Origin of the sequence: Verrucosispora sp. WMMD1129 (assembly GCF_029581255.1) — a bacterium.
In the GTDB taxonomy this organism is placed as follows: domain Bacteria; phylum Actinomycetota; class Actinomycetes; order Mycobacteriales; family Micromonosporaceae; genus Micromonospora; species Micromonospora sediminimaris.
On sequence record NZ_CP120741.1, the window covers coordinates 4,176,476 to 4,233,513 of the forward strand.

The 57,038-nt window shown below is 69.0% G+C and carries 59 protein-coding genes, 1 tRNA gene, 1 pseudogene and 1 riboswitch (2 of these 62 running past the window's edge); of the genes and pseudogenes, 58 read left to right on the forward strand and 3 right to left on the reverse strand.

The annotated features are described in order from the left end of the window. The 54 genes and pseudogenes from rpmG to truA form a co-directional block, all read left to right on the forward strand. Positions 1–26 carry the final stretch of a 50S ribosomal protein L33 gene (gene rpmG / locus O7624_RS19480; protein ID WP_093403583.1) on the forward strand. 142 nt of this gene lie to the left of the window's left edge, so only the last 26 of its 168 coding nucleotides appear in the window; its start codon lies beyond the left edge, outside the window; its stop codon occupies positions 24–26. Between the two features lie 123 nt (positions 27–149). After that, entirely contained in the window at positions 150–596 is a 447-nt protein-coding gene (locus tag O7624_RS19485) for a MaoC family dehydratase N-terminal domain-containing protein (RefSeq protein WP_282236832.1), read from the forward strand. A gap of 1 nt (position 597) precedes the next feature. Next, positions 598–990 carry a MaoC family dehydratase gene (locus O7624_RS19490; RefSeq protein WP_093403586.1) on the forward strand — a complete coding sequence of 131 codons (393 nt, stop codon included), beginning with the start codon at positions 598–600 and terminating at the stop codon, positions 988–990. A gap of 126 nt (positions 991–1,116) precedes the next feature. Further along, positions 1,117–1,189, forward strand: a tRNA-Trp gene (locus O7624_RS19495). Between the two features lie 210 nt (positions 1,190–1,399). Beyond that, entirely contained in the window at positions 1,400–1,789 is a 390-nt protein-coding gene (gene secE / locus O7624_RS19500) for a preprotein translocase subunit SecE (protein WP_093403588.1), read from the forward strand. Positions 1,790–1,826: 37 nt separating this feature from the next. Continuing rightward, positions 1,827–2,549, forward strand: a complete 723-nt coding sequence (gene nusG, locus O7624_RS19505; RefSeq protein ID WP_093403589.1) for a transcription termination/antitermination protein NusG — start codon at positions 1,827–1,829, stop codon at positions 2,547–2,549. Positions 2,550–2,749: 200 nt separating this feature from the next. Next, positions 2,750–3,181 (forward strand): 50S ribosomal protein L11, encoded by a 432-nt coding sequence (rplK, locus tag O7624_RS19510; protein WP_093403591.1) that lies wholly within the window; start codon positions 2,750–2,752, stop codon positions 3,179–3,181. 83 nt (positions 3,182–3,264) lie between these two features. Continuing rightward, positions 3,265–3,981, forward strand: coding sequence for a 50S ribosomal protein L1 (gene rplA / locus O7624_RS19515; protein WP_281564774.1), 717 nt, complete (start codon positions 3,265–3,267; stop codon positions 3,979–3,981). Between the two features lie 74 nt (positions 3,982–4,055). Beyond that, a complete protein-coding gene (locus O7624_RS19520) occupies positions 4,056–4,844 on the forward strand; it encodes an ATP-binding cassette domain-containing protein (RefSeq protein WP_282236833.1) in 789 nt (262 codons plus the stop codon). Beyond that, positions 4,841–5,530, forward strand: coding sequence for a hypothetical protein (locus tag O7624_RS19525; protein WP_282236834.1), 690 nt, complete (start codon positions 4,841–4,843; stop codon positions 5,528–5,530). Before O7624_RS19520 ends, O7624_RS19525 begins: the two co-directional genes overlap by 4 nt. A 411-nt stretch (positions 5,531–5,941) precedes the next feature. Further along, entirely contained in the window at positions 5,942–6,487 is a 546-nt protein-coding gene (gene rplJ, locus O7624_RS19530) for a 50S ribosomal protein L10 (protein ID WP_013735964.1), read from the forward strand. Between the two features lie 56 nt (positions 6,488–6,543). After that, the gene (gene rplL / locus O7624_RS19535) at positions 6,544–6,933 is read left to right on the forward strand and encodes a 50S ribosomal protein L7/L12 (RefSeq protein ID WP_210829560.1); all 390 of its coding nucleotides are present in this window, start codon (positions 6,544–6,546) and stop codon (positions 6,931–6,933) included. A 569-nt stretch (positions 6,934–7,502) separates the two neighbouring features. Continuing rightward, complete coding sequence (locus O7624_RS19540; protein WP_204000258.1) at positions 7,503–10,934, forward strand: DNA-directed RNA polymerase subunit beta; 3,432 nt, start codon at positions 7,503–7,505, stop codon at positions 10,932–10,934. 128 nt (positions 10,935–11,062) lie between these two features. Continuing rightward, on the forward strand, positions 11,063–14,950 hold the full coding sequence (locus O7624_RS19545; RefSeq protein ID WP_093403734.1) for a DNA-directed RNA polymerase subunit beta': 3,888 nt from the start codon (positions 11,063–11,065) through the stop codon (positions 14,948–14,950). Between the two features lie 77 nt (positions 14,951–15,027). Next, a complete protein-coding gene (locus O7624_RS19550) occupies positions 15,028–15,375 on the forward strand; it encodes a VOC family protein (protein WP_282236835.1) in 348 nt (115 codons plus the stop codon). 27 nt (positions 15,376–15,402) lie between these two features. Continuing rightward, entirely contained in the window at positions 15,403–15,777 is a 375-nt protein-coding gene (locus tag O7624_RS19555) for a hypothetical protein (RefSeq protein WP_093403601.1), read from the forward strand. Between the two features lie 600 nt (positions 15,778–16,377). Beyond that, entirely contained in the window at positions 16,378–16,749 is a 372-nt protein-coding gene (locus O7624_RS19560; protein ID WP_210936517.1) for a hypothetical protein, read from the forward strand. 576 nt (positions 16,750–17,325) lie between these two features. Next, positions 17,326–17,700: a 30S ribosomal protein S12 gene (gene rpsL, locus O7624_RS19565; RefSeq protein ID WP_013735958.1), complete on the forward strand. Its 375-nt coding sequence runs from the start codon at positions 17,326–17,328 to the stop codon at positions 17,698–17,700. A 1-nt stretch (position 17,701) separates the two neighbouring features. Continuing rightward, on the forward strand, positions 17,702–18,172 hold the full coding sequence (gene rpsG / locus O7624_RS19570; RefSeq protein ID WP_093403604.1) for a 30S ribosomal protein S7: 471 nt from the start codon (positions 17,702–17,704) through the stop codon (positions 18,170–18,172). Positions 18,173–18,246: 74 nt separating this feature from the next. After that, positions 18,247–20,343 carry an elongation factor G gene (gene fusA / locus O7624_RS19575; RefSeq protein ID WP_093403605.1) on the forward strand — a complete coding sequence of 699 codons (2,097 nt, stop codon included), beginning with the start codon at positions 18,247–18,249 and terminating at the stop codon, positions 20,341–20,343. A gap of 223 nt (positions 20,344–20,566) precedes the next feature. Beyond that, positions 20,567–21,760 (forward strand): elongation factor Tu, encoded by a 1,194-nt coding sequence (gene tuf / locus O7624_RS19580; protein ID WP_093403606.1) that lies wholly within the window; start codon positions 20,567–20,569, stop codon positions 21,758–21,760. 349 nt (positions 21,761–22,109) lie between these two features. Beyond that, a complete protein-coding gene (gene rpsJ, locus O7624_RS19585; protein ID WP_007073037.1) occupies positions 22,110–22,418 on the forward strand; it encodes a 30S ribosomal protein S10 in 309 nt (102 codons plus the stop codon). A gap of 11 nt (positions 22,419–22,429) precedes the next feature. Continuing rightward, on the forward strand, positions 22,430–23,095 hold the full coding sequence (gene rplC, locus O7624_RS19590; RefSeq protein WP_093403607.1) for a 50S ribosomal protein L3: 666 nt from the start codon (positions 22,430–22,432) through the stop codon (positions 23,093–23,095). After that, positions 23,092–23,742, forward strand: a complete 651-nt coding sequence (gene rplD, locus O7624_RS19595; RefSeq protein WP_093403609.1) for a 50S ribosomal protein L4 — start codon at positions 23,092–23,094, stop codon at positions 23,740–23,742. The genes rplC and rplD overlap by 4 nt, the downstream gene beginning before the upstream one ends. After that, a complete protein-coding gene (gene rplW / locus O7624_RS19600; RefSeq protein ID WP_093403611.1) occupies positions 23,739–24,041 on the forward strand; it encodes a 50S ribosomal protein L23 in 303 nt (100 codons plus the stop codon). Before rplD ends, rplW begins: the two co-directional genes overlap by 4 nt. 12 nt (positions 24,042–24,053) lie before the next feature. Continuing rightward, positions 24,054–24,893: a 50S ribosomal protein L2 gene (gene rplB / locus O7624_RS19605; RefSeq protein WP_093403613.1), complete on the forward strand. Its 840-nt coding sequence runs from the start codon at positions 24,054–24,056 to the stop codon at positions 24,891–24,893. 12 nt (positions 24,894–24,905) lie between these two features. Next, positions 24,906–25,187 carry a 30S ribosomal protein S19 gene (gene rpsS, locus O7624_RS19610; protein WP_013735950.1) on the forward strand — a complete coding sequence of 94 codons (282 nt, stop codon included), beginning with the start codon at positions 24,906–24,908 and terminating at the stop codon, positions 25,185–25,187. A 40-nt stretch (positions 25,188–25,227) separates the two neighbouring features. Continuing rightward, positions 25,228–25,683: a 50S ribosomal protein L22 gene (gene rplV / locus O7624_RS19615; RefSeq protein ID WP_093403614.1), complete on the forward strand. Its 456-nt coding sequence runs from the start codon at positions 25,228–25,230 to the stop codon at positions 25,681–25,683. Then, complete coding sequence (gene rpsC / locus O7624_RS19620) at positions 25,683–26,549, forward strand: 30S ribosomal protein S3 (protein WP_093403615.1); 867 nt, start codon at positions 25,683–25,685, stop codon at positions 26,547–26,549. Before rplV ends, rpsC begins: the two co-directional genes overlap by 1 nt. 3 nt (positions 26,550–26,552) lie before the next feature. Continuing rightward, positions 26,553–26,978 (forward strand): 50S ribosomal protein L16, encoded by a 426-nt coding sequence (gene rplP / locus O7624_RS19625; RefSeq protein ID WP_007465292.1) that lies wholly within the window; start codon positions 26,553–26,555, stop codon positions 26,976–26,978. Then, complete coding sequence (gene rpmC / locus O7624_RS19630; protein WP_076466662.1) at positions 26,978–27,214, forward strand: 50S ribosomal protein L29; 237 nt, start codon at positions 26,978–26,980, stop codon at positions 27,212–27,214. Before rplP ends, rpmC begins: the two co-directional genes overlap by 1 nt. Further along, on the forward strand, positions 27,211–27,489 hold the full coding sequence (gene rpsQ / locus O7624_RS19635; protein ID WP_093403616.1) for a 30S ribosomal protein S17: 279 nt from the start codon (positions 27,211–27,213) through the stop codon (positions 27,487–27,489). Before rpmC ends, rpsQ begins: the two co-directional genes overlap by 4 nt. Before the next feature lie 95 nt (positions 27,490–27,584). Beyond that, positions 27,585–27,953 (forward strand): 50S ribosomal protein L14, encoded by a 369-nt coding sequence (gene rplN / locus O7624_RS19640; protein WP_007073026.1) that lies wholly within the window; start codon positions 27,585–27,587, stop codon positions 27,951–27,953. Then, entirely contained in the window at positions 27,950–28,270 is a 321-nt protein-coding gene (gene rplX / locus O7624_RS19645; RefSeq protein WP_170863408.1) for a 50S ribosomal protein L24, read from the forward strand. Before rplN ends, rplX begins: the two co-directional genes overlap by 4 nt. Continuing rightward, positions 28,270–28,839, forward strand: a complete 570-nt coding sequence (rplE, locus tag O7624_RS19650; protein ID WP_093403618.1) for a 50S ribosomal protein L5 — start codon at positions 28,270–28,272, stop codon at positions 28,837–28,839. The genes rplX and rplE overlap by 1 nt, the downstream gene beginning before the upstream one ends. Before the next feature lies 1 nt (position 28,840). Beyond that, on the forward strand, positions 28,841–29,026 hold the full coding sequence (locus O7624_RS19655; RefSeq protein ID WP_007073023.1) for a type Z 30S ribosomal protein S14: 186 nt from the start codon (positions 28,841–28,843) through the stop codon (positions 29,024–29,026). Between the two features lie 97 nt (positions 29,027–29,123). Then, positions 29,124–29,531, forward strand: coding sequence for a 30S ribosomal protein S8 (rpsH, locus tag O7624_RS19660; RefSeq protein ID WP_093403619.1), 408 nt, complete (start codon positions 29,124–29,126; stop codon positions 29,529–29,531). A 16-nt stretch (positions 29,532–29,547) separates the two neighbouring features. Beyond that, complete coding sequence (gene rplF / locus O7624_RS19665) at positions 29,548–30,090, forward strand: 50S ribosomal protein L6 (protein ID WP_093403620.1); 543 nt, start codon at positions 29,548–29,550, stop codon at positions 30,088–30,090. Further along, a complete protein-coding gene (gene rplR / locus O7624_RS19670; protein WP_093403621.1) occupies positions 30,087–30,476 on the forward strand; it encodes a 50S ribosomal protein L18 in 390 nt (129 codons plus the stop codon). The genes rplF and rplR overlap by 4 nt, the downstream gene beginning before the upstream one ends. 34 nt (positions 30,477–30,510) lie before the next feature. Further along, positions 30,511–31,125, forward strand: a complete 615-nt coding sequence (rpsE, locus tag O7624_RS19675; protein ID WP_093403623.1) for a 30S ribosomal protein S5 — start codon at positions 30,511–30,513, stop codon at positions 31,123–31,125. Then, positions 31,125–31,307 (forward strand): 50S ribosomal protein L30, encoded by a 183-nt coding sequence (gene rpmD, locus O7624_RS19680; RefSeq protein WP_018784560.1) that lies wholly within the window; start codon positions 31,125–31,127, stop codon positions 31,305–31,307. Before rpsE ends, rpmD begins: the two co-directional genes overlap by 1 nt. Next, the gene (gene rplO / locus O7624_RS19685) at positions 31,307–31,750 is read left to right on the forward strand and encodes a 50S ribosomal protein L15 (protein WP_093403624.1); all 444 of its coding nucleotides are present in this window, start codon (positions 31,307–31,309) and stop codon (positions 31,748–31,750) included. The genes rpmD and rplO overlap by 1 nt, the downstream gene beginning before the upstream one ends. A gap of 233 nt (positions 31,751–31,983) precedes the next feature. Beyond that, complete coding sequence (gene secY / locus O7624_RS19690) at positions 31,984–33,306, forward strand: preprotein translocase subunit SecY (RefSeq protein ID WP_093403626.1); 1,323 nt, start codon at positions 31,984–31,986, stop codon at positions 33,304–33,306. Further along, positions 33,307–33,960, forward strand: a complete 654-nt coding sequence (locus O7624_RS19695; RefSeq protein ID WP_093403627.1) for an adenylate kinase — start codon at positions 33,307–33,309, stop codon at positions 33,958–33,960. 88 nt (positions 33,961–34,048) lie between these two features. After that, positions 34,049–34,900, forward strand: a complete 852-nt coding sequence (map, locus tag O7624_RS19700) for a type I methionyl aminopeptidase (protein WP_093403628.1) — start codon at positions 34,049–34,051, stop codon at positions 34,898–34,900. Positions 34,901–34,992: 92 nt separating this feature from the next. Next, positions 34,993–35,481: pseudogene (locus O7624_RS19705) on the forward strand (DUF1707 domain-containing protein); the annotation flags it as partial. Between the two features lie 475 nt (positions 35,482–35,956). Continuing rightward, on the forward strand, positions 35,957–36,178 hold the full coding sequence (infA, locus tag O7624_RS19710; RefSeq protein WP_007073013.1) for a translation initiation factor IF-1: 222 nt from the start codon (positions 35,957–35,959) through the stop codon (positions 36,176–36,178). Between the two features lie 91 nt (positions 36,179–36,269). Next, on the forward strand, positions 36,270–36,383 hold the full coding sequence (gene rpmJ / locus O7624_RS19715; protein ID WP_012184307.1) for a 50S ribosomal protein L36: 114 nt from the start codon (positions 36,270–36,272) through the stop codon (positions 36,381–36,383). 214 nt (positions 36,384–36,597) lie between these two features. Beyond that, complete coding sequence (gene rpsM / locus O7624_RS19720) at positions 36,598–36,978, forward strand: 30S ribosomal protein S13 (RefSeq protein WP_093403631.1); 381 nt, start codon at positions 36,598–36,600, stop codon at positions 36,976–36,978. Between the two features lie 132 nt (positions 36,979–37,110). Further along, complete coding sequence (gene rpsK, locus O7624_RS19725; protein WP_013288613.1) at positions 37,111–37,518, forward strand: 30S ribosomal protein S11; 408 nt, start codon at positions 37,111–37,113, stop codon at positions 37,516–37,518. A gap of 13 nt (positions 37,519–37,531) precedes the next feature. Beyond that, a complete protein-coding gene (gene rpsD, locus O7624_RS19730) occupies positions 37,532–38,158 on the forward strand; it encodes a 30S ribosomal protein S4 (protein WP_093403633.1) in 627 nt (208 codons plus the stop codon). Positions 38,159–38,253: 95 nt separating this feature from the next. Then, positions 38,254–39,276: a DNA-directed RNA polymerase subunit alpha gene (locus O7624_RS19735; protein ID WP_013735931.1), complete on the forward strand. Its 1,023-nt coding sequence runs from the start codon at positions 38,254–38,256 to the stop codon at positions 39,274–39,276. 34 nt (positions 39,277–39,310) lie between these two features. Further along, complete coding sequence (rplQ, locus tag O7624_RS19740) at positions 39,311–39,871, forward strand: 50S ribosomal protein L17 (protein ID WP_282236837.1); 561 nt, start codon at positions 39,311–39,313, stop codon at positions 39,869–39,871. A 91-nt stretch (positions 39,872–39,962) separates the two neighbouring features. Further along, positions 39,963–40,793, forward strand: a complete 831-nt coding sequence (truA, locus tag O7624_RS19745) for a tRNA pseudouridine(38-40) synthase TruA (protein WP_282236838.1) — start codon at positions 39,963–39,965, stop codon at positions 40,791–40,793. A gap of 34 nt (positions 40,794–40,827) precedes the next feature. Here the strand turns inward: truA and O7624_RS19750 are convergent, their stop codons facing one another. Then, positions 40,828–41,931, reverse strand: coding sequence for a hypothetical protein (locus O7624_RS19750; RefSeq protein WP_282236839.1), 1,104 nt, complete (start codon positions 41,929–41,931; stop codon positions 40,828–40,830). Positions 41,932–42,059: 128 nt separating this feature from the next. Between O7624_RS19750 and O7624_RS19755 the strand changes: the two genes are divergently transcribed. The 3 genes from O7624_RS19755 to O7624_RS19765 all read left to right on the forward strand — a co-directional run bounded on the left by O7624_RS19755 (position 42,060) and on the right by O7624_RS19765 (position 45,411). After that, positions 42,060–42,665 (forward strand): methyltransferase, encoded by a 606-nt coding sequence (locus tag O7624_RS19755; protein WP_282236840.1) that lies wholly within the window; start codon positions 42,060–42,062, stop codon positions 42,663–42,665. Between the two features lie 47 nt (positions 42,666–42,712). Next, the gene (locus O7624_RS19760) at positions 42,713–44,392 is read left to right on the forward strand and encodes an ATP-binding cassette domain-containing protein (RefSeq protein WP_282236841.1); all 1,680 of its coding nucleotides are present in this window, start codon (positions 42,713–42,715) and stop codon (positions 44,390–44,392) included. Positions 44,393–44,460: 68 nt separating this feature from the next. Further along, the gene (locus O7624_RS19765; RefSeq protein ID WP_282240684.1) at positions 44,461–45,411 is read left to right on the forward strand and encodes an aldo/keto reductase; all 951 of its coding nucleotides are present in this window, start codon (positions 44,461–44,463) and stop codon (positions 45,409–45,411) included. Positions 45,412–45,541: 130 nt separating this feature from the next. On the opposite strand, the gene O7624_RS19770 is transcribed toward O7624_RS19765, so the two are convergent. After that, entirely contained in the window at positions 45,542–51,346 is a 5,805-nt protein-coding gene (locus O7624_RS19770; protein WP_282236842.1) for a ThuA domain-containing protein, read from the reverse strand. A gap of 289 nt (positions 51,347–51,635) precedes the next feature. Then, entirely contained in the window at positions 51,636–56,312 is a 4,677-nt protein-coding gene (locus O7624_RS19775) for a ThuA domain-containing protein (RefSeq protein ID WP_282236843.1), read from the reverse strand. A gap of 351 nt (positions 56,313–56,663) precedes the next feature. After that, positions 56,664–56,773, forward strand: a riboswitch (TPP riboswitch). On the opposite strand from O7624_RS19775, the gene thiE reads away from it, so the two are divergent. Next, positions 56,768–57,038, forward strand: the start of a protein-coding gene (gene thiE / locus O7624_RS19780) for a thiamine phosphate synthase (RefSeq protein WP_282236844.1). The gene runs 353 nt beyond the window's last position; 271 of the gene's 624 nt are visible here — the first part of the coding sequence; the start codon lies at positions 56,768–56,770; its stop codon lies off the right edge, out of view. It overlaps the preceding riboswitch by 6 nt.

Genomic DNA, 57,038 nt, shown 5'->3' on the forward strand with positions numbered 1-57,038 from the left:
ACACCCTGCACCGCGAAACGCGCTGAACCTGCCCGGGCCGATCGGCCCGGCTGCGCACGTATCCTGATCGCCGGTCCCTACGGACGGCGCGGCTGAGCCGACGCCGACCGCTCGGATCGGCGATCGTGCTTTGCGTGTAGGTTCGCGGCATGCCCCTGGACCAGTCCTTCGTCGGCCGGACCTATCCGCCGACCGCCCCCTATCAGGTGGGCCGTGAGAAGATCCGCGAGTTCGCGACGGCGATCGGCGCCACCGATCCCGCCCACCACGATCCGGCGGCCGCCCGCGCGCTGGGCCACCCGGACGTGGTCGCGCCGCCGACGTTTCCGGTGGTGATCACCATGGCCGCCAGCCGCCAGCTGATCGAGGACCCGGCGCTCGGCATCGACTACAGCCGGGTGGTCCACGGCGACCAGCGGTTCGCGTACACCCGGCCGGTGGTGGCCGGCGACGAGCTGGTCTGCGTCAACTCCGTCGAGGAGATCACCAGCCGGGGCGGCCACGAGTTCCTGACCACGCGGACCGATGTCAGCACGACCGCCGGCGAGTCGGTGGTCGCGGTCTGGTCCAAGCTCGTCGTACGCGGGGAGGCCTGACGTGGAACTGCCCACCCAGACGTTCCGGGTGACCCGGGCGGACCTGGTTCGTTACGCAGGTGCCTCGGGCGACTTCAACCCGATCCACTGGAGCGACCGGTTCGCCACCAAGGTGGGTCTGCCCGGTGTGATCGCCCACGGCATGTTCACCATGGCGCTCGTCGGTCGGGCGGTCACCACCTGGGCCGGCTCGCCCGACGCGGTGGTCGACTTCGGCGTGCGGTTCACCCGTCCGGTGGCCGTCCCGGACGACGACACCGGCACCGAGATCGTGGTGACTGCCGTGGTCCGTGAGGTGACCGACGCCGGTTTGACCAGGCTGGACGTAACCGCCACCTGCCTCGGTGAGAAGGTGCTCTCGCAGGCGCGGGCCACCGTGCGCACGGCCGGTTGACCGGTACCGCGCGGCACGTCGGGTAGACCGGTTGGGAAAGTCGGGTCGGTACCCGTACACTGGTCCGCCGTGGGGCAAGTGACCCCTGCCTGGTCGTGTGACCGGGCGGGGTGAGCGTTGCCGCACAGGGGTGTAGCTCAATTGGCAGAGCAGCGGTCTCCAAAACCGCAGGCTGCAGGTTCAAGTCCTGTCACCCCTGCGCCTCAGGCCTGACCGTTCCGTGGGTCCCGCCGCCTTCCGGTGGCGTCCGGCCCGTGGTGGTGGCATCGGCGGGGAGGTTCCGAGGCATCGGGCCTTCCGGTTGATCCGCCGGCCGCGGCCCGTCCCGGGACGGTTGGTCCGGCCGGCGTGACCAAGCGCCGCGCACGCGCACTGCGTGCGACACCGACATCCCGCGACGGAGGGCGAAGTGGCCGACAACAAGCGGCGCGGCGAGGACGCCGACGACGAGCGCCTGAACGACGAGGTCGTCAACGACAGCGCCGAGGACGACGCCACCGACGCGGACGAGCCGGTTTCGCGGGGTGGCACCGCCACCCGTTCGCGGGCCAAGGCCGATTCCGCCGACGGTCGCAAGACGCGTACCGACGCCGACAGGGTGGGCCTCTTCGGCCGCATCGCGCGTTTCATCCGCGAGGTCGTGGCCGAACTGCGTAAGGTCATCTGGCCGACCCGCAAGGAACTGCTGACCTACACGGCGGTGGTGATCGCGTTCGTCACGGTGATGCTGACGATCGTGGCTGTCCTGGACTACGGCTTCGCCAAGGGCGTGTTGTGGGTCTTCGGCAACCCCAGCTGACCGGCTGAACGTGCGATAGTGACGGAAGTGAGCAAGCGTGCCTGAGTACGACGAGACCGCCGCGACCCCGGACGAGCAGTCCACGGTGGCGACGGCGGCTGGTGACGAGTCGGTCGAGGCCGCCAACGAGTCGGAGTTCGCCATGACCGAGCCCGCTCCCGAGGAGGACTTCGACCCGGTTGCGGAGCTGCGGCAGAAGCTGCGCTACGCACCGGGCGACTGGTACGTGGTGCACTCGTACGCCGGTTACGAGAACAAGGTCAAGACCAACCTCGAGACCCGGATCACGTCCCTCGACATGGAGGACTACATCTACCAGGTCGAGGTGCCGACCCGGGAAGAGGTCGAGGTCAAGAACGGCAAGCGTTCCCAGGTGCAGGCGAAGGTCTTTCCCGGCTACATCCTCGTCCGGATGGAGCTGACCGCCGAGTCCTACTCCTGCGTACGCAACACCCCCGGGGTCACCGGTTTCGTCGGTGCCACGGACCGGGCCGACCGCCCGGCGCCGCTGAGCCTCGACGAGGTGCTCAAGTGGCTGGCACCTGCCGTCGAGACCGAGCAGAAGAAGGCCAAGCCGGAGGTCAAGGTCCTCGACTTCGAGGTCGGCGACTCGGTGACGGTCACCGACGGCGCCTTCGCCTCCCTGCCGGCGACGATCAGCGAGATCAACGCCGACCAGCAGAAGCTCAAGGTGCTGGTGTCGATCTTCGGCCGGGAGACGCCGGTGGAGCTGAACTTCAACCAGGTCGCCAAGATCTGAGCTGTCGACCATCGGTGGCGGGCGACCGCCGCCGGTGGTCGTCGTTCGTCCGGTTCACCCGCCCGGCCCACCTCCGTGGCCGTCGGGAACCAGGTCTGCGCTACCCTAGAACGTCGCCGCCGTCGCATGCGCGCTGACCGTGCGCGCCCCGACGGCGGTGTCGTGTGAACCTTTCCCAGTTCCAAGCCCCAGGAAGAGACATGCCTCCGAAGAAGAAGCTCGTCAAGACGTTCACGCTTCAGCTGCCGGCGGGCCAGGCGACTCCGGCGCCGCCGGTCGGTCCCGCGCTCGGTCAGCACGGCGTGAACATCATGGAGTTCTGCAAGTCGTACAACGCGCAGACCGAGTCGCAGCGGGGCGACATCGTCCCCGCCGAGATCAGCGTGTACGAGGACCGGTCCTTCACCTTCGTGTTGAAGACCCCGCCCGCCGCCCGGCTGCTGATCAAGGCTGCCGGTGTGCAGAAGGGCTCGGGCGTCCCGCACACGCAGAAGGTCGGCTCGGTGACCCGCGCTCAGCTGCGGGAGATCGCCGAGAAGAAGATGGCTGACCTCAACGCCAACGACCTCGACCAGGCTGAGAAGATCATCGCCGGCACCGCCCGGTCGATGGGTCTGAACGTCACCGACTGACGTCGGCCACCACCGACCCGTACGGATCGTGGGAGGGCGCGCGAGCACCGCGGCCCGCCAGAGACCACAGGAGTAGACAGAACATGCAGCGCAGCAAGAGCTACCGCAAGGCCGCCGAGGCCATCGACAAGTCGAAGCTCTACACCCCCGTCGAGGCCGTCAAGCTGGCCAAGGAGAGCACCGCCACCAAGTTCGACGCCACGGTCGAGGTCGCGATGCGCCTCGGCGTCGACCCCCGCAAGGCGGACCAGATGGTCCGCGGCACGGTCAACCTGCCGCACGGCACCGGTAAGACCGCCCGCGTGATCGTCTTCGCGGCCGGCGCGAAGGCCGAGGAGGCCGTCGCCGCCGGTGCCGACGAGGTGGGCACCGACGAGCTGGTCGCCCGGATCCAGGGCGGCTGGCTGGACTTCGACGCGGCGATCGCCACGCCCGACCAGATGGCCAAGATCGGCCGGATCGCGCGGATCCTGGGCCCGCGCGGTCTCATGCCGAACCCGAAGACCGGTACGGTGACCATGGACGTCACCAAGGCCGTGTCGGACATCAAGGGTGGGAAGATCACCTTCCGGGTGGACAAGCACTCGAACCTGCACCTGATCATCGGTAAGGCCTCGTTCTCCGAGGCCCAGTTGGTCGACAACTACGCGGCCGTCCTCGACGAGGTGCTGCGGGCCAAGCCGTCGGCCGCGAAGGGCAAGTACCTCAAGAAGGTCACCCTCACCACCACGATGGGACCGGGCGTGCCGGTCGATCCGAACGCGGTGAAGAACCTGCAGGAGGGCTCGGCCGACAGCTGAGCACGACGCACCGACGCGGCCCCGCCACTCATGGCGGGGCCGCGTTCGTCTGTCCGCTGTGGCAGGCTCACGGCATGTGGCTGGAGGACGTCGGGCTGCGGTACAACCGGCGCGGTCCGTGGGTGCTGCGCCAGGTGAAGGTAGGCGTCGCGCCGGGCGAGGCGGTGGTGGTGCTCGGCCGCAACGGTGCCGGCAAGTCGACACTGCTCCAACTCGTCGCCGGAGTCCTGCGGCCGTCCCGCGGGCGGGTGCTCGACCGGCCGTCGGTGGTGGGCTGGGTGCCGGAACGCTTCCCGGCCGACCAGCCGTTCACCGTCGACGGCTACCTCGCCGCGATGGCCCGGATCGCCGGGCTGTCCCCGATCACGGCGGATCGTGCGGTGCGGCGCTGGGTCGACCGGCTGGGCATCGGCCCGTTCCGCACGGTCCGGCTGTCCCAGCTGTCGAAGGGCACGGCACAGAAGGTCGGCCTGGCCCAGGCACTGCTGCGTCCGCCCGGCCTGCTCGTCCTCGACGAGCCCTGGGAGGGCCTGGACGCGGCGGCTCGCGAGCTGGTCCCGCAGGTGGTCGACGAGGTGCTGGCCGACGGCGGGTCGGTGCTGGTCAGCGATCATCGCGGGGAGACGGTCCGGCTGCCCGGCGGGCGGGAGTGGTTGGTGGCCGACGGGGCGGTGGTCGAGCGGGCCCCGTCGGATGCGGCGGCGGTCGCGGTGGTCGAGCTTGAGGTCCCGGTCGGGCAGTTGCCGGCCACCGTCGCCCGCCTGCGCGCCGAGGGCCACCACGTCCTGCGGGTACGCGGCCAGAGCGCACCGCCCGCGGCCATGCGGCCGGGGGCGGGACCGTCCTCCGAGGTGGCCCGATGACCGCCCTGGTCCGGTTCCGGCTCGCCGGCTTCCTGCGTACCGGACGGGCGCTGGCACCGGTGCTGGCCGGCCTGCTCACCCTCGGCATCCTGTACGGCGGCGGTCGGGCCCAGCCGGCGGAGGCCTACGGCGTATCGGCCGTGGTGCTTTTTCCCGTGCTGGCCTGGCAGACCAAGATCCTGCTGGACGTGGAGCCGGACGTGCAGCGCCGCCTGGCTCTGGTCGCGGTCGGCCCGGCACGGGAGCAGGCGGCGGGGCTGGTCGCCGCGCTGGTGGCCGGCCTTGGTCTGGTGGCGACCGCCCTGGTCTTTCCCTGGTTGGTCGGCGGGGTCGCCGGTCCCAGCCTGCCCGGTGACCGGTCAGTTCCCGCAGGCGTGGCGCTCGGTCTCTGGGCGCACCTGCTCGCCCTGCCGGCGGCCGTGGCGTTGGGCGCGCTGGCCAGCCGGGTGATCACCCGAAGTGCCGGCTACGGTGTGGCGGTGCTCACTCTCGGTACGGTCGGCGTACTGGTGCTCGGTTTCTCGGGGTCGGTCGCGCCGTGGCTGGCGCCACCGCTGCTACCCACCGCCAGGGCGCTGGTCGGCCCGTTGTCCGGCTCGACCGCGCTGCTGCTGACCGTGTGGGCGCTGGCCTGGACGGCGGTGGCGCTGACCGGCTACGCCCGAGCCCGCACCCGGCGTGCTTAGCGCGTGGTCGCGTCCTCGGTCGAGGCGGGCAGGGCGGACCGCAGCGAGCCAGCGACCTGGACCATACGTGGCGATCGAGCTGTCGGCCGGGTGGCGGCCGTTGCCGCCGGGCCGGTCCGGGGGGGCGATTTGCCGGTCACCGCGGGTGTCGCGTAGCCTGATGCGCGAAGTTCCACCCAGAGACCGCTGGTCACCGTGCCCCGGCACGGTCGAAGGTCCCGCGAAGACGGGCGACCCGCGTAGGGCGGCAAGCGACATCGGCAGCATCCTGTGGTCCGCCGACCATGTGATTCCGCCGTCCTCGCCCCGTGCGCCCTGCGCCGGGGCTTTTCTGTTGCCGCGACACCTCCGCCCCGTCACAGGCGCTCGCCTGCGACGGTGACCAGCCTCGAGCAACGAGAGAGGAGGGACATGGCGGACAAGCCGATCCGGGCCGACAAGGCCACGGCCGTCGCGGAGCTGACCGAGAGCTTCCGGAGCGCGGGTGCCACCGTGCTGACCGAGTACCGCGGTCTGACGGTCTCCCAGCTCACCCAGCTGCGGCGCTCGCTCGGCAAGGAGACCAGCTACACGGTTGCCAAGAACACGCTGGCCAAGCGTGCCGCGGCGGACGCGGGCATCTCCGGCCTCGACGAGCTGTTCACCGGTCCTACCGCGCTGACTTTCGTTTCGGGCGACGTCGTCGAGGCGGCGAAGGGCCTTCGCGACTTCGCGAAGGCCAACCCGAAGCTCGTCATCAAGGGCGGCGTCTTCGAGGGCAAGGCCATTTCTGCGGCCGAGGTCACGAAGCTCGCCGACCTGGAGTCCCGCGAGGTGCTGCTGGCCAAGCTGGCTGGCGCGATGAAGGGCAACCTGAGCAAGGCCGCGGCCCTGTTCCAGGCCCCGCTGTCGAAGACCGCCCGCCTGGCGGCCGCCCTGCAGGACAAGCGCGAGAAGGAAGGTGCCGAGGCGGCCTGAGGCCGCGCCGGCACACCACGTTCTTTAGTTTGAACCATTAGGAAAGGACGCCAGACATGGCGAAGCTCAGCACCGACGAGCTGCTCGACGCGTTCAAGGAGATGACGCTGATCGAGCTCTCCGAGTTCGTGAAGCAGTTCGAGGAGACCTTCGAGGTCACCGCCGCCGCCCCGGCCGCGATGATGATGGCGGGTCCGGCCACCGGTGGCGCTGCCGCCGAGGCCGAGCCGGAGAAGGACGAGTTCGACGTCATCCTCGACGCCGACGGTGGCAAGAAGATCCAGGTCATCAAGGTCGTGCGTGAGCTGACCGGCTTGGGCCTCAAGGAGGCCAAGGACCTGGTCGAGGCCGCCCCGAAGCCGGTCCTGGAGAAGGTCAACAAGGAGACCGCGGACAAGGCCAAGGCCAAGCTCGAGGGCGAGGGCGCCAAGGTCACCCTCAAGTGACCTGAGTCCCACCTGGCCGTCCCGGCTCGCGTGAACCGGGCAGAGCACGTCGCGGCGGGCGGCGATCCGACAGTGGATCGTCGTCCGCCGTGTTCGTGTACCGGCCCGCAACCGGCGTGAGCAGGGCGTGGAACCCGGTCTGCGGCGCGTGGACCGGGCCGGTGGACTCGCTCGTGGGTGGGAAAGAGCGTCCGATGCCGACAACGGCCCTTGACGCGGCCCTGGGCTGCCAGGCACGCTGACATGAGCAAGACCTTCCGCGCTTGCGACGGCCACCGCGCGGGTAATGCAGCGGCAGCACCACTCGCCACGCAGACCCGGGCGGCCCGGCAGGGACGTTGCGTTCCGAGCGGCCCGGTGCGACCCGTTCGAGGGGTCCTGAGGCACGTTCCGCAACAACCTGCGGGGTGGGCTGGACAGCGGTTAGCCTCTCGGCTACACTGCTAGTTTGCGCTGCCTTCCGACTTGACCCCTGCTCGGAAATGTCCGTTTGTGGATATTTCTGGTGGGGTCATTGGAGTGCACGCGTACCAGCCGTTCTGCAGCACCGGTCCTCGGAAGGACGCATCTTGGCAGCTTCCCGCCCTGCGAAGACCAGTCGTACGTCGAGCGCATTCGCTCCCCGCCGAGTTTCCTTCGGTCGGATCACCGAACACCTCGAGGTCCCCAACCTCCTCGCCATTCAGAACGAGTCCTTCGACTGGCTCGTCGGCAACGAGGCTTGGCAGGGCCGGTCGGCGGACGACCCGCACGCACGCTCGGGTCTCGCGGAGATCCTCGACGAGATCAGTCCCATTGAGGACTTTTCCGGCACTATGTCGCTTTCCTTCTCGGCGCCGCGCTTCGACGAGGTCAAGGCCTCGATCGAGGAGTGCAAGGAGAAGGACCTCACCTACTGCGCGCCACTGTTCGTGACCGCGGAGTTCACCAACAACACCACCGGCGAGATCAAGAGCCAGACGGTGTTCATGGGTGACTTCCCGATGATGACGCCGAAGGGCACCTTCATCATCAACGGCACCGAGCGGGTGGTGGTCAGCCAGCTCGTCCGCTCGCCGGGCGTCTACTTCGACAAGCAGCCGGACAAGACCTCCGACCGCGACCTCTCCAGCGTCAAGGTCATCCCGAGTCGGGGTGCCTGGCTGGAGTTCGACATCGACAAGCGCGACACGGTCGGCGTTCGCATCGACCGTAAGCGTCGGCAGGCCGTCACGGTGCTGCTCAAGGCCATCGGATGGTCGGCCGAGCAGATCCGTGAGAAGTTCGGCTGGTCCGAGCTGATGATGACCACGCTCGAAAAGGACCACATCGCCGGCCAGGACGAGGCGCTCCTCGACATCTACCGAAAGCTGCGCCCTGGCGAGCCGCCGACCCGCGAGAACGCCCAGACCCTGCTCGACAACCTCTTCTTCAACCCGAAGCGGTACGACGTAGCCAAGGTCGGGCGGTACAAGTTCAACAAGAAGCTCGAGCTGGACGTGCCGATCACCACCGGCACGCTGACCGAGGACGACATCGTCGCCACCGTGGAGTACCTCTGCCGGCTGCACGCCGGTGAGGAGGGCTACGAGGCCGACGACATCGACCACTTCGGCAACCGGCGGCTGCGTACCGTGGGCGAGCTGATCCAGAACCAGGTTCGGGTCGGCCTGTCCCGGATGGAGCGGGTCGTCCGCGAGCGGATGACCACCCAGGACGTCGAGGCGATCACGCCGCAGACCCTGATCAACATCCGTCCGGTCGTCGCCGCGATCCGGGAGTTCTTCGGCACCTCGCAGCTGTCCCAGTTCATGGACCAGACCAACCCGCTGGCGGGCCTGACCCACCGGCGGCGGCTGAGCGCGCTCGGCCCCGGCGGTCTGTCCCGGGAGCGGGCCGGCTTCGAGGTCCGCGACGTGCACCCGTCCCACTACGGCCGGATGTGCCCGATCGAGACGCCGGAAGGCCCGAACATCGGTCTGATCGGCGCGCTGTCCACCTTCGCCCGGGTCAACCCGTTCGGCTTCATCGAGACGCCGTACCGGAAGGTCATCGACGGTCGGGTCACCGACCAGATCGACTACCTGACCGCGGACGAGGAGGACCGGTTCGTCAAGGCGCAGGCCAATGCCCCGCTGCGGGCCGACGGCTCGTTCGCCGAGGACCGCGTCCTGGTCCGCCGTAAGGGTGGCGAGACCGAGGACGTCCCGCCGGCCGCCGTGGACTACATGGACGTGTCGCCGCGGCAGATGACCTCGGTCGCGACCGCGATGATCCCGTTCCTGGAGCACGACGACGCGAACCGGGCCCTGATGGGCGCGAACATGCAGCGTCAGGCGGTGCCGCTGGTCAAGGCCGAGTCCCCGCTGGTCGGCACCGGCATGGAGTACCGTGCCGCGGTCGACGCCGGTGACGTGGTCGTGGCCGAGGTCGGTGGCGTGGTCGAGGACCTCTGCGCCGACTACATCACGGTCCACCAGGACGACGGCCACCGCCGGACGTACCTGCTGCACAAGTTCCGCCGCTCCAACGCCGGTTCCTGCGTCAACCAGAAGCCGGTGGTCTTCGAGGGCGACCGGGTCGAGGCCGGCCAGGTCATCGCCGACGGTCCGTGCACCGACGAGGGCGAGATGGCGCTCGGGCGCAACCTGCTCGTGGCGTTCATGACCTGGGAGGGGCACAACTACGAGGACGCGATCATCCTGTCGCAGCGCCTCGTGCAGCAGGACGTGCTCACCTCGATCCACATCGAGGAGCACGAGGTCGACGCGCGGGACACCAAGCTCGGCCCGGAGGAGATCACCCGCGACATCCCGAACGTCAGCGAGGAGATGCTCGCCGACCTCGACGAGCGCGGGATCATCCGGATCGGTGCCGAGGTCGTCCCCGGCGACATCCTGGTCGGCAAGGTCACGCCCAAGGGCGAGACCGAGCTGACCCCGGAGGAGCGGCTGCTGCGGGCCATCTTCGGCGAGAAGGCGCGCGAGGTCCGGGACACCTCCCTGAAGGTGCCGCACGGCGAGACCGGCACGGTCATCGGCGTGCGTACCTTCTCCCGGGAGGACGGCGACGAGTTGCCGCCGGGCGTCAACGAGCTGGTCCGGGTCTACGTCGCCCAGAAGCGGAAGATCCAGGACGGTGACAAGCTCGCCGGCCGACACGGCAACAAGGGCGTCATTTCCAAGATCCTGCCGGTCGAGGACATGCCGTTCCTGGAGGACGGCACGCCCGTCGACATCGTGCTCAACCCGCTGGGTGTGCCGAGCCGGATGAACATCGGCCAGGTGCTGGAGACTCACCTGGGCTGGGTGGCCAAGACGGGCTGGCAGGTCGAGGGCGACGACGCCGAGTGGAAGCGGCAGCTCCAGGGCATCGGTGCCGACTCCTCCGAGCCGGACACCAACGTGGCCACCCCGGTCTTCGACGGTGCCCGCGAGGAGGAGATCTCCGGTCTGCTCGCGTCGACCCTGCCCAACCGGGACGGTCGGCAGCTGATCGGTTCCTCCGGAAAGGCGCAGCTGTTCGACGGCCGTTCCGGTGAGCCGCTGCCCGACCCGATCGCGGTCGGCTACATCTACATCCTGAAGCTGAACCACCTGGTCGACGACAAGATCCACGCTCGTTCGACCGGTCCGTACTCGATGATCACGCAGCAGCCGCTGGGTGGTAAGGCGCAGTTCGGTGGCCAGCGTTTCGGCGAGATGGAGTGCTGGGCGATGCAGGCATACGGTGCCGCGTACGCCCTGCAGGAGCTGCTGACGATCAAGTCCGACGATGTTCTCGGTCGGGTGAAGGTCTACGAGGCCATCGTCAAGGGCGAGAACATCCCGGAGCCGGGCATCCCGGAGTCGTTCAAGGTGCTGCTCAAGGAGCTGCAGTCGCTGTGCCTCAACGTTGAGGTGCTTTCCAGCGACGGTGTGGCCCTGGAGATGCGCGAGACCGACGACGAGGTGTTCCGGGCCGCGGAGGAACTGGGTATCGACCTGTCCCGGCGCGAGCCGAGCTCGGTCGAGGAAGTGTGACGTTGGGGTTTCGGGGCGGGGCGACCCACTCCGGGCGGTCAGGCTTGATCCCTTCGTGGGTCACCCCGCCCCGAAACCAAAACCCGGTGAGCTGCTGACGCACCAAGCGACGTGTGAGGGATTTGAACGTGCTCGACGTCAACTTTTTCGACGAGTTGCGAATTGGGCTGGCGACCGCGGACGACATTCGTCAGTGGTCGCACGGCGAGGTCAAGAAGCCCGAGACGATCAACTACCGCACCCTCAAGCCGGAGAAGGACGGGCTCTTCTGCGAGAAGATCTTCGGTCCGCAGCGGGACTGGGAGTGCTACTGCGGTAAGTACAAGCGGGTCCGGTTCAAGGGCATCATCTGTGAGCGCTGCGGCGTCGAGGTGACCCGCTCGAAGGTCCGCCGTGAGCGGATGGGCCACATCGAGCTCGCTGCCCCGGTGACCCACATCTGGTACTTCAAGGGCGTGCCGAGCCGGCTGGGCTACCTGCTGGACCTCGCCCCGAAGGACCTCGAAAAGATCATTTACTTCGCCTCGTACGTCGTGACGAGCGTTGACGCCGAAGCGCGTCACCGTGACCTCTCGACCATCGAGAACGAGATCCTGGCCGAGAAGCGGCAGTCGGAGAACAGCCGCGACTCGGAGATCGAGAAGCGGGCGGCCAAGCTGGAGGCCGACCTGGCCGAGCTGGAGGCCGAGGGCGCGAAGGCGGACGTCCGGCGCAAGGTCAAGGAGGGCGGAGAGCGCGAGATGCGCCAGATCCGCGACCGGGCCCAGCGCGAGATCGACCGTCTGGACGAGGTGCTGGACACCTTCCGCAAGCTGGAGCCGAAGCAGCTGGTCACCGACGAGCTGCTCTACCGTGAGCTGCGCGACCGGTTCGGTGAGTACTTCACCGGCGGCATGGGTGCCGAGGCGATCAAGGCCCTGGTGCAGAACATGGACCTTGAGGCCGAGGCCGAGAACCTGCGGGAGACCATCCGCACCGGTAAGGGTCAGCGGAAGATCCGGGCGCTCAAGCGGCTCAAGGTCGTCGCGGCGTTCCAGAACACCCGCAACTCGCCGCTCGGCATGGTGCTGGACTGCGTACCGGTCATCCCGCCGGACCTGCGCCCGATGGTGCAGCTCGACGGCGGCCGTTTCGCCACCAGCGACCTGAACGACCTCTACCGTCGGGTGATCAACCGGAACAACCGGCTCAAGCGGCTGATCGACCTCGGCGCGCCCGAGATCATCGTCAACAACGAGAAGCGGATGCTGCAGGAGGCCGTCGACGCGCTGTTCGACAACGGCCGCCGCGGCCGGCCGGTCACCGGCCCGGGTAACCGTCCGCTCAAGTCGCTGTCCGACATGCTCAAGGGCAAGCAGGGCCGGTTCCGCCAGAACCTGCTGGGCAAGCGCGTCGACTACTCCGGCCGCTCGGTCATCGTGGTCGGCCCGAAGCTCAAGCTGCACCAGTGCGGCCTGCCCAAGCAGATGGCGCTGGAGCTGTTCAAGCCGTTCGTGATGAAGCGGCTGGTCGACCTCAACCACGCACAGAACATCAAGTCCGCCAAGCGGATGGTCGAGCGGCAGCGGCCGGTCGTGTGGGACGTGCTGGAAGAGGTCATCGGCGAGCACCCGGTGCTGCTCAACCGGGCGCCGACCCTGCACCGACTCGGCATCCAGGCCTTCGAGCCGCAGCTGGTCGAGGGCAAGGCCATCCAGATCCACCCGCTGGTCTGCACCGCGTTCAACGCCGACTTCGACGGTGACCAGATGGCGGTGCACGTGCCGCTGTCCGCCGAGGCCCAGGCCGAGGCGCGGATCCTGATGCTGTCGTCGAACAACATCCTCAAGCCGGCCGACGGCAAGCCGGTCACCATGCCCACGCAGGACATGGTCATCGGGCTCTACCACCTGACCCACCTCACCGCCGGTGAGCGCGGGGAGGGTCGGGCGTTCAGCTCGGACGCCGAGGCGCGGATGGCGTACGACAACGGCGAGCTGCACCTGCAGGCACCGGTGAAGATCCGGCTGCGGGACGTGGTCGAGGTGGACAACGGCGCCGGTGGGCAGCCGTGGACCGCGCCCGAGGGCTGGGTCCCGGGCGAGCCGCTCACGATCGAGACCACCCTTGGTCGGGTGCTGTTCAACGAGACCCTGCCGCAGGGCTACCGGTTCGTGAACTACGAGATCCGCAAGGGTCAGCTCTCCGCGATCGTCAACGACCTAGCCGAGCGGTTCCCGAAGGTGGCCCTGGCGGCCACCCTCGACGGGCTCAAGGAGGCCGGCTTCCACTGGGCCACCTGGTCCGGCGTGACCATCGGCATGGAGGACGTCATCGCTCCGCCGCGCAAGCGGGAGATCCTGGAGCGGTACGAGAAGGAAGCCGACCGGATCGACAAGCAGTACCAGCGTGGTCTGATGACCGCCGAGGAGCGTCGCGGCGAGCTCATCGAGATCTGGACCAAGGCGACCAACGAGGTCGCCAAGGAGATGGACACCGCGCTGCCGCAGGAGAACCCGCTGTGGAAGATGATCAACTCGGGTGCTCGCGGTAACCTGCTCCAGCTCCGGCAGATCGCGGCGATCCGTGGTCTGGTGGCCAACCCGAAGGGCGAGATCATCCCGCGGCCGATCAAGGCCAGCTACCGGGAGGGTCTGTCCGTGCTGGAGTACTTCATCTCCACGCACGGTGCCCGTAAGGGTCTCGCGGACACCGCCCTGCGTACCGCCGACTCGGGTTACCTGACCCGGCGTCTGGTGGACGTCTCGCAGGACGTCATCATCCGCGAGGAGGACTGCGGCACCGATCGGGCCATCCCGATGCAGGTCGGTCAGCAGCTCGACGGCCGGCTCGTGGTGCACGAGCACGCGGAGACCAGCGTGCACGCCCGTACCCTGGCCGACGACATCAAGGGGCCGGACGGCACCGTCGTCGCCGAGCGGGGCGCGGACATCAACTCGATCCTGGTCGACCGGATCGTCGCCGCCGGAGTCGAGACCGTCCGGGTACGCAGCGTGCTGACCTGCGAGTCGAAGCTGGGCGTCTGCGGTGCGTGCTACGGCCGCTCGCTGCCGACCGGCAAGATCGTGGACGTCGGTGAGGCGGTCGGCATCATCGCCGCCCAGTCCATCGGTGAGCCGGGTACGCAGCTGACGATGCGTACCTTCCACACCGGTGGTGTCGCGGGTGAGGACATCACCCAGGGTCTGCCGCGTGTCCAGGAGATCTTCGAGGCCCGGATCCCGAAGGGCAAGGCACCCATCGCCGACACCCCCGGCCGGATCCGGATCGAGGACGGCGAGCGGTCGCGCAAGATCGTGGTGATCCCGGACGACGGCAGCGACGAGATCGTCTACGACAAGATCTCGAAGCGGGTCCGGCTGCGGGCCCACGACGGCGACCACGTCGAGGTCGGCGAGAAGCTCACCGAGGGCACCATCGACCCGCACGAGTTGCTGCGCATCCTCGGCCCCCGGGCGGTCCAGGTCCACCTGACCCAGGAGGTCCAGGAGGTCTACCGCTCTCAGGGTGTGCTCATCCACGACAAGCACATCGAGATCATCATCCGCCAGATGCTCAAGCGGGTGACGGTCATCGACTCCGGCTCGACCGAGTTCCTGCCGGGTGTGCTTGTCGACCGGGCGCTGTTCGAGTCGGAGAACCGCCGGCTCGTCGGCGAGGGTGGCGAGCCCGCCGCCGGTCGTCCGGTGCTGATGGGTATCACCAAGGCCTCGCTGGCCACCGACTCCTGGCTCTCGGCGGCCTCCTTCCAGGAGACCACCCGGGTGCTGACCGACGCGGCGATCCACGCCCGCAGTGACTCGCTGATCGGTCTCAAGGAGAACGTGATCATCGGTAAGCTCATCCCGGCCGGTACCGGCATCAGCAAGTACCGCAACGTACGGGTCGAGCCGACCGAGGAGGCGAAGGCCAAGGTGTACTCGATGACCGGCTACCCGGAGACCGACTACGGTTTCGGGCCGGCCAGTGGCCAGGCGGTCCCGCTGGACGACTTCGACTTCGGGTCGTACCGCTGATCCGTCAGCTCTGACAACGAGGCCCCCGGCATCTGCCGGGGGCCTCGTTGTCGGTACCGGTCGCTATGGTCGCCGGTATGTCTGCGAGCCCACTACGCAAGGTCGACACGGTCTTCGTCAAGGTCGACGATCCGCACGCCGTGGCCGAGTGGTACGAGCAGGTACTGGGCTGGCCGAAGCTATTCCGCACCTCGCACATCGTGGTGCTGAAGGCACCGGAGGGTCCGCCGGTCACCTTGCTCAACCCGGGCGGCGGTGAGTGGTCCGGCTTCAACTTCCACGCTCCCGACGCGGCCACCGCGCGGGCCTGGCTGATCGAGCGGGGCGCCGAGGTCGGCGAGCTGAACGAGGCGCCCGACCAGCCGGTCACCTGGTTCTGGTTCCGTGACCCGCTCGGCAACCGGCTAGAGGTCTGCTCCTACTGATCCGGATCGCCCGGGCATGATGGAGACATGACGACCGCCGCCGGACCCATGCCGGTTGCACCTCCACCGGAGCCGCCCCGGCATCCGCTCGACCCGGATCCGGTCCGGGCGACCAAGGCTCGGGCGGTCTTCGCCCTCGGCCTGATGGCCGCATTGACGGGACTGCTGATCGGTGGCGTGGTACCGGCCACGGTGGCCCTGCACCTGGCCCGGCAGGCGCGTCGGGAGGCGTACGCCTCGGCGGGTTTCCTGACCGGTGCGGCCTGGCTGCGTCGTGGCGAGCGGCTGGCCTGGACGGGCCTGGTGCTGGTCGCGGTCAGCCTGGTGGTGGCGCTGGTGATCGGGGTGGTCCGGCTCGCCGAGTCGCCCTACGGGCAGGACTTCGCGCCTGAGGTCGACTGATCGGCACGCCTGGTGCGTCCTCGCGCCCGGCACCGAGGGGCTGACCGCCGACGGTAGCCTGACCGGTGTCCGTCGCGTGGTGCGTGGACGCTGCCCGACAAGGAGGATCCCGTGACGGAACCGGCGCGCCCCGAGGGCGGCGAAGCCGCTCAGCCCACCGTCGGGCGCCCCGATGCCGACCAGACGGGATGGGCCCGGCCTGGAAGCGATCGGGTCGAACCGGAACAGGCTGTCCCGCCGACCTCCCCGCCGGCACCTACCGCGACGTCCGCCGGTCCGCCGTCCGGCCCGCCAGTCCCGGGCCCACCGCCCGCCGCTGCCCCTTTCGGCCCGCCGCCCGCGAACTCGCCCTTTGGCCCGCCGCCCGGGTCGCCGGCCGCAGGCTCTCCTTTCGGGCCGCCCGGCTCGCCGACCTGGGGGCCGCCGCCCGGCTCGGCACCGCCCGCTCCGGCGGCCTTCGGGCCCTCGGCGGGCGGTCCATCCGCCTTCGGGGCGGTGCCGGGGTCGCCGCCGGCACCGGGTGGGCCCACCGGCGGCCCAGGCTGGAGACAGCCACCGCCGCCGCAGGATCCTCCCCGACCGCCGAAGCGGGTCGAGCCGGTGCCCGGTACGCCGTTCGCGGTGGTGCACCTCGACGTGCCCCCGGTCGCCTCCGGCCTGGCGGTCGGCTCGCTGGTGGCCGGTATCACCTCGATTCTGGTCTCGATTCTGGTCATTTGCGTGGGCGCCATCGGGGGAGGGGCGAACGGAGCCTGGGCGGCGGGTGCTTTCGCCGCCCTCGGTGGCCTCACCGGGGTGGGCGCCGTCGTGGCCGGTCTGCTCGGCCTGCGGCAGATCCGCCGCCCGGCACCTCCGCCGGCGGTCCGCTTCACCGGGCGGGGCCTGGCCATCGCGGGAATCAGCTGCGGTGGGACCGGCCTGCTGCTCTGCCTGGTAGGCGTGGGGCTGGCGGTGCTGCTGGCACTGGCTTAGAACCACCTGGCCACCGCCTCCCGAGAGACTCCGCCCCGGTCGGGGCACCGCCGTGTCCCTGGCTGGTTCGGGCGAGCCTCTGCCGACACCTCTGCCGATCGCTGGCCGGGCTGCGGTCGGATGGGGGCTCGCGGGCCGGTTTCCGGCAGAGCCGGTACACTTGTGTCCGTAGGTGCCCATCACGGGCGGGCGGTGCGACAGAGACCAGCCGGCAAGCGGTGCGACGTCCGGCAGGTTTTCCGTTTTGACCTGCACGGCTGTGGTAGGTACTCTTTCCCCTTGTGCCCGGGCCTGCCCGGGCAACTCGTGCGTGCGCTGGAGCCGGTTATCCGATATCCGGACGGCACCACGATTGGAGCCAGAAGATCCGGCCTGCGGCAATCCGTGTGCCGGTGACAAACCCCGGGTCTGCGCGCAAGCGCCGGACGGGAACCGTGAGTTTGGCGACACGCCCGACCGCGGGTGCCGGGACCTCCGCGAGGTGGCCCTGGCCGGAATGTAGGAGAGCCGATCACGAGATCGGCTACGGCAGACGGCGCGGTCGCGAGCAGCGGCCGAAGGGAGCGGAGAAACCCGGTGCCCACCATTCAGCAGTTGGTCCGAAAGGGCCGTCAGGCGAAGACGACCAAGACCAAGACCCCGGCGCTCAAGGGATCTCCGCAGCGGCGGGGAGTGTGCACCCGGGTGTACACCACCACCCCGAAGAAGCCGAACTCGGCGCTGCGCAAGGTCGCTCGTGTCAAGCTCAGCAGCCAGGTCGAGGTGACCGCCTACATCCCCGGTGTCGGGCACAACCTGCAGGAGCACTCGATCGTGCTCGTGCGTGGTGGCCGGGTGAAGGACCTCCCCGGTGTGCGTTACAAGATCGTTCGCGGTTCGCTGGACACCCAGGGTGTCCGTAACCGCAAGCAGGCGCGCAGCCGTTACGGCGCGAAGAAGGAGAAGAGCTGACATGCCGCGTAAGGGACCTGCTCCGCGGCGACCGCTGGTCGCTGACCCGGTGTACAACTCGCCGCTGGTCACGCAGCTGGTGAACAAGATCCTGCTGCGCGGCAAGCGTCAGCTCGCCGAGCGCGTGGTCTACGCCGCCCTGGAGGGCTGCCGGGAGAAGTCCGGGACCGACCCGGTCGTCACCCTCAAGCGCGCCATGGACAACGTCAAGCCGACCCTTGAGGTGCGCAGCCGCCGTGTCGGTGGCGCGACCTACCAGGTACCGGTCGAGGTCCGGCCGGCCCGGGCCACCACGCTGGGCCTGCGCTGGCTGGTGACCTACGCCCGCGCTCGGCGTGAGAAGACGATGATCGAGCGGCTGATGAACGAGCTGCTGGACGCGAGCAACGGCCTCGGTGCCGCCGTCAAGCGGCGCGAGGACACGCACAAGATGGCCGAGTCCAACAAGGCCTTCGCGCACTACCGCTGGTAACACCCTGGTCCCGGCGCCCTCCGGTGCCGGGACCGCCACCAGTTGTGTCGAGACGACGATAAGTAGGGATTGAAGTGGCCGCCGCAGACGCGCTCGCCAACGTACGCAACATCGGCATCATGGCGCACATCGATGCCGGTAAGACCACTACCACCGAGCGAATCCTGTTCTACACCGGTATCACGTACAAGATCGGTGAGGTCCACGAGGGCGCTGCCGTCATGGACTGGATGGAGCAGGAGCAGGAGCGCGGTATCACCATCACTTCCGCCGCCACGAAGTGCGAGTGGAAGGGCCACACGATCCAGATCATCGACACGCCCGGCCACGTCGACTTCACGGTCGAGGTGGAGCGGTCGTTGCGGGTCCTGGACGGTGCTGTCGCGGTCTACGACGGCGTGGCCGGCGTGGAGCCGCAGACGGAGAACGTCTGGCGTCAGGCGGACAAGTACAACGTCCCGCGGATGTGCTTCGTCAACAAGCTCGACCGGACCGGTGCCGACTTCTTCCGCTGCGTGCAGATGATGATCGACCGGCTGAACGCCACTCCGCTGGTGCTCCAGATCCCGATCGGGCTTGAGGGCAACCACATCGGCGTCGTCGACCTGGTCGAGATGCGCGCCCTCACCTGGCGCGGGGAGACCCAGAAGGGTGAGGACTACGCGATCGAGGAGATCCCGGCCGACCTGGCCGACTCCGCGGCCGAGTGGCGCGAGAAGCTGATGGAGACCCTGGCCGACGTCGACGACTCGGTGATGGAGAAGTACCTGGAGGGCGAGGAGATCTCCGTCGAGGAGATCAAGGCCGCCATCCGGCGGGCCACCATCGCCAGCAAGGCCAACCCGGTGCTCTGCGGCTCCGCGTTCAAGAACAAGGGCGTGCAGCCCATGCTCGACGCCGTCATCGACTACCTGCCGTCGCCGCTGGACATCCCGGCGATCGAGGGCACGGCCACCGACGGCGAGACGCCGATGCAGCGTAAGCCCTCCACCTCGGAGCCCTTCTCCGGCCTCGCATTCAAGATCCAGACCGACAAGCACCTCGGCAAGCTGACCTACGTCCGGGTCTACTCCGGCGTGGTCGAGTCCGGGTCCCAGGTGGTCAACTCCACCAAGGACCGCAAGGAGCGGGTCGGCAAGATCTACCAGATGCACGCCAACAAGCGGGAGGAGCGCAGCTCCGCCAAGGCTGGCGACATCATCGCGGTGCAGGGTCTGAAGCAGACCACCACCGGTGACACCCTGTGTGACCCGGCGAACCCGGTCATCCTGGAGTCGATGACGTTCCCGGAGCCGGTCATCGAGGTGGCCATCGAGCCGAAGACCAAGGCGGACCAGGAGAAGCTCAGCACCGCCATCCAGCGGCTGGCCGAGGAGGACCCGACCTTCCGCGTCAAGCTGGACGACCAGACCGGCCAGACGGTCATCTCCGGCATGGGCGAGCTGCACCTGGACATCCTGGTCGACCGGATGCGCCGCGAGTTCAACGTCGAGGCGAACATCGGTAAGCCTCAGGTGGCGTACCGCGAGACCATCCGCCGCACGGTGGAGAAGATCGAGTACACCCACAAGAAGCAGACCGGTGGTTCCGGCCAGTACGCCCGGGTGATCGTCAGCCTGGAGCCGCTGCCGCTGGGCAACGACGCGCCGACCTACGAGTTCGCCAACGCCGTCACCGGTGGCCGCATCCCCCGGGAGTTCATCCCCTCGGTGGACGCGGGCGCGCAGGATGCCATGCAGTACGGCGTCCTCGCCGGATTCCCGCTGGTCGGGGTCAAGCTGACGCTGCTGGACGGCCAGTACCACGAGGTCGACTCGTCGGAAATGGCATTCAAGATCGCCGGTTCGATGGTGATGAAGGACGCGGCCCGCAAGGCCGATCCCGCGTTGCTCGAGCCGATGATGGCTGTTGAGGTCACCACTCCCGAAGAGAACATGGGTGACGTCATCGGCGACCTCAACTCCCGACGCGGCATCATCCAGGCGATGGAGGAGCGCAGCGGCGCCCGTGTCGTCCGCGCCCTGGTGCCGTTGTCGGAGATGTTCGGCTACGTCGGCGACCTGCGGTCGAAGACCCAGGGCCGGGCTAGCTACAGCATGCAGTTCGACTCCTACGCCGAGGTTCCGGCCTCGGTGGCGAAGGAGATCATCGCCAAGGCGACGGGTGAGTGACGCTCACCTGACGTGATCGGATGATCCGACGGTGGTCGCGGAAGGAATTCCCCGACCGCGACCACCTCGGTCGGATTGTGTGAATTCCGGGCCTGTAGGCTTCATCGCCGCAGAACCCACAAAGCTCTCCGGCCGTCAGGCCGGAAAGGCTGTCGACAGAGTCCTAAGCGCCGCTCCTGGCGCGCCGGGGCGAACGAACCAAGAAGTCCACAGGAGGACACCAGTGGCGAAGGCGAAGTTCGAGCGGACTAAGCCGCACGTCAACATCGGCACCATTGGTCACATCGACCACGGTAAGACGACGCTGACGGCGGCCATCACCAAGGTCCTGCACGACCAGTTCCCGGACCTGAACCCGTACACGCCGTTCGACGAGATCGACAAGGCGCCGGAGGAGAAGGCCCGCGGCATCACGATCTCGATCGCACACGTCGAGTACCAGACCGAGGCGCGGCACTACGCGCACGTCGACTGCCCCGGTCACGCCGACTACATCAAGAACATGATCACCGGTGCCGCCCAGATGGACGGCGCGATCCTGGTGGTCGCGGCGACCGACGGCCCGATGCCGCAGACCCGCGAGCACGTGCTGCTGGCCCGCCAGGTTGGCGTGCCGTACATCGTCGTGGCGCTGAACAAGAGCGACATGGTCGACGACGAGGAGCTGCTGGAGCTCGTCGAGCTTGAGGTCCGCGAGCTGCTCTCGTCGCAGGAGTACCCGGGCGACGACCTGCCGGTCGTGCGCGTCTCGGCGCTGAAGGCCCTGGAGGGCGACCCGGAGTGGACCGGGAAGCTGATGGACCTGATGAACGCCGTCGACACCGCGATCCCGCAGCCGGAGCGCGAGACCGAGAAGCCGTTCCTGATGCCGATCGAGGACGTCTTCACGATCACCGGTCGTGGCACCGTCGTCACCGGTCGCGCCGAGCGCGGCATCCTCAAGCCGAACGAGGAGGTGGAGATCGTCGGTATCCGCGAGAAGTCGCAGAAGACGGTCTGCACCGGCATCGAGATGTTCCGCAAGCTGCTCGACGAGGCCCGTGCGGGTGAGAACGTCGGTCTGCTGCTGCGCGGCATCAAGCGCGAGGACGTCGAGCGCGGCATGGTGGTCGTCAAGCCGGGCACCACGACCCCGCACACGGAGTTCGAGGCGACGGTCTACATCCTCTCCAAGGAGGAGGGCGGCCGGCACACCCCGTTCTTCCAGAACTACCGTCCGCAGTTCTACTTCCGGACCACGGACGTCACCGGTGTCGTCACCCTCCCCGAGGGCACCGAGATGGTCATGCCGGGCGACAACACCACGATGACCGTGAAGCTGATCCAGCCCATCGCGATGGAGGAAAACCTCAAGTTCGCGATCCGGGAGGGTGGCCGTACGGTCGGCGCTGGTCGCGTCACCAAGATCATCAAGTGAGCTGGGTAACCCCGATTAGACCCGCCGCCGGTCGTGCGGCATACTAGTCAGGTTGCGTAACGACAGTTCGCCGCCCGTGTTCGGCTTCCGCTGAACCTCCGGGTAGGCAGAGCAGTCGGGCGTGGGGTGGTTGGCGGCCCGTCCGTCAACCACCCTCGCGCGGCGTTCAGGTCGCCTCAGTGCGATCGGCGCTTGGACCCACCGCGGTCAGGATCGCTCCGGTATCCCGGGGCGGAGCCTGGCCCCAGGGCGCGACACGCCCGACCGCGGGGGTGGGCGAAGAGGGTCTGTGCCAGCCGGTACAGGCACCCGCAACACAGCGGCATCGAGAGAAGGAACAGAAGCCACCATGGCGGGACAGAAGATCCGCATCCGGCTCAAGGCCTATGACCACGAGGTCGTCGACTCCTCGGCTCGGAAGATCGTCGAGACGGTGACGCGTACCGGGGCGCAGGTCGCGGGCCCGGTGCCGCTGCCCACGGAGATCAACCGTTTCTGCGTCATCCGCTCGCCGCACAAGTACAAGGACTCGCGCGAGCACTTCGAGATGCGTACGCACAAGCGACTGATCGACATCATCGACCCGACCCCGAAGACGGTCGACTCGCTCATGCGCCTCGACCTGCCGGCTGGCGTCGACATCGAGATCAAGCTGTAGGGACCGGACACATGGACAGGCAAGTTAAGGGGATCCTGGGCGCGAAGCTCGGCATGACCCAGGTCTGGGACAACAACCGCGTTGTCCCGGTGACCGTGGTTCAGGCCGGCCCCTGCGTCATCACCCAGGTTCGTGACGCCGACAAGGACGGTTACTCCGCGGTCCAGCTGGCGTACGGGACGATCGACCCGCGGAAGGCGAAGAAGCCGCTGCGTGGGCACTACGCCAAGGCTGACGTGGCGCCGCGCCGGCACATCGTCGAGCTGCGCACCAGCGACGCCGCGGACTACTCGCTCGGCCAGGAAGTCACGGTCGAGGAGTTCCCGGCCGGTGTCTCGATCGACGTGACCGGCAAGACCAAGGGCAAGGGCTACGCCGGCCCGATGAAGCGGCACGGCTTCCACGGTCTGCGCGCCAGCCACGGTGTCGAGCGCAAGCACCGCTCGCCGGGCTCGATCGGCGCCTGCGCCACCCCGGGTCGCGTCTTCAAGGGCACCCGGATGGCCGGCCGCATGGGCGGCGTGCGCTACACCGTGCAGAACCTGACCGTCCAGGCGGTCGACACCGAGAACAATCTCCTGCTCGTCCGTGGCGCCATCCCCGGCCCCAAGGGCGCGCTGGTCCTGGTCCGTACCGCGGCCAAGGCCAAGGCGAAGAAGGGCGGTGTGGGCAAGTGACCACCGTTGACGTCCTCAACTCCGAGGGCACCAAGACCGGCTCGGTCGAGCTGCCCGCCGACATCTTCGACGCGCAGGCCAACATCGCGCTGATGCACCAGGTCGTCGTGGCGCAGCTGGCTGCCGCTCGGCAGGGCACCCACAAGACCAAGACCCGGGGCGAGGTTGCCGGCGGCGGCAAGAAGCCGTACAAGCAGAAGGGCACCGGTCGTGCCCGGCAGGGCTCGATCCGCGCACCGCAGTTCGCCGGCGGTGGCGTGGTCCACGGCCCGGTGCCGCGCGACTACAGCCAGCGCACCCCGAAGAAGATGAAGGCCGCCGCGCTGCGTGGTGCCCTGTCGGACCGGGCGCGTGCCGGGCAGGTGCACGTCGTCGAGGCGTTCGTCTCGGGCGAGAAGCCGTCGACCAAGGCGGCCCTGACCGCGCTCGCCAAGCTGACCACCGCCCGGCGGGTGCTGGTCGTGTTGAGCAGCACCGACGAACTGAACTGGGTGTCGCTGCGCAACGAGCCGCGGGTGCACCTGATCGAGGCCGGCCAGCTCAACACGTACGACGTGCTGGTGGCCGACGATGTGGTCTTCACCAAGGAGGCCCTGGACGAGTTCCTGGGCGTGCCGGCCGAGACCACCGAGGAGGGTGGCAAGTGAGCACGATCGCCGATCCGCGCGACATCATCGTCGCGCCGGTCGTCTCGGAGAAGAGCTACAGCGAGCTGAACCGCAACTGGTACACCTTCCTGGTGCACCCGGACGCGAACAAGACGGCGATCAAGATCGCTATCGAGCAGATCTTCAACGTCCGTGTCCTGACGGTCAACACGCTCAACCGCGAGGGCAAGCGCAAGCGGACCCGTACCGGGTTCGGTAAGCGCAAGGACACCAAGCGGGCGATGGTGAAGCTGGCTGAGGGCGACCGCATCGAGGCCTTCGGCGGCCCGGTCAGCTGAGGGGTGTAGACAATGGCTATCCGTAAGTACAAGCCGACGACGCCGGGCCGGCGTGGCTCCAGCGTCGCCGACTTCGCCGAGATCACCCGGTCGACTCCCGAGAAGTCGCTGCTGGTCCCGCTGCCCAAGAAGGGCGGCCGGAACGTGCACGGCCGGATCACCGCTCGTCACCAGGGTGGCGGCCACAAGCGGCAGTACCGGCTGATCGACTTCAAGCGGGTCGACAAGGACGGCGTGCCGGCCAAGGTCGCGCACATCGAGTACGACCCGAACCGCACGGCGCGGATCGCGCTGCTGCACTACGCCGACGGCGAGAAGCGGTACATCATCGCGCCGAAGGACCTGAAGCAGGGCGACACGGTGGAGTCGGGCCCGAGCGCCGACATCAAGCCGGGCAACAACCTGCCGCTGCGCAACATCCCGGTCGGTACCACGATCCACAACGTGGAGCTGCGTCCGGGCGGTGGCGCCAAGCTGGCTCGCTCGGCCGGCGTCGGCATCCAGCTGCTCGGCCGCGAGGGCGCGTACGCGACCCTGCGTATGCCGTCCGGCGAGATCCGGCGGGTGGACGTGCGCTGCCGCGCCAGCGTCGGTGAGATCGGCAACGCCGACCAGTCGAACATCAACTGGGGCAAGGCCGGCCGGATGCGGTGGAAGGGCAAGCGCCCGACCGTCCGTGGTGTCGCCATGAACCCGGTCGACCACCCGCACGGTGGTGGTGAGGGCAAGACCTCCGGTGGTCGCCACCCGGTCAACCCGCAGGGTAAGCCCGAGGGCCGCACCCGTCGTAAGGGCCAGCCGAGTGACCGGCTGATCGTCCGCCGTCGCTACGCCACGCGTAAGCGCGGCTGAGGGAGATAAGACATGCCTCGCAGCCTGAAGAAGGGCCCGTTCATCGACGACCACCTGCTCAAGAAGGTGGAGACGCAGAACGAGAAGGGCTCGAAGAACGTCATCAAGACCTGGTCGCGCCGCTCGACGATCATCCCGGAGATGCTCGGGCACACGATCGCCGTGCACGACGGACGTAAGCACGTCCCGGTGTTCGTGACCGAGGCGATGGTCGGGCACAAGCTCGGCGAGTTCGCGCTGACCCGCACGTTCAAGGGTCACGAAAAGGACGACCGGAAGAGCCGCCGGCGCTGACGCCGCGGGCATACGGATAGAGGATCAAGGGGTTACAGCGATGCCAGGAAAGGGCGACGCTCCGGTGCTTCCGGGCGCGCGGGCGGTTGCGCGGCACGTGCGCATCTCGCCGATGAAGGCGCGCCGGGTGGTCAACCTCGTCCGCGGCCTGCCCGCGAAGGAGGCGCTCACGGTGCTGCAGTTCGCGCCGCAGGCTGCGAGCGAGCAGGTGTACAAGGTGCTCGCGAGCGCGATCGCCAACGCGGAGAACAACGAGCGGCTGGACCCCGACGCGCTGCTCGTCAGCGAGGCGTTCGTGGACGAGGGCCCGACGATGAAGCGGTTCCAGCCACGGGCGCAGGGCCGGGCGTACCGGATCCGTAAGCGCACCTGCCACATCACCGTGGCGGTCGAGGCGGTCGCGCCGGCCGCGCCGAGGAAGTCGGCGAACAAGGCGGCTCCGGCGAAGCAGACCGCGCCGGCCGAGACGCAGAGCAACACGGAGGGCGCCGAGTAATGGGTCAGAAGGTTCACCCGCACGGGTTCCGGCTCGGCATCTCGACCGACTGGAAGTCCCGCTGGTTCGCGGACAAGCTCTACAAGGACTACATCGGCGAGGATGTCAAGATCCGCCGGATGATGTCCAAGGGGCTGGAGCGCGCCGGCATCTCCAAGGTCGACATCGAGCGCACCCGCGACCGGGTCCGCGTCGACATCCACACCGCCCGGCCGGGCATCGTCATCGGCCGTAAGGGTGCCGAGGCCGACCGGATCCGCGGCGAGTTGGAGAAGCTCACCGGCAAGCAGGTGCAGCTGAACATCATCGAGGTGAAGAACCCCGAGTCGGACGCGCAGCTGGTCGCCCAGGGCGTGGCCGAGCAGCTCTCCAGCCGGGTCAGCTTCCGTCGCGCGATGCGCAAGGCGATGCAGTCGGCGATGAAGAACCCGATGTGCAAGGGCATCCGGGTGCAGGTCTCGGGTCGCCTCGGCGGCGCCGAGATGAGCCGCACGGAGTTCTACCGCGAGGGTCGGGTTCCGCTGCACACGCTGCGGGCCAACATCGAGTACGGCTTCTTCGAGGCCCGTACCACCTTCGGCCGCATCGGCGTGAAGGTCTGGATCTACAAGGGCGACGCGGTGCCGGGTCGGGAGACTCCGGCCGAGGCACCGTCGCGCCCGCGCCGGGAGCGCGGTGACCGGCCCGAGCGGCCGCGCCGTGGTCGGTCGGGTTCGTCCGGCACGACCTCCGGTGGCACCGAGGCCGGCCGGGCTGCCGCGACGACCGTCGCGCAGCAGGCCGAGACGCCGAGTGGCGAGCCGGTCGACAGCGCTGCTGTCGCGGCTGCGGCTTCGGCTCCGGCAGAAACGCAGCAGGAGGGCTGACAGATGCTGATGCCGCGCAAGCCCCCGAAGGGCTTCCGCAAGCCGCACCACCCGGACCGCAGCGGCGCGTCCAAGGGCGGCAACCGGGTGGTGTTCGGCGAGTTCGGGATCCAGGCTCTGGAACCGGCGTACGTGACCAACCGGCAGATCGAGTCGGCGCGTATCGCGATGACCCGCCACATCAAGCGTGGCGGCAAGGTCTGGATCACCATCTTCCCGGACCAGGCCCTCACCAAGAAGCCGGCGGAAACCCGGATGGGTTCCGGTAAGGGCTCGCCCGAGTGGTGGGTCGCGAACGTCAAGCCCGGGCGGGTTCTCTTCGAGATGTCCTTCCCGAACGAGCAGATCGCGCGAGAGGCGATGCGTCGCGCGATCCACAAGCTCCCGATGAAGTGCCGCATTGTTACGCGCGAAGTGGGTGAATCCTGATGGCAGCGGGCGTTAAGGCCTCCGAGCTGCGTGAGCTCTCCGAGGAGGAGCTGGTCACAAAGCTGCGCGAGGCCAAGGCGGAGCTGTTCAACCTCCGCGTGCAGGCCGCAACCGGGCAGCTGGACAACAACCGGCGGCTGCAGGTCATCCGTCGGGAGATTGCCCGGATCTACACGATCATGCGTGAGCGTGAGCTGGGGCTCTCGGCCGCGCCGACTGAGGTGACTGCAGGATGAGCGAGAACACGACCCCCACCAAGCCGCGGGGCCGCCGTAAGGTCCGCGAGGGCCTCGTGGTCAGCGACAAGATGGAAAAGACCGTCGTGGTCGAGGTCGAGGACCGGGTCAAGCACGCGCTGTACGGCAAGATCATGCGCCGGACCAGCAAGCTCAAGGTCCACGACGAGCAGAACTCGGCCGGCATCGGCGACCGTGTCCTGATCATGGAGACCCGGCCGCTCTCCGCCACCAAGCGGTGGCGGCTCGTGGAGATCCTCGAGAAGGCCAAGTAGCGAAGGCTCGAGCTCGGCCCAGACGGTCGGGCGCAGGTTCCGCCAGGCTCCGGCCGCCCCGGCGGCCGGAGAACCGGCAGACATAGGAGATAGACGTGATTCAGCAGGAGTCGCGACTGCGCGTCGCCGACAACACGGGTGCCCGGGAGATCCTGTGCATCCGGGTTCTCGGTGGCTCCGGTCGGCGCTACGCGAGCATCGGCGACGTCATCGTGGCCACCGTCAAGGACGCGATCCCGGGTGCCGGTGTGAAGAAGGGCGACGTGGTCAAGGCCGTCGTCGTCCGCACCGCCAAGGAGAAGCGGCGGCCGGACGGTTCGTACATCCGCTTCGACGAGAACGCCGCCGTCATCATCAAGGACGGCGGGGACCCGCGCGGTACCCGTATCTTCGGCCCGGTCGGCCGTGAGCTGCGGGACAAGCGGTTCATGAAGATCATCTCTCTCGCGCCGGAGGTGTTGTGACCGTGAAGGTCAAGAAGGGCGACACGGTCGTCGTCATCGCCGGCAAGGACAAGGGTGCCAAGGGTAAGGTCATCGCGGCCTACCCGCGGCAGGACAAGGTCCTGGTCGAGGGCGTGAACCGGATCAAGAAGCACACTCGCATCAGCACCACCCAGCGTGGCGCCAAGACCGGTGGCATCGTCACCCAGGAGGCCCCGATCCACGTTTCGAACGTGATGGTCGTGGACTCCGACGGCAAGCCGACCCGCGTCGGTTACCGGATCGACGAGAACGGCCAGAAGGTTCGCATCGCGCGTAGCACCGGTAAGGACCTGTGATGACCACGGCTACCGAAACCAAGACGATGCCGCGCCTCAAGGAGCGGTACCGCAACGAGATCATCGCCCAGCTGCGCGAGCAGTACGAGTACGGCAACCCGATGCAGGTGCCGCGGCTGGTCAAGATCGTCGTGAACATGGGTGTGGGCGAGGCCGCCCGGGACGCCAAGCTCATCGACGGTGCGGTCCGCGACCTGGCCACCATCACCGGTCAGAAGCCGCAGGTCCGGCGGGCGACGAAGTCCATCGCGCAGTTCAAGCTGCGGGAAGGCATGCCGATCGGCGCGAAGGTGACCCTGCGCGGCGACCGGATGTGGGAGTTCCTGGACCGGCTGCTGTCCATCGCGCTGCCGCGTATCCGTGACTTCCGCGGCCTCGACGGGCGCAAGCTCGACGGGCACGGCAACTACACGTTCGGTCTGACCGAGCAGTCGGTGTTCCACGAGATCGACCAGGACAAGATCGATCGCCAGCGGGGCATGGACATCACGGTGGTTACGACCGCCACGACCGACGACGAGGGCCGGGCGCTGCTGAAGCTCCTGGGCTTCCCGTTCAAGGAGAACTGAGATGGCCAAGAAGGCGCTGATCCTCAAGGCGGCCGCGAAGCCGAAGTTCTCGGTTCGCGCGTACACCCGCTGCCAGCGGTGCGGGCGTCCCAAGGCGGTCTACCGCAAGTTCGGGCTCTGCCGGGTGTGTATCCGGGAGATGGCCCACCGCGGTGAGCTGCCCGGCGTGTCCAAGGCTTCCTGGTAATAGCCCGGCGCGCTCCGGCGCGTCAGCTGGACTGTCTCTTCGCCGTAGGCCTGCGACGTGTCGCGGGAACCCCGGCGAGAAAGGTTGACGAGTTTTCATGACGATGACCGACCCGATCGCAGACATGCTCACGCGTCTGCGTAACGCCAACCAGGCGTACCACGACCGGGTGACGATGCCGTACTCGAAGATCAAGGCGAACATCGCCGAGGTCCTCAAGTCCGAGGGCTACATCGCCACCTGGGCAGTCGAGGAGCCCGAGGAGGGTGCCGTCGGCAAGCGACTGGTCGTCGAGCTGAAGTACGGCCAGAACCGGGAGCGGAGCCTGGCCGGTATCAAGCGCGTCTCCAAGCCCGGTCTGCGGGTGTACGCCAAGTCGGACGGGCTCCCCCGGGTGCTCGGTGGGCTGGGCGTGGCGATCATTTCGACGTCCCAGGGACTGCTCACCGACCGGCAGGCCCGCAAGCGGAGCGTTGGCGGGGAAGTCCTCGCCTTCGTCTGGTAACGGGAGACAGGTAGAAATGTCGCGTATTGGACGTAAGTCGATCCCGGTGCCATCCGGAGTCGACGTGACGATCGACGGCCGGACCGTCAAGGTCAAGGGCCCCAAGGGCGAGCTGTCGCACACCCTGGCCGAGCCGATCACCATCGAGCGGGCCGAGGACGGGCAACTGAGCGTCAACCGCCCGAACGACGAGCGCAAGGCCAAGGAACTGCACGGCCTGAGCCGTACCCTGGTCGCCAACATGATCGTCGGGGTCACCGAGGGCTACCGTAAGAGCCTGGAGATCGCCGGCACGGGTTACCGGGTCACCGCCAAGGGCAAGGACCTGGAGTTCGCGCTCGGGTTCTCGCACCCGGTGCAGGTGCAGGCGCCCGAGGGCATCACCTTCACGGTGGAGCGCCCGACGCTGTTCCACGTGGCCGGCATCGACAAGCAACTCGTCGGTGAGGTCGCCGCCAACATCCGGAAGATTCGCCCGCCGGAGCCCTACAAGGGCAAGGGCGTGAAGTACCAGGGCGAAGTCATCCGACGCAAGGCCGGAAAGGCAGGTAAGAAGTGAGCGCCACGCTGCTCAAGCGCCGCCGCGGCGTCGCCGCCAAGCGTGCCGTCGGGCGGGCGCGGCGGCACTTCCGAGTGCGCAAGAACGTCAGCGGCACCGCCGCGCGTCCCCGCCTGGTGGTCACCCGTTCGCTGCGGCACATCGTCGCCCAGATCGTGGACGACACCAAGGGTCACACCTTGGCGTCGGCCTCGACCCTGGACGCCTCGGTGCGCGGTACGGAGGGCGACAAGAGCGCCCTGGCTGGCAAGGTCGGCACCCTGCTGGCCGAGCGGGCCAAGGCCGCTGGCATCTCGAAGGTCGTCTTCGACCGCGGCGGCAACCGGTACGCGGGGCGGGTAGCCGCGCTCGCCGACGCCGCCCGCGAAGCCGGGCTCGAGTTCTGACAATCCCCGTCACGAGAGAGAAGGAAGGCTGCTGATGCCAGGTCAACAGCGCCGTGGCGGCGGGTCCGGTGGCAACGAGGGTGGTCGCCGCGACAACCGCCGTGAGGGCGGCCGCGGAAACGCGCCCGCCGAGAAGACCCCGCACCTCGAGCGGGTCGTCGCGATCAACCGCGTCGCCAAGGTCGTGAAGGGTGGTCGTCGCTTCAGCTTCACCGCCCTGGTGATCGTGGGCGACGGCGACGGCACCGTGGGCGTGGGCTACGGAAAGGCCAAGGAGGTGCCCGCGGCGATCGCCAAGGGCGTCGAGGAGGCCAAGAAGCACTTCTTCAAGGTGCCGCGGATCGGTTCCTCGATCCCGCACCCGGTCACGGGCGAGGACGCCGCCGGGGTGGTGCTGCTCAAGCCGGCCTCCGCCGGTACGGGTGTCATCGCGGGTGGCCCGGTCCGTGCCGTGCTGGAGTGCGCGGGCATCCACGACGTGCTCTCCAAGAGCCTCGGCTCGTCGAACCCGATCAACATCGTGCACGCCACCGTGGCCGCGCTGAAGGGGCTGGAGTCCCCGGAGGCCGTTGCCGCGCGGCGGGGCCTGCCGGTGGAAGACGTCGCGCCGGCGGCCATGCTGGCCTCGCGGGCGGAGGTGGCGTCCTGATGGCACGGCTCAAGGTCACCCAGGTCCGTTCCGAGATCGGGACCAAGCGCAACCAGCGGGAGTCGTTGCGTTCGCTCGGTCTCAAGCGGATCAATGACGTGGTGGTCAAGGAGGACCGGCCCGAGATTCGCGGCATGATCTTCACGGTCAACCACCTCGTGAAGGTCGAGGAGGTCGAGTAATGACGATCAAGGTCCATCACCTGCGTCCAGCGCCGGGTGCCAAGACCGCGAAGACCCGTGTGGGTCGCGGTGAGGGCTCCAAGGGCAAGACCGCCGGTCGCGGTACCAAGGGTTCGAAGGCCCGGAAGAACATCTCGGCGGCGTTCGAGGGTGGGCAGATGCCCATCCACATGCGCCTGCCGAAGCTGAAGGGCTTCAAGAACAAGTTCAAGGTGGTCTTCCAGGTCGTGAACCTGGACCGCCTGGCCGAGCTGTTCCCCAACGGTGGCCAGGTCGGCCCGACCGAACTGGTCGAGGCCGGCGCGGTCCGCAAGGGGCAGCCGGTGAAGATCCTCGGCACCGGGGACCTCGGCGGAGTGGCGCTCCAGGTGTCGGCGCACGCGTTCAGCGCGTCGGCCAAGGAGAAGATCACGGCTGCCGGCGGTTCGACGACCGAGCTGTAGAGCGGTTTTACCCATGGCGCCCGCCAGTTGATCCCAGCTGGCGGGCGCCATGGTCTACAACGGGCCTTCGCGCCCGGTAACATCGGATTCGGTTTATGTAGCCGGGCACATCTGCCCGGACCGGGATCGGGCTGTTAGAGTCCCTTCCCAGCCATGGATATCGGGCACTTGCCCGGAACCCACCCCGATCCGCCAGGGACGACCGGCGGCCCGCCTCGCGCAGGAGGAAGAAGTTGCTGTCCGCCTTTCTCAGTGCGTTCCGTACGCCTGACCTGCGCAAGAAGCTGCTGTTCACAGTCGGCATCATCGCGATCTACCGGCTCGGCGCCACGGTGCCCAGCCCGGGCGTCTCGTACGGCAACGTGCAGAAGTGCCTGGAGACCCTTGAAGGCTCCACAGGCGTACTGAACCTGCTCGATCTCTTCTCCGGCGGCGCGCTGCTGCAGCTGTCGATCTTTGCGCTGGGCATCATGCCCTACATCACCGCGTCGATCATCCTGCAGCTGCTGACGGTGGTCATTCCCCGGCTCGAGCAGCTCCGCAAGGAGGGCCAGGCCGGCCAGGCGAAGATCACCCAGTACACCCGCTATCTGACGCTGGGGCTGGGTGTCCTGCAGGCCTCGGCGTTCGTGGCGCTGGCCCGCTCCGGGCAGCTGTTCAACAACCAGTGCAACGAGGAGATCATCCCGACCGGCACCGGCATCCCGGACTGGCTGACCCTGTCCATCCTGGTGATGACGATGACCGCCGGCACCGGCATGGTCATGTGGCTCGGTGAGCTGATCACCGACCGCGGTGTCGGCAACGGCATGTCCGTCCTGATCTTCACCTCGATCGCGGCCCGGCTCCCCAGCGAGGGCTGGCGGATCAAGGAGAGCCAGGGCTGGTGGAAGTTCATGCTCGTCATCGCCCTGGTGCTGGTGGTCATCACCGCAGTGACCTTCATCGAGCAGGCGCAGCGCCGCATCCCGGTGCAGTACGCCAAGCGCATGATCGGCCGGCGGATGTACGGCGGCACCTCGACCTACATCCCGCTCAAGGTCAACCAGGCGGGTGTGATCCCGGTCATCTTCGGCTCGTCGCTGCTCTACCTGCCGCAGCTGGCCTTGCAGTTCTTCGACCAGAACGACCCGGGCAAGACCCAGGCGTGGATCCAGAACAACCTGGTCGACCCGACCAGCCCGATCTACATCGCGGTCTACTTCCTGCTGATCATCTTCTTCACGTACTTCTACGTCTCGATCACGTTCAACCCGACCGAGGTCGCGGACAACATGAAGAAGTACGGCGGCTTCGTGCCGGGCATCCGCCCCGGTAAGCCGACCGCCGACTACCTGGACTTCATCCTCAGCCGCATCACCCTGCCGGGTGCGCTGTACCTCGCGATCATCTCGATCCTGCCGAACTTCTTCTTCATCTGGCTGGACCGGCAGCAGTACCTCAACTTCCCGTTCGGTGGTACCGCAGTGCTGATCATGGTCGGCGTTGCTCTGGAGACGAGCAAGCAGATCGAGAGCCAACTGATGCAGCGGAACTACGAAGGGTTCCTGCGGTAGATGAGACTGGTTCTGGTTGGCCCGCCGGGTGCGGGCAAGGGCACACAGGCGGAGTTCATCGCCGCGCACCTGTCCGTGCCGAAGATCTCGACCGGCGACATCTTCCGGGCCAACGTGTCCCAGGGCACCCCGCTCGGCGTCGAGGCCAAGCGATACATGGACGCCGGCAAGCTGGTCCCGGACGAGGTCACCATCAACATGGTGCGGGACCGGCTCGCTGAGCCGGACGCCGCCGAGGGCTTCCTGCTCGACGGTTTCCCGCGTACCACCCCGCAGGCCGCCGCGCTGGACAAGCTCCTCGCCGATCTCGGAACCGCGCTGGACATCGTGCTCGAACTGGTCGTCGACGACGACGAGGTGATCCGCCGGCTCTCCGGCCGGCGTACCTGCCGGGGCTGCGGCAAGATCTGGCATGTCGAGTTCGATCCGACCAGCCGGGAAAGCATCTGCGACCGGTGCGGCGCGGAGCTGTTCCAGCGGGACGACGACAAGCCGGAGACGATCGCCGCCCGACTGCGGGAGTACGCCGAGAAGACCGCGCCGCTGGTGGACTACTACGGCGCGCAGGGCAAGCTGGTCGGCATCGACGCCACCGGCCCGGTGGAGGACGTCACGGTCCGCGCCATCGACGCCCTTCGCTCGTACGGGGGCTGAGGTCGCCCGGCTGCCAGCCGGATAGAGTGCTAACAGCGGGGTACGCCGGTCGTACCTCGCTGTTTCGGCAACGAAAGGTAGCGCCTCCATGCGTCGTCCCCAGCTGGACATCCAGCTGAAGACTCCTGAGCAGATCGAGAAGATGCGGGCCGCCGGCCTCGTGGTCGCGGAGGCGCTTCGCCGGATGCGGGAGGCGGTGGCCCCGGGCGTGAGCACCGCCGACCTGGATGCGATCGCCGAGACGACGATTCGTGCCGCGGGTGCGGTCCCGTCCTTCCAGGGCTACCACGGGTTCCCGGCGTCGATCTGCTCCTCGGTCAACGAGCAGATCGTGCACGCCATCCCGTCGCCGAAGCAGGTGCTCGCCGACGGTGACCTGATCTCGATCGACTGCGGCGCGGTGCTCGACGGGTGGCACGGCGACGCGGCGATCACGGTCGGCGTGGGCGAGGTCGATCCGGCGCTGCTGCGGATGGCCGAGGTCGCCGAGGACGCGATGTGGGCGGGGATCGCTGCCGCCGCTCGCGGTGCCGCCGGGGGCAAGGGCCGGCTGACCGACATCTCGCATGCGGTGGAACGTGCGATCCGTAAGGCGGGGCGCTACGGCATCGTCGACGGCTACGGCGGCCACGGCATCGGTACGGAGATGCATCAGGACCCGCACGTGCTCAACCACGGGCGGCCGGGCAAGGGCCCCCGGTTGGTGCCGGGGCTGGCGCTGGCCATCGAGCCGATGATCACCATGGGTTCCCCGCGTACGGCGGAACTCGCCGACGGCTGGACCGTCGTCACCCGCGACGGCTCGCGTGCCGCGCATGTCGAGCACACCATGGCCCTGCTGCCCGACGGGGTGTGGGTGCTTACCGCGCAGGACGGCGGCCGGGCCCGCCTGGGCGACCTGGTCACCGCTCGCCAGCCGAGCGCCACGCCGGCCGGGTAACGCGGGCGGCCACAGCGGCCCGGCATTGCCCGGGACCACGCTGGAGCGGCCGCCAGGGGCGATGCTGGCACTGCGGTGGCATGCTTGCCGGCATGGACGAGCGGGACGCTATGCGAGCAGCGGACGCCGACCGTCAGGCGGTCGCCGAACGACTCCGGGTGGCGCTCGACGAGGGGCGACTCGACCTGCACGAGTACGACGAGCGGTTGCAGCGGGCCTACGCCGCCCGCACCTACGCCGAACTCGACGCCCTCGTCAGTGACCTGCCGGTGCCCGGCGGCGCGGTGCTGCCGACGCCTCGGCAGCCGAGCGGCCCGGTGCCGGCCGGGGCCGGACGCGGGCCCACCGCGCGCTGGCTGGTCGAGGTATGGGAACCCTGGCTGAAGGTGGTCGGGATCGTGGTGGCGGTCTGGGCCGTCAGCTCGCTGGCGGCCGGTGAGGTGCTCTACTTCTGGCCGGGCTGGGTCGCGGGTCCGTGGGGTGCGGTGGTGCTGGTGCGTACCGTCACCGGGCTGACCAGTGGTGAGCCGGCGCGTTGGGCAGCCGAGCGGGAGCGCCGCCGGCAGCGGAAGGCGGAGAAGCGGGCGCTCAAGCGTGAGCGTAAGGCCGTCGGCCAGCAGCAGCCCGGCATCGCTGGCGCCCCTGGATCCGGCGCGGCGGCCGAGCAGGCGGTGCAGCAGGCGAACGGCGTCACCGAAGCCGCACCAGCGGCCGAGAGCGGCCGCACCGAAGGTGGGCGACCGACCCGCGACGGCGGCACCCACGGCGCCGCCGGGGCACCGGTGAGTGAGCCGACGCGGGGACCTGACCGGGGTGATGTGGGCTGAACGTCCCGTTTACTGGACCTGGTTGAGCCCAGGTGGCAGGTCGGTTTGGCGACCGCGTGCAGGCGGGCGTACACTTTCTGATCGGCGCGCAGCGTCCACTCCGTCATGCCCACCAGCGCTTCGGTGGGACGCGGAGCCGCGGCTGGCGCGGGAAGCCTGATCTTGGTCAAGCACCCGTGTAAGACGTTGTGGGCCGTCCGGAGCAACCGACGTCAGGACAGCGGAGGACATGCCGAAAAAAGACGGAGCCATCGAGATCGAAGGTCGGGTCATCGAGCCCCTGCCGAACGCTATGTTCCGGGTGGAGCTCGCCAACGGCCACAAGGTGCTGGCTCACATCAGCGGCAAGATGCGGCAGCACTACATCCGCATCCTGCCGGAGGATCGGGTCGTCGTCGAACTCTCGCCGTACGACCTGACCCGCGGGCGCATCGTCTACCGCTACAAGTAAGCCTGACGGCGGCCGGGAAACGTCCCGTGTCCGTCTTCGACGTCCGGTGTCGCGCCTCGTGATGCCGGGCCAGATGGGAAGTAAGGCAACCGTGAAGGTCAAGCCGAGCGTCAAGAGGATCTGCAACAAGTGCCGGGTTATCCGCCGGCACGGCCGGGTCATGGTCATCTGCACCGACCCGCGCCACAAGCAGCGCCAGGGCTGAACGAGCCCACACATCACACATGCTCGTCCCAGCCGCGAGCGGTGCGCAGCGCGTACTCCATCGTGGTTGACCCCCGGTCGAAGGCCGGGGCCCGCTCGGGCAGCGACCGATCCCGGTCGCCGGCGCCATCGGCGTCGGAAGGACAGGGACGGCCGGTAGCGGGGTGGGACGGGTCCACACCTTCGCCAGCACACCACGAGGAGTACGCCCGCACATGGCACGTCTAGTCGGCGTCGACCTTCCCCGCGAGAAGCGGATGGAGATCGCGCTCACCTACATCTTCGGCGTGGGCCGCACCCGCGCCCTGGAGACGCTCAGCGCCACCGGCATCTCGCCGGACAAGCGCGTTCGGGACCTCACGGACGAGGAGCTGGTCCAGCTCCGGAACCACATCGAGGCCAACTACAAGGTTGAAGGCGACCTGCGCCGCGAGGTCGCCGCTGACATCCGCCGCAAGGTTGAGATCGGCTGCTACGCCGGCATCCGGCACCGCCGGGGCCTGCCCGTGCGTGGCCAGCGGACCAAGACCAACGCCCGGACCCGCAAGGGCCCGAAGCGGACGGTCGCCGGCAAGAAGAAGCCTGGCAAGAAGTAATAGTTCTTAAACCGGAACGCTGGTCGTTCTCCGTCGAGGTAGGGCGGGCTCCAACTGGAACCGGTGTCTACCTGATCAACGGGGCCAACAGCCAGAACCGATCGAGAACCTTAATCAGGAGCGCACAGACTTATGCCACCGAAGGCTCGTGCCGGAGCCGCTGTCAAGAAGGTCCGGCGCAAGGAACGTAAGAACGTCGCCCACGGGCAGGCGCACATCAAGAGCACCTTCAACAACACCATCGTCTCGATCACCGATCCGACTGGTGCCGTCATCTCCTGGGCCTCGTCCGGCCAGGTGGGCTTCAAGGGCTCCCGCAAGTCGACCCCGTTCGCCGCGCAGCTGGCCGCCGAGGCCGCCGCGCGTCGGGCTATGGAGCACGGCATGCGCAAGGTCGACGTGTTCGTCAAGGGCCCCGGCTCCGGCCGGGAGACCGCCATCCGTTCGCTGCAGGCCGTGGGCCTTGAGGTCGGGCAGATCTCCGACGTCACCCCGCAGCCGCACAACGGGTGCCGTCCGCCGAAGCGTCGTCGGGTCTGAGAGGTAGAGAGAGATGGCTCGTTACACCGGTGCCGACTGCCGCCGTTGCCGGCGGGAGAAGATGAAGCTGTTCCTCAAGGGCAGCAAGTGCGATGGTCCGAAGTGCCCGTTCGAGTCCCGGCCGTTCCCGCCCGGGCAGCACGGCCGCGGCCGCACGAAGGAGACGGAGTACCTGCTCCAGCTCCGTGAGAAGCAGAAGGCCCGCCGTGTCTACGGCGTGCTGGAGAAGCAGTTCCGCGGCTACTACGAGGAAGCCGTGAGCAAGAAGGCCAAGACGGGCGAGGTGCTGCTGCAGATCCTCGAGTCGCGGCTGGACAACGTGGTCTACCGGGCCGGCTACGCCAAGTCCCGGGACATGGCCCGTCAGCTGGTCAAGCACGGTCACTTCACGGTGAACGGCAAGAAGGTCGACATCCCGTCGTACCGCGTCAAGGAGCACGACATCATCGAGGTCCGGGGCAAGAGCAAGGAGCTCACCCCGTTCATCGTGGCCCAGGCCGAGGCCGGCTCCAAGACCGTTCCGGCGTGGCTGGAGGCGATCCCCAGCCAGATGAAGGTTCTGGTGCACTCGCTCCCGGCCCGACAGGTGATCGACACCCAGGTCCAGGAGCAGCTGATCGTCGAGCTCTACTCCAAGTAGGGCTCGTTGCGGTGGCCCGCCCGGCAGGGCGGGCCACCGGAACAGTTTGTGTCGTGGGCGTCATATGGCGGGCGCCCCGGAAGAGAAGAGAAGACATGCTCATCAGCCAGCGACCGACCCTCTCCGAGGAGTCGATCAACGAGACCCGGTCCCGGTTCACCATCGAGCCGCTGGAGCCGGGCTTCGGCTACACCCTGGGCAACTCGCTGCGGCGTACGCTGCTGTCGTCCATCCCGGGTGCGGCCGTCACCTCGATCAAGATCGACGGTGTGCTGCACGAGTTCACCACGATCCCCGGGGTCAAGGAGGACGTGGTCGAGCTCGTCATGAACATCAAGGAGCTCTGCGTCAGCTCCGAGCACGACGAGCCGGTCAGCATGTACCTGCGTAAGCAGGGTCCGGGCGACGTGACCGCCGGCGACATCCAGCCTCCGGCCGGTGTCTCGGTGCACAACCCGGACCTGAAGCTGGCCACCCTCAACGGCAAGGGCCGGCTCGACATGGAGCTGACCGTCGAGCGGGGTCGTGGTTACGTCACGGCGGCGCAGAACAAGCAGGCGGGCGCGGAGATCGGCCGAATCCCGGTCGACTCGATCTACTCCCCGGTGCTCAAGGTGACCTACCGCGTCGAGGCGACCCGCGTCGAGCAGCGGACGGACTTCGACCGACTGATCATCGATGTCGAGACCAAGCCGTCGATGGGGCCCCGCACCGCACTGGCCTCGGCCGGTTCGACGCTTGTGGAGCTGTTCGGGCTGGCTCGTGAGCTGGATGAGACCGCCGAGGGCATCGACATCGGCCCGTCCCCGCAGGACGCGCAGCTGGCGGCGGACCTGGCCCTGCCGATCGAGGAGCTGGACCTGACCGTCCGCTCCTACAACTGCCTCAAGCGCGAGGGCATCAACTCCGTTGGTGAGCTCATCGGGCGTACCGAGGCCGACCTTCTCGATATAAGGAACTTCGGTCAGAAGTCGATCGACGAGGTCAAGATGAAGCTCGCCGGGATGGGTCTCGGGCTGAAGGACTCGGCTCCGAACTTCGACCCGGCGCACGTCGTGGACGCCTTCGGCGAGGCCGACTACGACACCGACGACTACCGCGAGACCGAGCAGCTCTAGTCCGCGCTGCCGCCACACCTGAGGAGCACCAAGCATGCCCACGCCCACCAAGGGCCCCCGCCTCGGCGGCAGCCCCGCGCACGAGCGGCTGATGCTGGCCAACCTGGCCACCGCGCTGTTCCAGCACGGCAAGATCCAGACCACCGAGACCAAGGCCCGGCGGCTGCGTCCGCTCGCCGAGCAGCTGATCACCAAGGCCAAGCGGGGCGACCTCGCGTCGCGCCGGCGGGTGCTGACCGTGGTCAAGGACAAGGACGTGGTCTACGCCCTGTTCGACCAGATCGCGCCGCGGTACGCCAACCGCAGCGGCGGCTACACCCGGATCGTGAAGACCGGTCCGCGCAAGGGTGACGCCGCTCCGATGGCGATCATCGAGCTGGTCGAGGAGCTTCAGGTCGCCGAGCCGAAGGCGAACCGGAAGACCGCCGGACGCAAGGCCGCCCAGCAGGACAAGGTCGAGGCGCTGGCACCGACCGACGAGGCCCCCGCGTCGCGGCCGGCTGACCAGGACGCCGAGCCGCCGCAGTCGGCCTCCGGTGACACCGCCGCTGCCCGCGAGGACAGCGACCTGGCCACCGAGGAAGGCAAGGCCTGACCAAGGCCGGTGAGACAGGCCCTGAGGCCGTTGTCGGGCCCGGCATCCCCACCACGGGGGTGCCGGGCCTGACTCGTCGAGGAGGTACCACGTGGACGAGCGCACCCGGCTGCGGCTGGACGTCGCGTACGACGGCACGGCCTTCTCCGGCTGGGCCGCCCAGCCGCAGCGGCGCACGGTCGCCGGAGTGCTTGTCGAGACGCTGGACCTGGTGCTCGGCACCGGTGTCGCGACGGGACTGACCGTCGCCGGCCGCACCGACGCGGGGGTGCATGCCAGCGGGCAGGTCTGCCACCTGGATCTGCCTGTCGACGTCTGGCGGGCGCACGAGGGGCGGCTGCTGCGCCGGCTGGCCCGGCTGCTCCCGACCGATGTGCGGGTGCGGGCGATGCGGGCGGTGCCGGCGACCTTCGACGCCCGCTTCTCGGCGACCTTCCGCCGCTACGAGTACCGGGTGACCGACGCGCCGTGGGGGTGTAACCCGCTGCGCCGGCACGAGATCCTGGCCTGGCCCCGGGCACTCGACCTCGACCGGCTCACCGCTGCGGCGGCCGGGCTGGTGGGGGAGCACGACTTCGCCGCGTACTGCCGGCGCAAGGAGAACGCCACCACACTGCGGGAGGTGACCAGGCTGGACTGGCGGCGGGACGCCGACGGGATCCTGGTCGCCACCGTGCAGGCCGACGCGTTCTGCCAGGCGATGGTCCGCAGCCTGGTCGGCGCCATGCTGGTCGCCGGGGACGGTCGCCGACCGGTGCCGTGGCCGGCGGACCTGCTGGCCCGTCGGGAGCGGGCCAGCGAGGTGACCGTGGCACCGGCGCATGGGCTGACCCTGGTGGCAGTCGGCTACCCGGACGATCCCGCCGAGTACGCGCGCCGGGCCGAGGCGACCCGACGGCTACGGGTTTCCGCCGACGGTTGAGCGGCCGGCCCTGCTGCTCGGCGTGGCCGGCCGGTCAGTCCTCGGTGGACTCGTCCTGGCTGCCGGTGTCGTCGGTGGGGCCCTCGGTCGGCTGGCTGGCCGTCCCACCCTCGGCCCGCCGCTCCAGCACCCCCAGGTTGAGGTGCTGTTCGAGCATGTCGAAGAGGATCTCGCGGACAACGGTGTCACCGGAGCGGATGGTGGCACCGTCGGTACGGGCGACCACCGCGTAGGCGATGTAGTGACCGCGTACCTGCCAGCCGACCCGCGCCGGTGCGGTGGCGATCACCTCCGTGTCATCCCCCGCCGACATGCCGCGGAAGCGGCCCTGCCGCTCGTCGAGCAGCTGGCGGATCCGATCGCGGGCCCGTTCGGCGCTGGACCGGTCAGTGAGATTGAACAGCCCTGTGGTGACCAGGTGGTCGCCGTCCGGTGCGCGGAGGGTGGCCCGGACAACCTGGTTGCAGCCGAGCCGTACCAGCAGGTCCGAGACCTCCCCGGTGGCGGCTACCGCACAACTGGCGCTGGACTGGGTACGGAGCACCTCGTAGCCGTTCTCACCGTCGCCAACGGCGAGAGTGCTGGCGGGGAACACCTCGCGGGCGGTGAGCGGCGCCTGGTCGGTGTCCCGGGAGTCGAGGTCGCTGGCCTCGGCGGGCACCGTGTCACGGGTGGTGTCCGGTGCGGCGCTGGGCCCGGCCTGCTGACCGATCAGGGTTCGACCGTCCATCAGGGTGGCGGCGGTGAGACCGCAGAGGGCGAGCAGCACCAGCGCCGCGGCACCGCCCACCAGCACCTGCCACGCGCGACCGCCACCTCGGCGGGGCGGCGGCGCGACGGTCGCCGTGCCCGGCTCCGGCGGTGCCGCCGCCACGCCGACCGACGTCGGTTCGCCGGGCGCGGGCGGCGCCGGGTCGTACCGTGGTGCCGGTTCCTGCTGCGTGGTGGGAAACGCCCTCCGTGGCGGCGTCGATGATGGCAGCATGATCTGGTTCGGGCGGGCCAGCGACGGGGTGGGGAAGCGCGACGGGGACGGCCCGGCCGCAGGCGGCGGGCCGGGCCGAGGCGAACTGCCCTCGGTCTCGTCGTCCCGGTAAGGGACGTATGCGTCCTCATCGGAGTCGTACCGATACACCATGCCGTCCAGAGTAGGGATGTTTATCCCTTTAGTAGGTATTTTGCGGAAATGCGCTGGATGAACGTGTCGGAGCCGGTGCGACCGCCGTACCGTCGGCCCGATCCGCACTCGGTGCGAGAATGGCCCGCGTGACCGGGGACCACTACTTCACCGCCGAGCCGACCGCGCCCGCCCAGGCGCGCGAGGTGCAGTTCACCGTCGCCGGCCGCGACTACACCCTGGCCTCGGCGTCCGGAGTCTTCTCGGCCAGCCGCCTCGACCCGGGCACGGCGGTGCTGCTACGCAAGGCCGAACTGCCCGGCACCGCGACCGCCGGTGCCCTGCTCGACCTCGGCTGCGGGTTCGGTCCGATCACCTGCGTGCTCGCCACCGTCGCGCCGACGGCGACGACCTGGGCGGTCGACGTGAACGAGCGGGCCCGGCATCTGACGGCTGAGAACAGCGCCCGGCTCGGCCTGTCCGAGCGGGTGCGGGTTACGGCTCCCGAGGAGGTACCCGCCGACCTGCGCTTCGCCCAGATCTGGTCCAACCCGCCGATCCGGGTCGGCAAGGAGGAACTGCACGAGCTGCTGCGGCGTTGGCTGCCCCGGCTCGCCCCGGGCGGGGTGGCCTGGCTCGTGGTGGCCCGCCACCTCGGCGGCGACTCGTTGCAGCGCTGGCTGGTCGAGCAGGGCTGGCAGGTGGATCGGCACGCCAGTCAGAAGGGGTTCCGGGTGCTGCGCGTCACCCGCTGACCGGGTAATCGGTTGGCCTGCCGGGCCGGCTCGGGCAGGATGCCCGCGTGGGATACGTGGACGTGGCGGCGGTCGGGCATGTCCTGCCCGACGGGCGGGAACTCTTCGCCGACGTGTCGTTCCGGGTCGGCGAGGGTGCCAAGGTGGCGCTGGTCGGGCCGAACGGCGCGGGCAAGACGACGTTGCTGCGGATGGTCGCCGGTGACCTGCCGGTGCGCACCGGTGCGATCGCGCGCACCGGTGGGCTGGGTGTCATGCGCCAGTTCATCGGCATGATCGGTGACGAGTCGACCCTCGCCGACCTGGCTCTGTCGCTCGCACCGCCGACGCTGCGCGAGGCCGGGCGCCGGCTGGCGGAGACCGAGGCGGCCATGCGCGACGCCGAGGTGCGCGGCAAGTACAGCACCGCCGCCGGCAAGGCCCAACTGGCGTACGCCGACGCGTTGGCCGCCTGGGGGGAGACCGGTGGGTACGACGCCGAGGTGCTCTTCGACACCGTCGCCACCATCGTCCTCGACCTGCCCTGGGAGACCGCCCGGCAGCGTCCGGTCCGGACGCTCTCCGGCGGGCAGCAGAAGCGCTTCGCGCTGGAGTTACTGCTACGCGGTCCGGACGAGGTGCTGCTCCTCGACGAGCCGGACAACTTCCTCGACGTACCCGGCAAGCGCTGGCTGGAGGCGCGGCTGCGGGAGTCGGCCAAGTCGGTGCTCTACGTCTCGCACGACCGGGAGTTGCTGGCGCACACCGCCGACCGGGTGGTCGCGGTGGAGGGCGGCAGCGCCTGGGTGCACCCGGGCGGCTTCGCGAGCTGGCACGCGGCCCGGCTGGCCCGCCACGCCCGTCTCGACGAGCAGCGCAAACGGTGGGACGAGGAGCACCAGAAGCTGCGCGAGCTGATGCTGATGTACAAGCAGAAGGCTGCGTACAACGACGGGATGGCCTCGCGCTACCAGGCGGCGCAGACCCGGTTGCGCAAGTTCGAGGAGGCCGGGCCGCCGCCCGTACCGCCGAAGGAGCAGGACATCCGGATGCGGCTGGCCGGCGGACGGACCGGGAAGCGGGCGCTGGTCTGCGAGCAGCTGGAGCTGGATGGCCTGACCTACCCCTTCGACCTGGAGTTGTGGTACGGCGACCGCCTCGCGGTGCTCGGCGCCAACGGCACCGGCAAGTCGCACTTCCTGCGTCTGCTGGCCCGGGGCGGGACGGACCCGGACCCGGCGAACAGCCCGGTCGACGGTGCGGCGGCGCTGACCCCGGTGGCGCACGACGGGGCGGCCCGACTCGGCGCGCGGGTGCGTCCCGGTCACTTCTCGCAGACCCACGACCGGCCCGAGTTGATGGCGCGGACGCTCGTCGAGATCCTCTGGCGGGGTGACGAGCACCGGTCCGGCATGGATCGTCACGCGGCCATGGCGGCGCTGTCCCGGTACGAGCTGGCGGGGCAGGGTGACCAGCGCTTCGGCACCCTCTCCGGCGGGCAGCAGGCCCGTTTCCTGGTGCTGCTGCTGGAGCTGTCCGGCGCGACCATGCTGCTGCTCGACGAGCCCACCGACAACCTCGACCTGGCTTCGGCCGAGGCGCTGGAGGCCGGGCTCACCGCGTTCTCCGGCACGGTGGTGGCGGTCACCCACGACCGCTGGTTCACCCGGACCTTCGACCGGTTCCTGCTGTTCCGGGGCGACGGCGAGGTGGTCGAGACCGACGAGCCGGTCTGGGACGTGGCCTGAGCGGTCTGGTCCCGCGGTCGCCCCTGCGACCACCCGACGGGGCGACATATGGTGATCTCGTGAGTGAGATGACCTATCGCCGGCTGGGCGACTCCGGGCTCGTGGTGTCCGTCGTGGGGATCGGCTGCAACAACTTCGGCCGCAAACTCGATCTCGACGGCACCCGGGCGGTGGTCGACGCGGCCCTCGACGCCGGAATCAACTTCTTCGACACCGCCGACATCTACGGCGAGCCGCACGGTGCCTCGGAGGCACAGCTCGGCGCGGCCCTGAAGGGCCGCCGGGACGACGTGGTGCTGGCGACCAAGTTCGGCATGTCGATGGCCGGCAGCAACGGACGCGACTTCGGGGTACGCGGCTCGCGGCGGTACGTGATCCGGGCGGTCGAGGCGTCGTTGCGGCGGCTGGACACCGACTACATCGACCTGTACCAGTTCCACGAGCCGGACCCGGGTACCCCGATCGACGAGACGCTGGCCGCCCTGGATGACCTGGTCCGCGCCGGCAAGGTGCGGTACCTCGGCAACTCCAACTTCGCCGGCTGGCAGATCGCCGACGCCGACTGGGCGGCGAAGACCCGGGGGCTCACCCGGTTCGTCAGCGCGCAGAACCACTACAGCCTGCTCAACCGGGACGTCGAGATCGAGGTGCTGCCGGCCTGTGACCGTTTCGGGTTGGGCATGCTGCCGTTCTTCCCGCTGGCCAACGGGCTGCTCACCGGCAAGTACAAGCGGGGTGAGGCGCCACCCGCCGGCAGCCGCCTGGCCGGCGGTGGCCGGTACGCCCAGCGGCTCGCCGCCGCCGACTGGGACACCATCGAGGGCATCGAGGCGTACGCCACGGAACGGGGTGTGCCGATGCTGCACGTGGCGATCGGCGGGCTGGCCGCCCAACCGGCGGTCACCTCCGTCATCGCCGGAGCCACCACACCCGAGCAGGTACGCGCCAACGCGGAGGCCGGCGCCTGGCACCCCACCGAGGACGACCTGAAGGCCCTCCGCACGGTCCTCGACCGCTGATCCGCGCCACACTCTCGTGCGTTGATCATGAGGTTGGCGGCGAAGTTGCTCCAGAGTTGCCGCCAACCTCATGATCAACTGAGCTGTGTGAAGGGGCCCCGCCCGGACGGTGCCGGGCGGGGCCGTGGGCTTACAGCTTGCGGTTGGGGGCCAGGCGGGTGGGGTCGCCACCTAGGCGACCGGCACCCTTGACGGACTCGCCGTCGTTGGCGCGTACGCCCATCGTGCTGGCCGAGCCGCCGAGCCGGACGATCATGGCATCGGCGTCCCGGATCAGCACGTCCCGGATCTCCGCCTCGCCGACCAACTCGGCGTCACCGGCCAACGTCCGGAACGCGGTGAGCTGGTTGATCGCCCGCTTGTCGTTGCCGCTCGCCTCCGCCGTACGGGCGTTGGAGAGCCGCTTCGACAACTGGTTGTACGCCTTGTTGCTGAGTCGGCCCGTCGCCTTGAACCGGTCCAGCAGGTTCTGCATGTCCCGGAACGAGGTGGTGACGAAGAAGCGGACCGTGGTGGTGGTGTCGTTGCCCGCCTTGTCGGTCGCGGTGACGGTCAGCTCGTGCAGGCCCAGCGGCAGCTCGTACATCGCCTGGAGCGTGCCGCTGACGTAGGGCCGGTCGTTGAGCCGGCCGACCACTGTCGCGATGCCCGAGGTCGGGTCGACCGCCTGCCAGGACACCCGGACGTCCTGGCTGTCACCGTAGAGCTGGCCGTCGGCGATGCCGGAGACCAACAGGGTCGGCTTGGTGCCGTCGATGCGTACCACCGCCGCCTTCAACGTCTCGGCGTTGCCGGCGGTGTCGGTGGCCCGGTAGAGCAGCTCGTGGTTCCCGTCGCCACTGATCTCGACCGGCTCGGTGTACGGCGTCCAGTCGCCGCCGTCCAGCGACCACTCCAGCAGCGCCACCCCGGAACCGGCGTCGGTCGAGGTGAGCACCACCGGGACGGTGCCGTCGTGCCAGCCCTCGTCGTTCGCCGGGGCGAACGTCGCGGTGCTGACCGGCGCGGTGGCGTCGATGCGGACGGTGACCGCCTTCGTCTCCTCCACGTTGCCGGCCTCGTCGACGGAGCGGAACCGCAGCTCGTGCTCGCCGTCTCCGGTCACCGGCACCGGCTCGGTGTAGGCGGTCCACTCGGTGGCGTCATCGAGCTGGTACTCGGTGCGCGCCACCCCGCTGCCGCCGTCCTCGTCGGCGGCGGTCAGGGTGACCGTCGCCGGGCCGGTGAGCCAACCCTCGACCGGGGTGCCGGACACCTCGGCCGTGGTGACAGGGGCGGTGTCGTCGTCCGGTCCGGCGTCGGTGGAGAACCGGAAGTAGTCGAACGACGCCGACTTCGAGGCGGTCTGGTTGCCACTGAGGGTGAACACGCCCACCTTCGGGGTAGCCCCGACGGCCGCGTTGGTGAGTTCGGTCAGGGCCGTCCAGGTGGTGCCGTCGGCCGAGTACGACGCGGTGTAGGTGTCACCGCTGCGGACCACCCGCAGATACCACTCGGCCGAGGTCAGGTTCTCCGCACCCGGCTGTGGATCCTGGATCGTCCCGTCGATCTCGCTGCGGAACTCGATCCGCCGGGACACCGGCTGGCCGGCCTGGTTGTCCACCACGAAGTCGAACTTCAGGTAGTTGTCGTCGTCGCCGTACACGATCAGACCGGCCTGCTGGTACTGCTCGTCCAGCAGACTGCCGTCGATCTTGGTCTCCATCGTCCAGTCGCCGCTCGGCGTGTTCTGGAGGATGAAGTTCGTCGGCCCGGTGTTGTTGGTGCCGTAGATGTCACCGTTGGGCACGTCGATGTGCAACGCGCCATCGCTGACCCGGTAGGCGCTCAGGTCCTCCCGGAGGATCGCGTTCCACCGGCACTTGTCCAGCGAGATGCCGGTGAACTCGTCGGACGGGTCGACCGGGCCGGCCGGCTCGTCCGGTATCACCTGGAACCAGTCGAACTCGGCCTCCACCACGGGTGCGTCGGTGCCCCCGTTGAGCGCGAACAGGCCGATCCGCGGGTTCTCGATGCCCTCCAACGCGGCCGAGCGACCGACCGGGGTGAAGGTCTGGCCGTCGGCCGAGAGCGCGGCGGTCAGGCTGGTGCCGTCGCTGCTCACCCGCAGGTAGACGGTGTCACCCGTCGGTGCGTCGGTGCTGTCGTCACCCTCGTTCCGTGGGGTGCCGGCGGTCTCCCGGATGAACTCCACCCGCCGGCTGCCGTTGTAGAGCAGGTCCAGCTTGGCGTAGTTCTCGTCGTCGCCGTAGACCAGCAGGCCGGCCTGCTGGTAGTTGGCCGTCACCGGCAGGGTGACCTTTGTGGTCGCCTGCCAGGCGCCCGACGGTGCCGGCTGGAGCACCAGGTTTGTGGCGTCGTTACGGCTGCCGTACAGGTCACCGGCCCCGGTGGGTAGCCGCAGCGCGCCGTCGGAGACGGACAGGAGCTGGTTCTCCCGCACCACGCTGGTCCACCGGTCGCGGTTTAGCGTGTCGCCGTCGAAGTTGTCCGAACGTGCCCCGAGGCACGACGTGTTCGGCGAGTCGACCCGGACCGGCACGGTCGCGTACGACCGGGCACCACGGCTGTCGGTCACCGTCAGGGTGGCGGTGAAGTTGCCGGGTGCGGCGTACGTGTGCTCGGCCTGGAGCGTGTCCGCCGTGCCGCCGTCACCGAAGTCCCACTCGTACGTGAGCGGGGTGTCGCCCTCGGGGTCGGTGGCGGTGCCGCCGAACGCGATGGTGAGCGGCGCGGTGCCGGTGGCCGGCGTGGCGGTGGCGGTGACCGCCGGCGGTGCGTTGTCGGTGACGCCCTTGCCGACGAAGTCCGCCCAGTTGACGTTGAACAGCGATCCCTCGCCGCCCGCCGGGTCCTGGGCCACGAAGTACAGCGAACCGCTCGCCGCACCGGTCACCGGTGCGGTGACATCGGTGTAGGTCTGCCAGTCGCCGGTACCCGGCACGGTCGCCGAGGCGACCACCGGGCCGTCGACCGCGCCGGCCCGGACCTCGATCACGCCGCCGCTGGTCGCCGAGGCGACCCGGAAGCGAATCTCGTCGATCTCGGTCAGGTCGGCCGGTACGACCGACCACCAGTCGCCGTCCTCGATGGCGCCGATGTTCTGGCCGCCGCCGGCGGTGTCGCCGGTGGTCTCGCGCATCACCCCGGCGTCGCCGCCGCCGGTGCCGTCCTCGGTCCGGCCGGTCGCGGTGAAGTACTCGGCCTGCTTGCGCTTGGGCTGGAGAATCTCGATCGCCCGGCCGGTGAGCGGGTCGGCTCCGCCGGAACCGCCCTGGTCGGTGTAGGTCGCCTCGAAGACGGTGAAGACGTTCGCCTCGGCGCCGTGGCCGGCGGCGAGCTGGGTCTGCACCGTGCCGGTGCAGCCGGTGTGCTGCTCCAGCGGGTGGGCGTGCTCGTCGTGACCGAGCAGCACCTGGAGCTGGACGTCGGCGCAGTCGATCTCCCCGTCCTCCGGGTCGGTCACCGTGATCGTGTACTTGACCTGGTCGCCCCAGTCGAAGAAGCCACCGTCCGGCGGGAACTCGATCGTCACGGTCGGCGCGGTGTTGCCCACCGTGATCGGCACGTTCGCCACCGCCGTACGGCCCTTGGGGTTGGTGACGGTGAGCTGGGCGGTGTAGTTGCCCGCCTCGGCGTACGTGTGGGTGGGGTTGGCCTCGGTGGAGGTGCCACCGTCGCCGAACGTCCAGGCGTAGGTGAGCGTGCCCCCGTCGGGGTCACGCGAGCCGGCGCTGGAGAAGGTCACCTCCAGCGGGGCCTGCCCGGAGGTGGGCTCGGCGTTGGCCACCGCGATCGGCGCCCGGTCACCGGCGATGTAGTCGATCCGGTAGACGCCGGAGTTGTCGTTGTTGCCGCCGAAGCCGCTGCCCCACTCGATCAGGTACATCGCGCCATCGGGACCGAACTCGAAGTCCATCGGGCGGATGAAGGACATCCCGGTGAGCAGCTGGTTGATGTCGACCAGCTCGGTGCCGTCCGCGGAGACCTGCATCGTGTACATCTTCGACTGGTTCCACTCGCCGAGCAGCGCCTTGCCGTCGTAGTACGCCGGCCACTTGCGGTTCGAGTCGAGGTCGGCGTCGTACCGGTAGACCGGGCCGCCCATCGGCGCGCCGCCGCCCCCGATCTCGGGGTAGCGCGGGTCACCGCCGTAGCCGTAGTCGACGGTGGCCGGGATGGCCGGTGGGAGGTTGGTCAGGCCGGTGTTGTTGGGTGAGTTGTTCACCACGGCGGCGCAGTCGAACTTCGGTCCACTCGGGCCGGAGGGGAACTGGTAGTCGTTGTACGCCTCGTTGGTGCCCGTGCAGTACGGCCAGCCGTAGTTGCCCGGTTCGGCGACGATGTTCCACTCCACCAGGCCCTCGGGACCACGGTCGGGGTTGTCCGACGAGGCGTCCGGGCCGTAGTCGGCGACGTAGAGGGTGTCGGTGGCCGGGTCGATGCCGATCCGGAACGGGTTACGGAAACCCATCGCGAAGATCTCGGGCCGGGTCTGCTCCGTACCCGGCGGGAAGAGGTTGCCCTCCGGGATGGTGTACGTCCCGTCGTCCTCCGGGTGGATCCGGATCACCTTGCCGCGCAGGTCGTTGGTGTTGCCGGAGGTGCGCTGCGCGTCGTAGTCGGCGCGTCCGGGCCGCTCGTCGATCGGCGTGTACGCGTCGGACGAGAACGGGTTGGTGTTGTCCCCGGTGGCCAGGTAGAGGTTGCCATCGGAGTCGAACGTCATGGTGCCGCCGGCGTGGCAGCAGGTGTTGCGTTGGGTGTCGACCTGGAGCACGACCTCCTCGGTGGCCGCGTCGATCGAGTCACCGCTCACCGTGAACCGGGAGAGCACGTTGCGCGCCACCCCGTCGTTCGGCGCGTAGTAGAGGTAGACCCAGTTGTTGGTGGCGAAGTCCGGGTCGAGTCGGATGCCGATCAGACCGTCCTCGTTGCCGGTGAAGACGTCGAGGTCGATGGCGGTGACCGTGTTGCCGGTGTCCGGCTTGACGATCTGCACCCGGCCGTCGCGCTCGATGTAGAAGACCCGGCCGTCGGGGGCGATGTCCAGCTCCATCGGGTTGCTGGTGTTGCTGTCCAGCGTCACCTTCTCGAAGCTGGCGGTCAGCGACGCCCCGCAGTCGGCACCCTGGATGCCGGCGGCGGTGCGGATGCCGCCGAGCAGGTGGGTGCGGAACTCCGGTTCGGCGTACGACTCGTCGGTGTGGCCGCCGCCGGTGTACCAGGCCCGGCCGCCGTCGTAGTCCTGGCACCAGGCGATCGGGTGGTCATGCCCCATCGCGCCGGAGCCGGCGTTGTAGCTGGTCTCGTCGAGGGTGGCCAGCACGTGCACCGAACCACGCGGGTTGGTGCGGTAGTTGTACCACTCGTCGTACCGGGACCAGCGCTCCGGCAGGTGCGCGGTGGAGGGGTGCGCCGGGTCCTCGACCTTGACGGTGGCCGTCTGGTTGGCCGGGTGGCTGTTGAAGTACGCCCCCACCAGCTCGCCGTACCAGGACCAGCTGTACTCGGTGTCGGCGGCGGCGTGGATGCCGGCGTAGCCGCCACCGGCCTGGATGTAGCGCTCGAACGCCGCCTGCTGGTCGGCGGTCAGCACGTCTCCGGTGGTGGAGAGCCAGATGACCGCCCGGTACTGCGCGAGGTTGGCGTCGGTGAACGCCCCGCCGTCCTCAGTGGTGTCGACGGTGAAACCGTGCTCGACGCCGAGTTCCTGGATGGCGGCGATGCCGGTGGGGATGGAGGCGTGGCGGAAGCCAGCGGTCTTGGAGAAGACCAGCACCGAGAATGTCTCGGCGGCGGCCTCCGGAGCGGCCTGGGCGACGGGAGCCGGTGCGGCCTGGGCGGCCGGGGCCGCCAGGAGCATGGTCGCGGCGAGGCCGAGGGAGAGAAAGGCGGCGGTCAGGGGTGCGCGGGCACGAGGTGTTCGGGGCACTCCGGTCTCCTTTGTCCTTGCTGGACAGGGGTCACGGGGTCGGCCCGCCGAAGACCGTCCCAGATGGAGCTGGTTCGGACACCTTGCCGAAGGGTGCCGTGCCAGCATTTTTGTCGAGTCGCTGAACAAATTAGTTCCGTTAGAACGATTAATGGCAAGGCTTCAATTGATAACAGTTCGGTAAACGCAAGCGACATTCCCGCACAGCCCGGCCAAACCACCACGGCCGCCGGCCCGCACCTCGGGCAGAGGTACGGGCCGGCGGTGGTGGTCCGGTCAGATCGGCCGACTACCCAGGCGTGAGCCGGAAGTAGTCGAACGCGGCCGTCTTCGAGGCGGTCTGGTTGGCGCCGAGAGTGAACAGGCCCACCCTCGGGGTCGTCCCGACCGCGGTGCTCGTCAACGTCCCCACGGTCGTCCAACTCGTGCCGTCGGCCGAGTACGCGGCGGTGAAGGTGTTTCCGCTACGCGCCAGCCGCAGGTGCCAGATTCCCTGGGTCAGGCCGGTCGCCTGCGGCTGCGTACTCTGCACGACCCCGGCGACCTCGCTGCGGAACTCGATCCGCCGCGAGACCGCCTGACCGGCCGCGTTGTCCGTCACGTAGTCGAACTTGAGGTAGTTGTCGTCGTCGGCGTAGACCAGCAGACCAGCCTGCTGGTACTGCTCGTTGAGCAGACTGCCGTCGACCCGGGTCTGCATGGTCCAGTTCCCGGCCGGGCTGTTCTGGAGGATGAAGTTCGTCGGCCCGGTGTTGCCGGTGCCGTAGATGTCACCGTTCGGCACGTCGATGCGCAACGAGCCGTCGGTCACCCGGTACCGGGTCGAGTCCTCCCGCACCACGGCGTTCCACCGGCACTTCTCCAGGCTGGTGCCGGTGAACTCGTCCGACGGTGCGACGACGCCCGTGGTGGCGTCCGGGGTGATCCGGAACCAGTCGAACTGGGCGTTCACCACCGGCGCGGTGGTGCCGCCGTTGAGGGCGAAGAGACCGATCCGGGGGTTGCTGATCCCGGCCAGCGCGGCGGACCGGCCGACCGCGGTGAAGGTCTGCCCGTCCGTCGAGTAGGCGGCGGTCAGGTTCGTCCCGTCACTTGTCAGTCGCAGATGGATGGTGTCACCGGTGGGCGCCGCGGTGGAGTCCGCGCTCTCGTTGCGCGGGGTGCCGGCGGTCTCCCGGAGGAACTCGACCTTCCGGTTTCCACCGTAGACCAGGTCCAGCTTGGCGTAATTGTCGTCGTCGCCGTAGATCAGCAGACCGGCCTGCTGGTAGTCGGCCCGGGCCGCCACGGTGACCCGGGTGGTCGCCTGCCAGGCCCCGCTGGGCGCGGGCTGGAGCACCAGGTTCGTGGCGTCGTTGCGGGTGCCGTAGAGGTCACCCGCCGCGGTGGGCAGCCGCAGCGAACCGTCGGCGAGGGAGTACGACTCGGTCCCGCGCACCACGCCGGTCCACCGCTGACGATCAAGGGAGGTGCCGGTGAACTCGTCGGACCGCAGTTGCCCCGGCTCTGCCTGGCAGGGATTGCCCGCCCCGTCGACCCGGATCGGCACGCTTGCCTGCCCCCGCGCGCCCCGGCTGTCGGTGACCGTCAGGGTGGCGGTGTAGCTGCCCGGCGTGGTGTACGTGTGGGTGGCGCTGAGCGTGTCCGCGCTCTCACCGTCGCCGAAGTCCCAGGCGTACGTCAGGGGGGTGTCCCCGTCCGGATCGGTCGCCGTACCGGTGAAGGCCACGGCCAGTGGCCCGGTCCCGCTGGTCGGGGTGGCCGAGGCGGTGACCGTCGGTGGGGCGTTGCCGCTCACCCCGGGGCCCACGAAGTCCATCCAGTTGACGTTGAACAGGGTGCCGGAGCCGCCGTTCGGGTCCCGGGCGACGAAGTACAACGCGCCCTCCGCGGCGGCGCCGTTGGGTATCTGCGCGGTGATGTCGGTGTACGTCTGCCACCCTCCGGTACCGGTCACGTTGGCGGTGGTGATCAGTGGTCCGTCCGCGGCTCCGGCGCGTACCTCGATCCGGCCGCCGGAGGTGGCCGAGGCGACCCGGAACTGGATCGAGGTGACGCCGGTCAGGCTGGCCGGACTCACCGACCACCAGTCGCCGTCCTCGATGAATCCGATGTTCTGCCCACCGCCGGCGGTGTCACCTGTGGTCTCCCGCTCCACCCCGGCGGTGCCGCCCCCGGTGGCGCCCGTCACCCGCCCGGTGGCGGAGTAGTACTCGGCCTCCTTGCGTTTCGGCTGAAGGACCACAAGCGCCCGGCCGGTCTGCGGCTCGGCCCCGTCGGACCCGCCCTGGTCGGTGTAGGTCGCCTCCAGCACGGTGAAGACGTTCGCCTCCGCCCCGTGGCCGTCGGCGAGCTGGGTCTGCACCGTGCCGGTGCAGCCGGTGTGCCGCTCCAGCGGGTGGGCGTGCTCGTCGTGGCCGAGCAGGACCTGGAGTTCGACCTCGTCGCAGTCGATCGTCCCGTCCTCCGGGTCGGTGACCTTGACGGTGTAGGCGACCTGGTCACCCCAGGCGAAGAAGCCACCGTCCGGCGGGAACTCGATGGTCACGGTCGGTGCCGTGTTGCCGACGGTGATCGGCACGTTCGCAACCGCGCTCCGTCCCGCCGGGTTGGTCACCCGCAGCTGCGCCGTGTAACTCCCGGACTGGGTGTACGTGTGGGTCGGGTTGGCCTGGGTGGAGGTGCCGCCGTCGCCGAACGTCCAGGCGTAGGTGAGCGCTCCGCCGTCGGGGTCGCGTGAGCCGGCGCTGGAGAAGGTGACGGCGAGCGGTGGCGCTCCGGAGGTGGGGTTCGCCGAGGCGACCGCGATCGGGGCGCGGGCACCGGCCGTGTAGTCGATCCGGTAGACGCCGGAGTTGTCGTTGTTGCCGCCGAAGCCGCTGCCCCACTCGATCAGGTACAGCGCGCCGTCGGGGCCGAACTCGAAGTCCATCGGCCGGACGAAGGTCATCTGGTCGAGGATCCGGTTGATGTCGACAAGGGACTTGCCGTCCCGGCTGACCTGCATGGTGTACATCCGCGACTGGTTCCACTCGCCGAACATGGCCTTGCCGTCGAAGTACGCCGGCCACTGGCGGCGGGACGAGATGGTCGGGTCGTACCGGTAGACCGGTCCGGCCATGGGCGCTCCACCGCCGCCGATCTCCGGGTACCGGGAGTCACCGCCGTAGCCGTAGTCGACGGTGGCCGGGATGGCCGCCGGCAGGTTGGTCAGACCGGTGTTGTTGGGGGAGTTGTTCACCGGCGCGGCGCAGTTGAACTTCGATCCGCTCGGGCCGGACGGGAACTGGTAGTCGTTGTACGCCTGATTCGACCCGTGGCAGTACGGCCAGCCGAAGTTGCCGGGCCGGTCGACGATGTTCCACTCCACCAGTCCCGCCGGGCCCCGGTTCGGGTTGCTGGTGGTGGCGTCCGGGCCGTAGTCGGCGACGTAGAGCACGTCGGTGACCGGGTCGATGCCGATCCGGAACGGGTTGCGCAGACCCATCGCGTAGATCTCCGGCCGGGTCCGCGCGGTGCCCGGGGCGAACAGGTTGCCGGCCGGAATGGTGTACGTCCCGTCGGCCTGCGGCCGGATCCGGAGCACCTTTCCGCGCAGGTCGTTTGTGTTTCCGGCGGTGCGCTGCGAGTCGTAGTCAGACCGGCCGGAGCGCTCGTCCAACGGGCTGTAGCCACCGGACTCGAAGGGGTTGGTGTTGTCCCCGGTGGCCAGGTACAGGTTGCCGGCCGAGTCGAAGGTCATCGTCCCGCCCATGTGGCAGCAGGTGTTGCGCTGCGTGGGCACCTCCAGGACGACCCGCTCGCTCGACGGGTTGATCGTGTCTCCGGTGACTGTGAACCGGGACAGGTGGTTGCGGGAGCCACCCGCGCTCGGGGCGTAGTAGAGCCAGACCCACCCGTTGCTGGCGAAGTTGGGGTCGAGCCGGATGCCCAGCAGGCCGTCCTCGTTGCCGGCGAAGACGCTCAGCCGCAGCGCGGTGACCGTCTGGCCGGTGTCCGGCTTGATGATCTGCACCCGGCCGTCGCGCTCGATGTAGAACACCCGCCCGTCGGGGGCGATGTCCAGCTCCATCGGGTTGCTGGTGTTGCTGTCCAGCGTCACCTTCTCGAAGCTGGCGGCCCGGCCGGCACCGCAGTCGGCGTGCACCACCCCGGCAGCGGTCTGGATACCACCGAGCAGGTGTTGCCGGAACTCGGCGTTGGCGAAGGAATCCTGGGTGTGCCCGCCACCTGTGTACCAGGACCGGCCACCGTCGAAGTTCTGGCACCAGGCGATCGGGTGGTCGTGCCCCATCGCTCCGCTGCCCGGGCTGTAGCTGCGCTCGTCGAGCGAGGCCAGCACCTGCACCTGACGGGCGCGGGGGTTGGTGCGGAAGTTGTACCACTCGTCGTATCGGGACCACCGCTCCGGCAGGTGCCGGGTCGACTCGTGGGTGGTGTCCTCGACCTTCACCGTCGCCGTCTGGTTGGCCGGGTGGTTGTTGAAGTAGGCACCGACCAGTTGGCCGTACCAGGCCCAGTCGTACTCGGTGTCCGACGCGGCGTGCACGCCGACGTATCCGCCACCGGCGCGGATGTAGCGCTCGAAGGCCGCCTGCTGGCTGGCGTTGAGCACGTCACCGGTTGTCGACAACCAGATGACCGCCTGGAACCTGGCGAGGTTGGTGTCGGTGAAGGCGGCGCTGTCCTCGGTGGTGGTGACGGTGAACCCGTTCGCCGTGCCGAGTTGCTGGATCGCGCTGATGCCGGCCGGGATCGAGTCGTGTCGGAATCCGGCGGTCTTGGAGAAGACCAGGACGGAGAACGGCTCCACCGCCGCCGCGGCGACCGGAACGGTTGGGCGGGCGGCCTGAGCGGCGGCGGGGCCGGTGATCGGGGCCGGTGCGGCGGCCAGGATGAGTGCAAGGGCGAGTAGCGCCATGGTGACTGCGGCGAGCGGGGCTCGGCGCCGACTGAGTCGGGGCACGAAGATCTCCTCTGTCCGTGGGACGGTTCGGAGTGGACGGCGGTGGTCACTCCCGTCGGTCCGACCGCCCATACCTGACGAGCGAGGTCTGGGTGCCGACTCAGCCGATCCGATCACTCAATTTGCGTTAGTGAATCTAGTTTCGAGCAAGGTGGAGCCTTGTAACGTTTTGGTAACGGGGCCTTTCCTATTGGTGTGAGTCACTGCATATCCGGCCTTTTTCCGGCCGCTGTGCTGCCGCGAGTCCGTTCAGCAGGCCGTGGCGGAGTCGGCATGACCGGGTGGCCCGCGCCGCCACCGGCGGCGCGGGACGGGCTTGGCGGAGCCGGCGAAACGACGTACGGTGACACCCAACGAACCCACGGGAGCCCGGTGTACCGGGCTGAGAGGGGGGCTGTGAGCCCCCGACCGTCGAACCTGATCCGGGTAATGCCGGCGCAGGGAGGAGTGTTGCCGTGCCGTCCCTGGGACGACTGCATCTGATCACCGACACCCGAGCCGGGCGGGATCCGCTCACCGTGCTCCGTGCCGTGCTTCCGGTGGCCCACACCCAGCTGGTGGTGCAGGTCCGCGTGGAGGACAGCGCGACCGACCGGCAGGCGTACGAGCTGACCCGGCAGGTGTTGGCACTCGGTGCGCCGTACGGAGTGCCCTGCCTGGTCAACGACCGACTGCACGTGGCACTGGCCACCGGCGCCGCCGGCGGCCACGTCGGTGCCGACGACC

Bases quoted from the DNA above. Each gene is read 5' to 3' on its own strand.
- O7624_RS19485 (WP_282236832.1), top strand. From the start codon at position 150: ATGCCCCTGGACCAGTCCTTCGTCGGCCGGACCTATCCGCCGACCGCC.
- rplK (WP_093403591.1), top strand. From the start codon at position 2,750: ATGCCTCCGAAGAAGAAGCTCGTCAAGACGTTCACGCTTCAGCTGCCG.
- rplA (WP_281564774.1), top strand. From the start codon at position 3,265: ATGCAGCGCAGCAAGAGCTACCGCAAGGCCGCCGAGGCCATCGACAAG.
- O7624_RS19520 (WP_282236833.1), top strand. From the start codon at position 4,056: ATGTGGCTGGAGGACGTCGGGCTGCGGTACAACCGGCGCGGTCCGTGG.
- O7624_RS19525 (WP_282236834.1), top strand. From the start codon at position 4,841: ATGACCGCCCTGGTCCGGTTCCGGCTCGCCGGCTTCCTGCGTACCGGA.
- rplJ (WP_013735964.1), top strand. From the start codon at position 5,942: ATGGCGGACAAGCCGATCCGGGCCGACAAGGCCACGGCCGTCGCGGAG.
- rplL (WP_210829560.1), top strand. From the start codon at position 6,544: ATGGCGAAGCTCAGCACCGACGAGCTGCTCGACGCGTTCAAGGAGATG.
- O7624_RS19550 (WP_282236835.1), top strand. From the start codon at position 15,028: ATGTCTGCGAGCCCACTACGCAAGGTCGACACGGTCTTCGTCAAGGTC.
- O7624_RS19555 (WP_093403601.1), top strand. From the start codon at position 15,403: ATGACGACCGCCGCCGGACCCATGCCGGTTGCACCTCCACCGGAGCCG.
- rpsG (WP_093403604.1), top strand. From the start codon at position 17,702: ATGCCGCGTAAGGGACCTGCTCCGCGGCGACCGCTGGTCGCTGACCCG.
- rpsJ (WP_007073037.1), top strand. From the start codon at position 22,110: ATGGCGGGACAGAAGATCCGCATCCGGCTCAAGGCCTATGACCACGAG.
- rplC (WP_093403607.1), top strand. From the start codon at position 22,430: ATGGACAGGCAAGTTAAGGGGATCCTGGGCGCGAAGCTCGGCATGACC.
- rplB (WP_093403613.1), top strand. From the start codon at position 24,054: ATGGCTATCCGTAAGTACAAGCCGACGACGCCGGGCCGGCGTGGCTCC.
- rpsS (WP_013735950.1), top strand. From the start codon at position 24,906: ATGCCTCGCAGCCTGAAGAAGGGCCCGTTCATCGACGACCACCTGCTC.
- rplV (WP_093403614.1), top strand. From the start codon at position 25,228: ATGCCAGGAAAGGGCGACGCTCCGGTGCTTCCGGGCGCGCGGGCGGTT.
- rpsC (WP_093403615.1), top strand. From the start codon at position 25,683: ATGGGTCAGAAGGTTCACCCGCACGGGTTCCGGCTCGGCATCTCGACC.
- rplP (WP_007465292.1), top strand. From the start codon at position 26,553: ATGCTGATGCCGCGCAAGCCCCCGAAGGGCTTCCGCAAGCCGCACCAC.
- rpmC (WP_076466662.1), top strand. From the start codon at position 26,978: ATGGCAGCGGGCGTTAAGGCCTCCGAGCTGCGTGAGCTCTCCGAGGAG.
- rpsQ (WP_093403616.1), top strand. From the start codon at position 27,211: ATGAGCGAGAACACGACCCCCACCAAGCCGCGGGGCCGCCGTAAGGTC.
- rplE (WP_093403618.1), top strand. From the start codon at position 28,270: ATGACCACGGCTACCGAAACCAAGACGATGCCGCGCCTCAAGGAGCGG.
- O7624_RS19655 (WP_007073023.1), top strand. From the start codon at position 28,841: ATGGCCAAGAAGGCGCTGATCCTCAAGGCGGCCGCGAAGCCGAAGTTC.
- rpsH (WP_093403619.1), top strand. From the start codon at position 29,124: ATGACGATGACCGACCCGATCGCAGACATGCTCACGCGTCTGCGTAAC.
- rplF (WP_093403620.1), top strand. From the start codon at position 29,548: ATGTCGCGTATTGGACGTAAGTCGATCCCGGTGCCATCCGGAGTCGAC.
- rpsE (WP_093403623.1), top strand. From the start codon at position 30,511: ATGCCAGGTCAACAGCGCCGTGGCGGCGGGTCCGGTGGCAACGAGGGT.
- rpmD (WP_018784560.1), top strand. From the start codon at position 31,125: ATGGCACGGCTCAAGGTCACCCAGGTCCGTTCCGAGATCGGGACCAAG.
- rplO (WP_093403624.1), top strand. From the start codon at position 31,307: ATGACGATCAAGGTCCATCACCTGCGTCCAGCGCCGGGTGCCAAGACC.
- O7624_RS19695 (WP_093403627.1), top strand. From the start codon at position 33,307: ATGAGACTGGTTCTGGTTGGCCCGCCGGGTGCGGGCAAGGGCACACAG.
- map (WP_093403628.1), top strand. From the start codon at position 34,049: ATGCGTCGTCCCCAGCTGGACATCCAGCTGAAGACTCCTGAGCAGATC.
- infA (WP_007073013.1), top strand. From the start codon at position 35,957: ATGCCGAAAAAAGACGGAGCCATCGAGATCGAAGGTCGGGTCATCGAG.
- rpsM (WP_093403631.1), top strand. From the start codon at position 36,598: ATGGCACGTCTAGTCGGCGTCGACCTTCCCCGCGAGAAGCGGATGGAG.
- rpsK (WP_013288613.1), top strand. From the start codon at position 37,111: ATGCCACCGAAGGCTCGTGCCGGAGCCGCTGTCAAGAAGGTCCGGCGC.
- rpsD (WP_093403633.1), top strand. From the start codon at position 37,532: ATGGCTCGTTACACCGGTGCCGACTGCCGCCGTTGCCGGCGGGAGAAG.
- O7624_RS19735 (WP_013735931.1), top strand. From the start codon at position 38,254: ATGCTCATCAGCCAGCGACCGACCCTCTCCGAGGAGTCGATCAACGAG.
- rplQ (WP_282236837.1), top strand. From the start codon at position 39,311: ATGCCCACGCCCACCAAGGGCCCCCGCCTCGGCGGCAGCCCCGCGCAC.
- O7624_RS19750 (WP_282236839.1), bottom strand. From the start codon at position 41,931: ATGGTGTATCGGTACGACTCCGATGAGGACGCATACGTCCCTTACCGG.
- O7624_RS19765 (WP_282240684.1), top strand. From the start codon at position 44,461: ATGACCTATCGCCGGCTGGGCGACTCCGGGCTCGTGGTGTCCGTCGTG.